The organism is Streptomyces sp. NPDC056987, assembly GCF_042673865.1.
Taxonomy (GTDB): Bacteria; Actinomycetota; Actinomycetes; order Streptomycetales; family Streptomycetaceae; genus Streptomyces.
This window is the reverse complement of record NZ_JBHURV010000002.1, coordinates 82,802-138,890: the sequence shown is the minus strand read 5'-3', so window position 1 is coordinate 138,890 and position 56,089 is coordinate 82,802. Positions and strand designations below refer to the sequence as shown.

General features: G+C 71.6%; 54 protein-coding genes, 1 tRNA gene and 2 pseudogenes (1 of these 57 only partly in view). 37 read left to right on the top strand and 20 right to left on the bottom strand.

Features of this window, described 5'->3' with window-relative positions:
- Both pfkB and ACFTZC_RS02980 read left to right on the top strand, forming a co-directional pair.
- Positions 1-247: the 3' end of a 1-phosphofructokinase gene (gene pfkB / locus ACFTZC_RS02985; protein WP_382886260.1), read on the top strand. The gene continues 713 nt to the left of window position 1, outside the view; 247 of the gene's 960 nt are visible here — the last part of the coding sequence; the start codon falls outside the window, past its left edge; the stop codon is at positions 245-247.
- Between the two features lie 85 nt (positions 248-332).
- Positions 333-2,447, top strand: a complete 2,115-nt coding sequence (locus ACFTZC_RS02980) for a fructose-specific PTS transporter subunit EIIC (RefSeq protein ID WP_382886258.1) — start codon at positions 333-335, stop codon at positions 2,445-2,447.
- Between the two features lie 113 nt (positions 2,448-2,560).
- Here the strand turns inward: ACFTZC_RS02980 and ACFTZC_RS02975 are convergent, their stop codons facing one another.
- Both ACFTZC_RS02975 and ACFTZC_RS02970 read right to left on the bottom strand, forming a co-directional pair.
- Positions 2,561-3,418, bottom strand: coding sequence for a DUF6227 family protein (locus tag ACFTZC_RS02975; protein ID WP_382886716.1), 858 nt, complete (start codon positions 3,416-3,418; stop codon positions 2,561-2,563).
- A 191-nt stretch (positions 3,419-3,609) separates the two neighbouring features.
- The gene (locus tag ACFTZC_RS02970; RefSeq protein WP_382886256.1) at positions 3,610-4,641 is read right to left on the bottom strand and encodes a P1 family peptidase; all 1,032 of its coding nucleotides are present in this window, start codon (positions 4,639-4,641) and stop codon (positions 3,610-3,612) included.
- A gap of 191 nt (positions 4,642-4,832) precedes the next feature.
- Here ACFTZC_RS02970 and ACFTZC_RS02965 point away from each other — a divergent pair, with 191 nt between their 5' ends.
- Positions 4,833-5,060, top strand: coding sequence for a hypothetical protein (locus ACFTZC_RS02965; protein WP_382886254.1), 228 nt, complete (start codon positions 4,833-4,835; stop codon positions 5,058-5,060).
- 76 nt (positions 5,061-5,136) lie between these two features.
- Here the strand turns inward: ACFTZC_RS02965 and mscL are convergent, their stop codons facing one another.
- The 6 genes from mscL to ACFTZC_RS02935 form a co-directional block, all read right to left on the bottom strand.
- On the bottom strand, positions 5,137-5,625 hold the full coding sequence (gene mscL / locus ACFTZC_RS02960) for a large conductance mechanosensitive channel protein MscL (RefSeq protein WP_382886252.1): 489 nt from the start codon (positions 5,623-5,625) through the stop codon (positions 5,137-5,139).
- A gap of 225 nt (positions 5,626-5,850) precedes the next feature.
- Complete coding sequence (locus ACFTZC_RS02955; RefSeq protein ID WP_382886251.1) at positions 5,851-6,384, bottom strand: hypothetical protein; 534 nt, start codon at positions 6,382-6,384, stop codon at positions 5,851-5,853.
- 370 nt (positions 6,385-6,754) lie between these two features.
- Positions 6,755-7,588, bottom strand: a complete 834-nt coding sequence (locus tag ACFTZC_RS02950) for an S-methyl-5'-thioadenosine phosphorylase (protein WP_382886249.1) — start codon at positions 7,586-7,588, stop codon at positions 6,755-6,757.
- Positions 7,589-7,714: 126 nt separating this feature from the next.
- A complete protein-coding gene (locus ACFTZC_RS02945) occupies positions 7,715-8,098 on the bottom strand; it encodes an FmdB family zinc ribbon protein (RefSeq protein ID WP_382886247.1) in 384 nt (127 codons plus the stop codon).
- 66 nt (positions 8,099-8,164) lie between these two features.
- Positions 8,165-9,517: an MFS transporter gene (locus ACFTZC_RS02940; protein ID WP_382886714.1), complete on the bottom strand. Its 1,353-nt coding sequence runs from the start codon at positions 9,515-9,517 to the stop codon at positions 8,165-8,167.
- A gap of 421 nt (positions 9,518-9,938) precedes the next feature.
- A complete protein-coding gene (locus ACFTZC_RS02935) occupies positions 9,939-11,492 on the bottom strand; it encodes a potassium/proton antiporter (RefSeq protein WP_382886246.1) in 1,554 nt (517 codons plus the stop codon).
- Positions 11,493-11,805: 313 nt separating this feature from the next.
- Here ACFTZC_RS02935 and ACFTZC_RS02930 point away from each other — a divergent pair, with 313 nt between their 5' ends.
- The gene (locus ACFTZC_RS02930) at positions 11,806-14,658 is read left to right on the top strand and encodes a penicillin acylase family protein (RefSeq protein WP_382886244.1); all 2,853 of its coding nucleotides are present in this window, start codon (positions 11,806-11,808) and stop codon (positions 14,656-14,658) included.
- 88 nt (positions 14,659-14,746) lie between these two features.
- On the opposite strand, the gene ACFTZC_RS02925 is transcribed toward ACFTZC_RS02930, so the two are convergent.
- Positions 14,747-15,370 carry a 5-formyltetrahydrofolate cyclo-ligase gene (locus ACFTZC_RS02925; RefSeq protein ID WP_382886242.1) on the bottom strand — a complete coding sequence of 208 codons (624 nt, stop codon included), beginning with the start codon at positions 15,368-15,370 and terminating at the stop codon, positions 14,747-14,749.
- A gap of 102 nt (positions 15,371-15,472) precedes the next feature.
- Between ACFTZC_RS02925 and galU the strand changes: the two genes are divergently transcribed.
- From galU to ACFTZC_RS02890, 7 genes are all read left to right on the top strand, one after another.
- Complete coding sequence (galU, locus tag ACFTZC_RS02920) at positions 15,473-16,375, top strand: UTP--glucose-1-phosphate uridylyltransferase GalU (RefSeq protein WP_365813942.1); 903 nt, start codon at positions 15,473-15,475, stop codon at positions 16,373-16,375.
- Between the two features lie 3 nt (positions 16,376-16,378).
- Entirely contained in the window at positions 16,379-17,743 is a 1,365-nt protein-coding gene (gene glp / locus ACFTZC_RS02915; RefSeq protein ID WP_382886240.1) for a gephyrin-like molybdotransferase Glp, read from the top strand.
- 71 nt (positions 17,744-17,814) lie between these two features.
- Positions 17,815-18,414, top strand: a complete 600-nt coding sequence (gene moaC, locus ACFTZC_RS02910; RefSeq protein WP_382886238.1) for a cyclic pyranopterin monophosphate synthase MoaC — start codon at positions 17,815-17,817, stop codon at positions 18,412-18,414.
- Positions 18,411-18,950 carry a molybdenum cofactor biosynthesis protein B gene (locus ACFTZC_RS02905; protein ID WP_382886237.1) on the top strand — a complete coding sequence of 180 codons (540 nt, stop codon included), beginning with the start codon at positions 18,411-18,413 and terminating at the stop codon, positions 18,948-18,950. The genes moaC and ACFTZC_RS02905 overlap by 4 nt, the downstream gene beginning before the upstream one ends.
- Positions 18,947-19,570 carry a GNAT family N-acetyltransferase gene (locus tag ACFTZC_RS02900; RefSeq protein WP_382886235.1) on the top strand — a complete coding sequence of 208 codons (624 nt, stop codon included), beginning with the start codon at positions 18,947-18,949 and terminating at the stop codon, positions 19,568-19,570. The genes ACFTZC_RS02905 and ACFTZC_RS02900 overlap by 4 nt, the downstream gene beginning before the upstream one ends.
- Before the next feature lie 142 nt (positions 19,571-19,712).
- On the top strand, positions 19,713-20,864 hold the full coding sequence (gene glpR / locus ACFTZC_RS02895; RefSeq protein WP_382886233.1) for a gephyrin-like molybdotransferase receptor GlpR: 1,152 nt from the start codon (positions 19,713-19,715) through the stop codon (positions 20,862-20,864).
- A 106-nt stretch (positions 20,865-20,970) separates the two neighbouring features.
- Positions 20,971-21,044 (top strand) — tRNA-Ala (locus ACFTZC_RS02890).
- Between the two features lie 433 nt (positions 21,045-21,477).
- Here ACFTZC_RS02890 and ACFTZC_RS02885 read toward each other — a convergent pair.
- A pseudogene (locus ACFTZC_RS02885) lies at positions 21,478-21,830 on the bottom strand (conjugal transfer protein TraS); the annotation flags it as partial.
- A gap of 146 nt (positions 21,831-21,976) precedes the next feature.
- On the opposite strand from ACFTZC_RS02885, the gene ACFTZC_RS02880 reads away from it, so the two are divergent.
- The 3 genes and pseudogenes from ACFTZC_RS02880 (at position 21,977) to ACFTZC_RS02870 (ending at position 22,800) form a co-directional block, all read left to right on the top strand.
- Positions 21,977-22,339, top strand: a complete 363-nt coding sequence (locus ACFTZC_RS02880) for a hypothetical protein (protein ID WP_382886231.1) — start codon at positions 21,977-21,979, stop codon at positions 22,337-22,339.
- Positions 22,340-22,470: 131 nt separating this feature from the next.
- Positions 22,471-22,614: pseudogene (locus ACFTZC_RS02875) on the top strand (barstar family protein); the annotation flags it as partial.
- Between the two features lie 24 nt (positions 22,615-22,638).
- The gene (locus ACFTZC_RS02870; RefSeq protein WP_382886230.1) at positions 22,639-22,800 is read left to right on the top strand and encodes a hypothetical protein; all 162 of its coding nucleotides are present in this window, start codon (positions 22,639-22,641) and stop codon (positions 22,798-22,800) included.
- Positions 22,801-22,851: 51 nt separating this feature from the next.
- Here ACFTZC_RS02870 and ACFTZC_RS02865 read toward each other — a convergent pair whose 3' ends face one another.
- The gene (locus ACFTZC_RS02865; RefSeq protein ID WP_382886712.1) at positions 22,852-23,079 is read right to left on the bottom strand and encodes a DUF4265 domain-containing protein; all 228 of its coding nucleotides are present in this window, start codon (positions 23,077-23,079) and stop codon (positions 22,852-22,854) included.
- Positions 23,080-23,479: 400 nt separating this feature from the next.
- Here ACFTZC_RS02865 and ACFTZC_RS02860 point away from each other — a divergent pair, with 400 nt between their 5' ends.
- From ACFTZC_RS02860 to ACFTZC_RS02850, 3 genes are read left to right on the top strand one after another with little or no spacing between them, the layout of a single operon-like run.
- On the top strand, positions 23,480-23,905 hold the full coding sequence (locus ACFTZC_RS02860; protein WP_382886228.1) for a DUF4259 domain-containing protein: 426 nt from the start codon (positions 23,480-23,482) through the stop codon (positions 23,903-23,905).
- A 41-nt stretch (positions 23,906-23,946) separates the two neighbouring features.
- The gene (locus ACFTZC_RS02855) at positions 23,947-24,351 is read left to right on the top strand and encodes a hypothetical protein (RefSeq protein ID WP_382886226.1); all 405 of its coding nucleotides are present in this window, start codon (positions 23,947-23,949) and stop codon (positions 24,349-24,351) included.
- Positions 24,352-24,365: 14 nt separating this feature from the next.
- Positions 24,366-25,127 (top strand): DUF4253 domain-containing protein, encoded by a 762-nt coding sequence (locus ACFTZC_RS02850; protein WP_382886224.1) that lies wholly within the window; start codon positions 24,366-24,368, stop codon positions 25,125-25,127.
- Positions 25,128-25,303: 176 nt separating this feature from the next.
- Here the strand turns inward: ACFTZC_RS02850 and sigJ are convergent, their stop codons facing one another.
- Positions 25,304-26,239, bottom strand: a complete 936-nt coding sequence (gene sigJ / locus ACFTZC_RS02845) for an RNA polymerase sigma factor SigJ (protein ID WP_382886222.1) — start codon at positions 26,237-26,239, stop codon at positions 25,304-25,306.
- Between the two features lie 185 nt (positions 26,240-26,424).
- On the opposite strand from sigJ, the gene ACFTZC_RS02840 reads away from it, so the two are divergent.
- From ACFTZC_RS02840 to ACFTZC_RS02825, 4 genes are all read left to right on the top strand, one after another.
- The gene (locus tag ACFTZC_RS02840; RefSeq protein ID WP_382886220.1) at positions 26,425-26,835 is read left to right on the top strand and encodes a hypothetical protein; all 411 of its coding nucleotides are present in this window, start codon (positions 26,425-26,427) and stop codon (positions 26,833-26,835) included.
- Between the two features lie 313 nt (positions 26,836-27,148).
- Positions 27,149-28,726 (top strand): amino acid adenylation domain-containing protein, encoded by a 1,578-nt coding sequence (locus ACFTZC_RS02835; protein WP_382886218.1) that lies wholly within the window; start codon positions 27,149-27,151, stop codon positions 28,724-28,726.
- 77 nt (positions 28,727-28,803) lie between these two features.
- Positions 28,804-30,129, top strand: a complete 1,326-nt coding sequence (locus ACFTZC_RS02830) for a hypothetical protein (protein ID WP_382886216.1) — start codon at positions 28,804-28,806, stop codon at positions 30,127-30,129.
- 33 nt (positions 30,130-30,162) lie between these two features.
- The gene (locus tag ACFTZC_RS02825; protein ID WP_382886214.1) at positions 30,163-30,942 is read left to right on the top strand and encodes an enoyl-CoA hydratase-related protein; all 780 of its coding nucleotides are present in this window, start codon (positions 30,163-30,165) and stop codon (positions 30,940-30,942) included.
- 65 nt (positions 30,943-31,007) lie between these two features.
- Here ACFTZC_RS02825 and ACFTZC_RS02820 read toward each other — a convergent pair whose 3' ends face one another.
- Entirely contained in the window at positions 31,008-32,309 is a 1,302-nt protein-coding gene (locus ACFTZC_RS02820) for a damage-control phosphatase ARMT1 family protein (RefSeq protein ID WP_382886212.1), read from the bottom strand.
- Between the two features lie 106 nt (positions 32,310-32,415).
- Positions 32,416-33,375, bottom strand: coding sequence for a nitroreductase/quinone reductase family protein (locus tag ACFTZC_RS02815; protein WP_382886210.1), 960 nt, complete (start codon positions 33,373-33,375; stop codon positions 32,416-32,418).
- Between the two features lie 573 nt (positions 33,376-33,948).
- On the opposite strand from ACFTZC_RS02815, the gene ACFTZC_RS02810 reads away from it, so the two are divergent.
- Entirely contained in the window at positions 33,949-34,455 is a 507-nt protein-coding gene (locus ACFTZC_RS02810) for a DUF5949 family protein (RefSeq protein WP_382886208.1), read from the top strand.
- Positions 34,456-34,471: 16 nt separating this feature from the next.
- A complete protein-coding gene (locus tag ACFTZC_RS02805) occupies positions 34,472-35,119 on the top strand; it encodes a vitamin K epoxide reductase family protein (protein WP_382886206.1) in 648 nt (215 codons plus the stop codon).
- 87 nt (positions 35,120-35,206) lie between these two features.
- Here the strand turns inward: ACFTZC_RS02805 and ACFTZC_RS02800 are convergent, their stop codons facing one another.
- The gene (locus ACFTZC_RS02800; protein ID WP_365813955.1) at positions 35,207-35,491 is read right to left on the bottom strand and encodes a hypothetical protein; all 285 of its coding nucleotides are present in this window, start codon (positions 35,489-35,491) and stop codon (positions 35,207-35,209) included.
- 277 nt (positions 35,492-35,768) lie between these two features.
- Positions 35,769-36,008, bottom strand: coding sequence for a chaplin (locus tag ACFTZC_RS02795; RefSeq protein WP_382886204.1), 240 nt, complete (start codon positions 36,006-36,008; stop codon positions 35,769-35,771).
- Between the two features lie 314 nt (positions 36,009-36,322).
- Between ACFTZC_RS02795 and ACFTZC_RS02790 the strand changes: the two genes are divergently transcribed.
- The 9 genes from ACFTZC_RS02790 (at position 36,323) to ACFTZC_RS02750 (ending at position 48,124) form a co-directional block, all read left to right on the top strand.
- On the top strand, positions 36,323-37,465 hold the full coding sequence (locus tag ACFTZC_RS02790) for a DUF3344 domain-containing protein (RefSeq protein ID WP_382886202.1): 1,143 nt from the start codon (positions 36,323-36,325) through the stop codon (positions 37,463-37,465).
- Positions 37,466-37,653: 188 nt separating this feature from the next.
- The gene (locus tag ACFTZC_RS02785) at positions 37,654-38,883 is read left to right on the top strand and encodes a glycosyltransferase (protein ID WP_382886200.1); all 1,230 of its coding nucleotides are present in this window, start codon (positions 37,654-37,656) and stop codon (positions 38,881-38,883) included.
- Positions 38,880-40,499, top strand: coding sequence for a sugar transferase (locus ACFTZC_RS02780; RefSeq protein WP_382886198.1), 1,620 nt, complete (start codon positions 38,880-38,882; stop codon positions 40,497-40,499). The genes ACFTZC_RS02785 and ACFTZC_RS02780 overlap by 4 nt, the downstream gene beginning before the upstream one ends.
- A gap of 80 nt (positions 40,500-40,579) precedes the next feature.
- A complete protein-coding gene (locus ACFTZC_RS02775; RefSeq protein WP_382886711.1) occupies positions 40,580-42,019 on the top strand; it encodes an O-antigen ligase family protein in 1,440 nt (479 codons plus the stop codon).
- Positions 42,016-44,070 carry a murein biosynthesis integral membrane protein MurJ gene (murJ, locus tag ACFTZC_RS02770; RefSeq protein WP_382886196.1) on the top strand — a complete coding sequence of 685 codons (2,055 nt, stop codon included), beginning with the start codon at positions 42,016-42,018 and terminating at the stop codon, positions 44,068-44,070. Before ACFTZC_RS02775 ends, murJ begins: the two co-directional genes overlap by 4 nt.
- Complete coding sequence (locus ACFTZC_RS02765) at positions 44,054-44,929, top strand: polysaccharide deacetylase family protein (RefSeq protein ID WP_382886195.1); 876 nt, start codon at positions 44,054-44,056, stop codon at positions 44,927-44,929. The genes murJ and ACFTZC_RS02765 overlap by 17 nt, the downstream gene beginning before the upstream one ends.
- 5 nt (positions 44,930-44,934) lie before the next feature.
- The gene (locus ACFTZC_RS02760) at positions 44,935-46,077 is read left to right on the top strand and encodes a glycosyltransferase (RefSeq protein ID WP_382886710.1); all 1,143 of its coding nucleotides are present in this window, start codon (positions 44,935-44,937) and stop codon (positions 46,075-46,077) included.
- Positions 46,074-46,865, top strand: coding sequence for a lipopolysaccharide biosynthesis protein (locus tag ACFTZC_RS02755; protein WP_382886193.1), 792 nt, complete (start codon positions 46,074-46,076; stop codon positions 46,863-46,865). The genes ACFTZC_RS02760 and ACFTZC_RS02755 overlap by 4 nt, the downstream gene beginning before the upstream one ends.
- Positions 46,865-48,124 (top strand): GNAT family N-acetyltransferase, encoded by a 1,260-nt coding sequence (locus ACFTZC_RS02750; RefSeq protein ID WP_382886191.1) that lies wholly within the window; start codon positions 46,865-46,867, stop codon positions 48,122-48,124. Before ACFTZC_RS02755 ends, ACFTZC_RS02750 begins: the two co-directional genes overlap by 1 nt.
- A 37-nt stretch (positions 48,125-48,161) precedes the next feature.
- On the opposite strand, the gene ACFTZC_RS02745 is transcribed toward ACFTZC_RS02750, so the two are convergent.
- Entirely contained in the window at positions 48,162-49,451 is a 1,290-nt protein-coding gene (locus ACFTZC_RS02745) for a glycoside hydrolase family 26 protein (protein WP_382886189.1), read from the bottom strand.
- A 162-nt stretch (positions 49,452-49,613) separates the two neighbouring features.
- Between ACFTZC_RS02745 and ACFTZC_RS02740 the strand changes: the two genes are divergently transcribed.
- Entirely contained in the window at positions 49,614-51,038 is a 1,425-nt protein-coding gene (locus ACFTZC_RS02740; protein ID WP_382886188.1) for an ATP-grasp domain-containing protein, read from the top strand.
- Between the two features lie 80 nt (positions 51,039-51,118).
- The gene (locus ACFTZC_RS02735) at positions 51,119-52,387 is read left to right on the top strand and encodes an FAD-dependent oxidoreductase (protein ID WP_382886186.1); all 1,269 of its coding nucleotides are present in this window, start codon (positions 51,119-51,121) and stop codon (positions 52,385-52,387) included.
- Between the two features lie 98 nt (positions 52,388-52,485).
- Here the strand turns inward: ACFTZC_RS02735 and ACFTZC_RS02730 are convergent, their stop codons facing one another.
- The 3 genes from ACFTZC_RS02730 to ACFTZC_RS02720 all read right to left on the bottom strand — a co-directional run bounded on the left by ACFTZC_RS02730 (position 52,486) and on the right by ACFTZC_RS02720 (position 54,475).
- Positions 52,486-53,361 carry a chaplin gene (locus ACFTZC_RS02730; RefSeq protein WP_382886184.1) on the bottom strand — a complete coding sequence of 292 codons (876 nt, stop codon included), beginning with the start codon at positions 53,359-53,361 and terminating at the stop codon, positions 52,486-52,488.
- Between the two features lie 179 nt (positions 53,362-53,540).
- The gene (locus tag ACFTZC_RS02725) at positions 53,541-53,774 is read right to left on the bottom strand and encodes a chaplin (protein WP_382886182.1); all 234 of its coding nucleotides are present in this window, start codon (positions 53,772-53,774) and stop codon (positions 53,541-53,543) included.
- A 290-nt stretch (positions 53,775-54,064) separates the two neighbouring features.
- Positions 54,065-54,475: a rodlin gene (locus ACFTZC_RS02720; protein WP_382886709.1), complete on the bottom strand. Its 411-nt coding sequence runs from the start codon at positions 54,473-54,475 to the stop codon at positions 54,065-54,067.
- A gap of 232 nt (positions 54,476-54,707) precedes the next feature.
- On the opposite strand from ACFTZC_RS02720, the gene ACFTZC_RS02715 reads away from it, so the two are divergent.
- From ACFTZC_RS02715 to ACFTZC_RS02705, 3 genes are all read left to right on the top strand, one after another.
- Positions 54,708-55,118 (top strand): rodlin, encoded by a 411-nt coding sequence (locus ACFTZC_RS02715; protein WP_382886180.1) that lies wholly within the window; start codon positions 54,708-54,710, stop codon positions 55,116-55,118.
- Positions 55,119-55,285: 167 nt separating this feature from the next.
- Complete coding sequence (locus ACFTZC_RS02710; protein WP_382886178.1) at positions 55,286-55,693, top strand: rodlin; 408 nt, start codon at positions 55,286-55,288, stop codon at positions 55,691-55,693.
- Positions 55,694-55,722: 29 nt separating this feature from the next.
- Positions 55,723-56,089, top strand: a 367-nt coding sequence (locus ACFTZC_RS02705) for a rodlin (protein WP_382886176.1), incomplete at its 3' end; no start/stop codon positions are given.

Genomic DNA, 56,089 nt, shown 5'->3' with positions numbered 1-56,089 from the left:
ATACTTCGGCTCCGCCACTGTCACCACCGTCCGCAGTAACGTCGGTGCGGGCGACGCCTCGCTCGCCGGGTTCCTGGCGGCGGGCGGCGAGGGCCCGGAGGCGCTCGCGTCGGCCGTCGCGCACGGCGCGGCGGCGGTACAGCTCCCGGGCAGCGTCATGCCGGCGCCCGGGGATCTGGACCCGGCGGCGGTCACGGTGACCGCCGACATCCCGCTCGACCGCCTCCTCAGGGAGCCCGCCTCATGACCCCCTTGCTGTCCCCACCTCCCGTTCCCCTCTCCGTCCCCCTTCTGGACCTGACCCGCGCGATAAGCGAGCAAAGGAGCCCGCGATGAGCGACATGATCACCGCGGACCTGGTCGACCTCGACCTGGCCGCCGAGACAAAGGAAGCAGCGGCCCGCTCGCTGGCCGAGCGGATGGTGACCCTGGGCCGGGTCACCGACCTGGACGGCTTCCTGGCCGACGTGGCCGCGCGCGAGGCGCAGATGCCGACCGGCCTCGACGGCGGCATCGGCATCCCGCACTGCCGCAGCGCCCATGTCGCCGAACCGACGCTGGCCTTCGGCCGGTCGGCGCGGGGCATCGACTTCGGCGCCCCCGACGGCCCCGCGGACCTGATCTTCCTGATCGCGGCCCCGGCCGGCGCCGACGACGCGCACCTCACGATCCTCTCCGCCCTGGCCCGCCGCCTGATGAACGAGGAGTTCACCACGGCGCTCCGCTCGGCGACGGACGCGACGGCGACCGCCGCACTGATCCGCGGCGAGGAGCCCACGCCCGCCGAACCCGAGGCCGCCGCTGCCCCCACGGCGCCCGAGCCCGCCCCCGAGCCCGCCCCCGAGCCCGCCCCCGAGCCGGCGAAGGCCCCGGAGACAGCCTCGGAGCAGGCACCGGAAGAGGCATCGGGAGCACAGGCGCAGCAGGCCGCCCCGGCCGCTCCCCAGGTCTTCCGGATCGTCGCGGTCACCTCCTGCCCCACCGGTATCGCGCACACCTACATGGCCGCCGAGGCCCTGGAACAGGCCGGACAGCAGGCCGGCGTCGAACTCGTCGTCGAACCGCAGGGATCCTCCGGCTTCAACCGGCTCGACCCGGCCGTCATCGCCGCCGCCGACGGCGTGATCTTCGCGCACGACGTGCCCGTACGGGAGAAGGAACGCTTCGCCGGGAAGCCGACGGTCGACGTCGGCGTCAAGGCGGGCATCAACCGCCCCGCCGAACTCATCGCCGAGGTACGTGGCAAGGCCGAGCGCGGCGAGATCAGCGACGCCGCGGGCGCCCACAGCTCACCCGTGGACGACGCGGGAGAGCCCGGCGAGGGGTACGGCACCAAGCTGCGCAAGTGGCTGATGTCGGGTGTCAGCTACATGGTCCCGTTCGTCGCGGCGGGCGGTCTCCTCATCGCCCTCGGCTTCGCCATCGGCGGCTACACCGTCAACAAGGCCCCTTCCGTCGCCGAGCACTTCGTCTGGACGGAGAGCATGAGCTGGGCCGCTCTGCTCTTCCAGATCGGCGGCCTGGCCTTCGGCTTCCTGGTGCCCGTCCTCGCGGGCTACATCGCGTACGGGATGGCGGACCGTCCAGGTCTCGTGCCCGGCTTCGTGGGCGGCTCCATCGCCCTCACCATCAACGCGGGCTTCCTCGGCGGTCTCGCCGCCGGTCTGATCGCCGGTGGCGTGGTGATGGCCATCCAGCGGCTCAAGGTGCCCGCCCCGCTGCGCGGCATCATGCCTGTCGTCGTGATCCCCCTGATCTCCTCCGCGGTCGTCGGATTCCTGATGTTCCTGGTGGTCGGCAAGCCGATCGCCTCGCTCCAGGAGGCCCTCTCCAGCTGGCTCTCCGGTCTCTCCGGGGCCAACGCGATCATCCTGGGCGTCATCCTCGGCCTGATGATGTGCTTCGATCTGGGCGGCCCGCTCAACAAGGTCGCCTACGCCTTCGCCGTCGGCGGTCTCGCCAACCCCAACGAGGGCAGCCTGAAGGTCATGGCCGCCGTGATGGCCGCCGGCATGGTCCCGCCGCTGGCCATGGCGCTCGCCACGACCGTTCGCGGCAAGCTGTTCACCCGTACCGAACGCGAGAACGGCAAGGCCGCCTGGGTGCTCGGTGCCTCCTTCATCACCGAGGGAGCGATTCCGTTCGCCGCGGCCGACCCGCTGCGGGTGATCCCGTCCGCGATGGCGGGCGGCGCGGTGACCGGCGCGCTCTCGATGCTCTTCGAGTGCACGCTGCGGGCCCCGCACGGTGGCGTCTTCGTGATCCCGCTGATCGGCAATCCGTTCCTCTACCTGATCGCGATCGCGGCGGGTACGGCCGTCACCGCCGGATTGGTCATCCTGCTCAAGGGAGCACGGAAGACCGGCCGTCCGGACCAGGCCGCCGGGGCCGGAGCCGACGGAGCGAGCGGCGCCGGAGCGGAGGCCAAGGTGCCCGTGGGCGTCTGAGCCCACCGGCCGACCCCGCCCCGGAGCCCTTCCCCGGAGGTCGTACGGTCCGTCCACCCCTGGCGGCCGTACGACCTTCCTCCCGGCCCGGTCCGCTCAGCCCCAGCCGGTCCTCACAGAACCCGCGCGCGGAGCTCCATGGCTTCGCGCGCCGTCTCTTCGGCCCCGTACACCTCACACATGTGCCGGCCGTCCGGTGTCGCCGTGTGCTCCACCTCCCACAGGCTCATCTCGGTGCCGTCGATCAGCAGGAACGCGTGCTCGTAGAGCATGAACCCCGCGTCCTTCCCCTCGACTTGGCACTGCCGGCCGAAGACCTGCGTGATGTGGTGCGCGAACGCCGTCTTCAGCAGCAGCTTGGTCTCCTCACCCGGGCAGTCCGCGTTCTCCGCGCGGCGCAGCACTCTGCGGGCGTGGTCCGGGGAGTTGTCGGGTGAGTACAACCGGTGCCGCGGCGCGGACGCCGGGGCGGGCAGCGCGCGCAGTCCGCGGATCAACGCGAGATGAGCGTCGATCTCGGCCGTGCGTTCCGACTCCAGCTCCGCGAGCAGATCGGTCGCGAGATCGTCCATGGCCGTCTCACGGCTTCGGGGTTCCTCCTCCCGGAGTTCGTCGTCCAGGCATCCTCGTTCTCCCCAGTACGCCTCGTCGCCCTCCTGATGCGGGCAGGCCGACGAGAGCCGCGGTGCCTCCGGACTGCCCGGACGGCACAGCCGCGCCGCGGCGAGCTGGGCCTCGGACTCGTCCCCGTACAGCTCATGCAGCCGCGCGCCGTCCCGGCCGGTGTTGTGCACCAGCTCCCAAAGGCTGAGCGCGCTGCCGTCGTTGAGCAGATAGGTGTGCCGGTACGTCTCGCGGTGCAGCCCCGCACTGTGGTGCGCGGAACACAGCGAGCTGGCGTGCGCCAGCGCACGGTCGAGTCGATCGACCAGTGCGTCAGGCAGGTCGAAGGAGTTGAGTGCCCGACCCAGGAGTCGCTCGAGGTGCGTCTCGGTTGTCTCGTAGGGATCGTTCAAGATGGGTCTCCAGGCCGTCGCCACATGTCACTTGGTGATTGCATAACGTAGTGCCTAGGGCTGACATCGCGTCCTAAGTTTGAGAAAACGAAGGGGGCGTACGCGAAGTTCCCGCGCGCCCCTTGCCAACTCGCCGGACACGCCCCTCAGTCGAGCTCGTACAACTCGCGGTACGAAGGGAACGTCCCGCCAGGCCCCTCGACCCCTTCCGCCGCATGCACGGCCGAGACGATCGCCCTGGTCACCACGTCCGCGCCTGCTGCCAGTATCGCGTTGAGAGCGAGCAAATCCCCCTCGGGCAGAGGCCGGACGCCCGTCGACAGCGTGAAAACAGTATCCCCGTCGTTGAGCAGATGCACAGGACGGACGGCGCGCGCGATGCCGTCGTGCGCCGTCCCCGCGAGCTTCTGCGCCTGGGCGCGGGAGAGTTCGGCGTCGGTGGCGACCACGGCCAGGGTGGTGTTGAGCGGAGCGGGGCCGTTCCGCTCGCTCAATTCGGCCAGTCGCCGTTGCGCCGCCTGATGTACTTCAGGTGTCGGGTACTCCGTACGGCCGCTGAAGTAACGTCCGTACAGCACGCCGGTCAGCGGATCGATTACGGAGCCCGCCGCGTTGGCCACGATCAGCGCGGCGACGGTGATTCCGGACTCCAGGACCGTACTCGCCGTCCCCACACCGCCCTTGATCGGCCCGACGAGGGCGCCGACCCCCGCGCCCACACACCCCTCCGCGACCGGTGCCCCGCCCGTCGACGCTGCCGCCGCTTCCACCGCCGCACGCCCCGTCGCCGCGTCGGGCCGGACCCGCCAGTCACCGCCGCGCCCCAGGTCGAAGATGCCCGCCGCCGGGACGACGGGCACCACCTGACCCGGGTCGGCGCCGACCCGTATGCCCCGCCCCTGCTCCTCCAGCCACGCCATCACACCGGACGCCGAGTCGAGCCCGTACGCGCTGCCGCCCGTCAGCACGACGGCCTCCGTGCGCTGGACGATGTTGCGCGGATCGAGCGCGTCGGTCTCCTTCGTGGCCGGACCGCCGCCGCGTATGTCCACGGCGGTGACCACTCCGCCCTCCGGGGCGAGCACGACGGTGGTGCCGGTGAGCGCGCGATCTCCGGCCACCTGGGCGTGCCCTACCCGGAGGCCCGCCACGTCGGTCAGTGCGTTATTCGATGCCATGAGCCCCATGCGTACCACGCGCTTCGGGCAGTGAAGCGCTGTACGCCGGAGAAACGGCGGAGGAGGGCGGAGCGGGCGTCGGCGGAATCGGAGGTGGGCCGCGCGCGCGTCGGCCGATCCCGGCCCCGGGCGCCGTCCGCCGCCCGTCCGCGTACGCACCGACAGCGTAGGCGCCCCCGTACTCTGGAGGTATGAGCACCACCCCGACCCCCGAGCCGGCCCCCGCGGAACAGCCCTCAGAGCCCCGTCGGCCGACCGGGCAGCCGCGTCCGCACGCCGCGCTGATCTTCGACGATCCGCTGGACCAGCAGTCCTCGGACGACACCGACGACGGCTGGGGGGACCGTCCCGCGGGCAGCGGCGGCAGCTCCGCCGATCTCGCCCGCTTCCTCGACGAGAAGCCGCCCCACCACATTTGAGGCAACCGCCCCGGGGTGGGCGCTCCACAGTGCGTCGCCAGGGCGCACGAGCCCGGCAAGATCCAGACGCGAGGCCCTAAGGCGCGCTTCGGCCCGGGCTGCTGCCGCCGGGGCCGCGCTGCGCGACCAGAGCGTCCCTGATCTCCTTGAGCACTTCCAGCTCGCTGACCTCGATGACCTCCTGCACCTCTTCCTTGGCGGCCTGCTGCCTGGCGCGCCGGGCGAGGTACTTGGCCATCGGCAGGACCATCAGGAAGTACACGACGGCGGCTGTGATCAGGAAGGTGAGAACCGCGCTCAGCACCGTCCCCCACATGATCGGAATGCCTCGGACGACCTCGCCCGCGTCGTTCAGCTTGCACGGTGCCTTCAGGCACGAGCTGTACTTGTTCAGATCCTGTGTGCCGAACGCGCCGACCACCGGGTTGATGACGCCCTTGACGACCGAGGTCACCACGTTGGTGAACGCCGCCCCGATGACCACCGCCACCGCGAGGTCGATCACGTTGCCGCGCATCAGGAAGGCTTTGAAGCCCTCCAGGACGCTTTCCTTCTCCTTGCTCACGAGTGAGCCTTTCTTCACATGTGCTGTCGGGGTGACAATCTGTTCCGCAACCTACGGCAGCGCGTGCCCGCGCTGTCCACCCCGCACACGCGATCAGGCGACGCCACAGCTCGCCGGTGCGAGTCCGTACCGCACGGCCCAGCTGCACCCCCGTCCGGAGCAGGCGTCCTAGAACCGGCCGCACCCGCGTCGCGCCGTTCCGCACCCGACTCCACACCGCGCGGATCAGCACAGCGTCACCGCCAGCCGCGAGGTGGCGCTCGCTCCGGCCAGCGCCGTGGCGGTGGCGCGCGGCACGGACAGAACGATGAGGGCCCCGCCCTCCGGCGAGATCTCCAGGGCCTTCGGGACATCCGCGACCCGGGCGCCCACCGCCACCACACGCGCCTCGGGCCCGCTCTCCCCGATCCCCGCGGATCCCGGCGGCGGCACCGCGGACGCGATGACATCGACACGGTCTCCCCGGCGCAGCAGCCGGACCGTCGCCGCGTCGGCGATACGCACGGGCGCGGACACCATTTTCACCGGCCGCGGAGTCCGATGTCCTCGGGAGGGCGGCGACGCGCTGAGGGCGCCCGGGGCGGCCCCCGCCCGGGCCTCGGCCCCCGCGGTGCCGCCGGCCGCGCCGCCGGCTCCGGCGGCGGCCAGCGCGGCCGCCGTCATGGCCAGACCGGCCGCCGCCGCCCGCCGTCGTTTCCTCAGGACCCTGCGCAGCCGCTGCCGCGATCCGCCCACGCACAGTGGAGGGAACGGCGGCACGTCGCGCGGCTCCGGCGTGGCACCGGACGGAAGAAACCGGGGACGCGGGGCGACGAGGGGAGGGTGTGCGTAGGAGGGAAGCGCGGGAGCGCGGGAGGGATCATGCGTGAAGGAACCGGACACGGCGAACACCGCCTGACGTGAGAAGTTTCTGCGGTCGCTCCTCACGATGCACCGGCCGCGGAGATCCCGCTGAGGCCTGTGGATCAGTTCCCGATTGTGGATAACTCCCTCACTCGCAAGGGTGGTTCAGGGTGCTACCCATCGAATTGCCCCGCTTCTGTGCGTAGCCTGAGCGGGAGCGCGGCAATTCAAGATCGCGCGACGATTCAAGATCAACGGGCCAGTCCAGGATCAAGACGCACCGGGGTCAGGGCAGTTGAATCCCGGTGTCGATTCCGTCCAGCGCGTGCGCGCACAGACAGTCGCGTGCGTCGTTCGACGGCAGTCCGGCCACGGCATCGAAAAGCACGGTGCGCAGCCGGTCGACGTTGGCGGCGAAGACCTTGAGGACCTCCTCGTGGGAGACCCCCTCGCCGGCCTCGGCCCCGGCGTCCAGATCCGTCACGAGCGTCATGGAGGTGTAGCAGAGCCCCAGTTCACGGGCGAGTACGGCCTCGGGGTGACCGGTCATCCCGACGACCGACCAGCCCATCGCCGCATGCCAGCGTGACTCCGCCCGCGTGGAGAAGCGGGGGCCCTCGATCACGACGAGCGTTCCGCCGTCCACCGGCTCCCATTCGCGCCCACGCGCTGCCGCCAGGGTTGTCCTGCGCCCTTGGGGACAGTACGGATCGGCGAGTGAGATATGGACGACTTTGGAGGCGCTGCCGTCCGGCAGCGGCAGCCCGTCGTAGTACGTCTGGGTGCGGGCTTTCGTGCGGTCCACCAGCTGATCGGGTACGAGCAGTGTGCCCGGGCCGAACTCCGGCCGCAGTCCGCCCACCGCGCACGGTCCCAGAACCTGCCTCACGCCCACGGAGCGCAGGGCCCACAGATTGGCGCGGTAGTTGATGCGGTGCGGGGGAAGGCCGTGCGAGCGCCCGTGACGGGGCAGGAACGCGACCTTCCGGCCGGCGATCTCGCCGAGGAAGAGAGAGTCACTGGGCGGTCCGTAGGGGGTCTCCACCTGGACCTCCGTCACATCCTCCAGGAAGGAGTAGAAGCCGGAGCCACCGATCACGCCGATCTCTGCATTCACCATCCGGTCACAGTAGCGGGACCCCCGCACCCGCATCCGGTACGGGCCTGCCGGGCCCGCGTGCGCGGGGCCACGCAAAGGACCCCGGCCGTGGGGAACGGCGGGGTCCTGGCGGTGAAAGGAGGCGAATCAGGCGGCCGAGGAGCCGCTGGAGCTGCTCGACGAGCCGGACGACCCGCTCGTCGAAGAGGAGCCGGAACCCGAAGAGGAGGACGAAGCGGACGCCGAGGCCTTGGAGTCCGAGGACGGCTTCGCACCCGAGGAGCCGGAGCCGGAAGCCCCGGAGCCGGAGGACCCTGAGGAACTCGCCGCCGCGGGCGCGCTGCTCGACGACGAGCCGCGGCTGTCATTGCGGTAGAACCCGGAGCCCTTGAAGACGATGCCGACCGCGGAGAACACCTTCTTCAGGCGTCCTTCGCAATTCGGGCACACCGTGAGGGCGTCATCGGTGAACTTCTGCACCGCCTCGAGGCCCTCGCCACACTGGGTGCACTGGTACTGGTAGGTCGGCACTTGCTCCTCCTGGCACTCTCACTCAATGAGTGCTAACGACGCTCCATAGTGACCTATTCCGAGCGATCAGTCCACTGTCACCGGGACGCGGTGACTCACGCCACGCGCGGCGACCCGTCCCGAAGCCTTCGGGGCGAGCCGTGAACGCAGTGCCACCAGGGTGGCCAGCGCCAGCGCCGTGCCCGCGAGCGGGACCACGAATCCGGCGCTCGAACCATAAGCGTCGGCGAGCTGTCCGGCGGCCGTGACCGCCGCCGCCTGCCCGAGCGCGACCGCGCCGGTCAGCCACGTGAACGCCTCGGTGCGCGCCGAGGCGGGCACCAGCGACTCGACCAGCGTGTAGCTCGTGATCAGGGTGGGAGCGATGCAGAGGCCGACCAGCAGTCCGAGGCCGGCGAGGAGCGGTACCGAGTGCACGGTCCAGAGAGCGGAGGCGGCCACGGTCAGCACCGCGTACCCCACCAGCAGCCTGCGGCGCGGCCCGGTCTTCCAGGCCACGGCGCCGCAGACGATCCCGGCGAGCATGTTGCCCGCCGCGAAGATCCCGTACAGGAGGCCGTTCATCCCGGGGTCGCCGATCTCCTCCGCGAACGCGGTGAGGGAGACCTGCATTCCGCCGAAGACCGAACCGATCCCGAGGAGGGCAACAGCCAGTACCCGCACGCCGGACACGGAAAGAGCCGATACCCGAGGGGAGCCTGAGCCGGCCGCCCTGTCGTGCCGGTCCGTCCGGGGCTCCGTGGCGCGCTGGGCTGCGAAGAGCAGGCCGCCGACCAGCGTGAGTGTGGCCTCGGCGATCAGTCCGGCCGCCGGATGGATGCCGGCACAGAGAGCGGTCGCGAGCACGGGGCCGATGACAAAGGTGAACTCGTCCGTCACGGACTCGAAGGCGGCGGCGGTCGGCAGCAGGGACGACGAGCTGCGCCCGCCCGAGTTCGAACCCGAGCCCGAATCTGGCTCCGCACCCGCACCGGCACCCGCACCCGCACCCGCTTCCGAAGCCGAGCCGGAGTCCGCCCCGGGGGACGTTTCGGCCGGGCCGAGCAGCGCAGCCCAGCGTGAGCGCACCATCGGGCCGATCTGCGGGACGGAGGCGCCCGTCGGCAGGGCCGCGGCGAACAGCGCCCAGAGCGGAGCGCCGGTCAGCGTGAGCGCCACCAGCGCCGCCACGGACGCCGCGTGGATCACCACGCCCGGCACCAGCACGGCGCGCTGCCCGTACCGGTCCGCGAGCTTGCCGCCCTGCGGGGCGAAGAGCGCCATGGAGACACCGGTCACCGCGGCGACGGCGCCGGCCACGCCGTAGGAGCCGGTGGTGTGCTGGACGAGAAGGACGATGCCGATCGTCAGCATCGCGAAGGGCTGCCGAGCGGCGAAGCCCGGGAGCAGGAACGTCCAGGCGCCCGGGGTGCGCAGCAGCCGCCCATACCCGGGGCGGGGCGTCGCGCCCTCCGCCCCGACAGCGTCCGTGCCGGTACCGGCGCCGGTGTCGACCGTGTTGCGGGACACGGCCCTTGCCTTTCTGCCGCCTGGTAGCGCGCCCCTGTACGGCCTCCGTCGGTCACGGGGCCGGGCGCAGCCGAGAGCTGTCCTCTTGCGCGGAACTGCGGTAGATACCAGGGCCCACTGAGGGGACAGCCACGGCCGCCATACGGTCGCGCCAGCACTGCGTCAGGCAGAGTTGGTCGATCAGTAGATGCAGATGATGTCGAAGGATTCCGAGAGACGCAGACGACGGACGGGGCCGATCATCTGCGCCTTTATCGTACAGGCAGGTGTCTCCTGAGCACCTGGGCAAGCCCGTTCACAGAGGGCGGACGAGGGGCGGGGCAGAGGGCGGTTACGGGGCCTTGCCGCCCGCGCCGGCCCCCGTACCGACCCCGTTGCCCGTGCCCAGCCAGCCGGCCAGCTTTCCGCCCTGCCCGACGGCCCGCAGGCGCCGTTCCGCCGCGTCGCGCACCGGGTCCGTGGCCACCACGAGCAGTTCGTCGCCGCGGCGCAGCACGGTCGCGGGAAGCGGTACGAAGCTCTTCCCGTCCCGTACGACCAGCGTGACCGCGGACCCCGGCGGCAGCCGCAGCTCCGCGACCTCCACTCCGTGCATCTTCGACCCCTCGGGGATCGCCACGGAGAGGAGGTGGCCGCGCAGCCGTTCCAGCGGCGCCGACTCGATCCCCAGGTCGGACGCCTCGGAGGAGTCCCCGAGCCGCAGCGCCTTCGCCAGCCAGGGCAGCGTCGGCCCCTGCACCAGCGTGTACACGACGACCAGGATGAAGACGATGTTGAAGATCCGCAGGCTGCCCTCCACCTGCGTGACCATCGGAATGGTCGCCAGGATGATGGGCACCGCGCCGCGCAGCCCCGCCCAGGACATCAGGGCCTGCTCCTGCCACGGGATCCGGAAGGGCAGCAGGCTGACCAGGACGGACAGCGGCCGGGCCACCACGGTCAGGACCAGGCCGACGACCACCGCGGGCAGGAAGTCGTCGCCCAGCTCGTGCGGGGTCACCAGCAAGCCGAGCAGGACGAACATGCCGATCTGCGCGATCCAGCCCAGTCCCTCGGCGAAGCCGCGGTTCGCCGGGGCGTGCGGCAGTTTCGAGTTCCCGAGGATCATGGAGGCGATGTACACGGCGAGGAAGCCGCTGCCGTGCGCCGTGGCGCCGACCGCGTACGCCGACACCGCGATGGCCATCACGGCGATGGGGTAGAGCCCGGAGGCCGGCAGGGCGACGTGCTTCAGCCCGTACGCGCCCGCCCAGCCGACCGTCAGCCCGACGACGGCGCCGATGGCCAGTTCCAGAACGATCTCGCCGACGAGGATGTACCAGTGCTCGACCGGTCCCGCCGCCGAGAGCGCGACCACCATGATCACCACGGGGGCGTCGTTGAAGCCGGACTCGGCTTCCAACGCTCCGGTCACCCGGGACGGCAGCGGGACCTTGCGCAGCACGGAGAAGACCGCCGCGGCGTCCGTCGAGGAGACGACGGCCCCGACGATCAGCGCCTGCCGCCAGTCCAGGCCGATCAGATAGTGCGCGGCGGACGCCGTGACGCCGACGCTCACCGCGACCCCCACCGTCGACAGGGCGGCGGCTATGGGCAGCGCCGGTTTCACTTCCTTCCACTTGGTGCCCAGGCCACCCTCCGCCAGGATCACCACCAGTGCGGCATAGCCGATGACCTGGGTCAGTTCGACGTTGTCGAACTTCACGTGGAAGAGGCCGTCCTGCCCTATGACGACACCGATCCCCAGGTACAGCAGCAGGCTGGGGAGGCCGCTCCGCGACGAGATCCGGACGGCGGCGACCGCGATCAGCAGCACGAGCGAGCTGATGAGCAGCAGTTCATTGAGATGGTGGACAGACAGCGGCCGATCCTTCCCCTCGCGCACGCCGGATCGTTCCTCCGGGCGCCGGTACTTCGTTACCTTACCTAATCTTTAACGTTTTCTTGACGCTTTCGATCGCCAGTACGAGCGTTGATGTGATTTCCATCGCGGTCGACGGGGGCGTCAGGCGTACGAGGCGGTACGACAAGGGCGAAGGGTGGTGAATTAGCGGGGGAATCCATGTGTCAGTCTCTGTGTGATCATTCTGTGATCGTCGGATCAGTCGCACTACATGACACCGAGTCGGGGGCGTGGAACCCCTGCGCCTATGGTTGCTCCAGCATTCCAGGACCACCCTGCCCCTCGAAGGACAGCGATGCCCGCCAACACAGCCCCCCCTTCCGTCAAAAAGAAGGGGCGACGCGCCCGTCTGATCGTGATCGTCCTGGTGCTGGCGCTTGTCGCGGGTGTCGGCTATGGCGCGTTCTGGGGCGTCAGTACGGTCCGTGCCTCCTTCCCCCAGACCACGGGGAAGGTCACGCTCAAGGGCCTGTCAGGACCCGTGGACGTCCGGCGCGACAGCTATGGCGTCCCGCAGATCTACGCGAACAGCGACGCCGACCTGTTCCGCGCGCAGGGGTACGTCCAGGCGCAGGACCGCTTCTGGGAGATGGACGTACGGCGGCACATGACCGCCGGCCGGCTCTCCGAGATGTTCGGGAAGGATCAGGTCAAGACCGACACCTTCCTGCGCACCCTGGACTGGCGCGGAGTCGCCCAACGCGAGTACGACACCGTGCTGTCGGAGGAGACCAAGAAGAACCTCCAGGCGTACGCGGACGGCGTCAACGAGTACCTCAAGGGCCGTGACGGCAAGGACATCTCGGTCGAGTACGCGGCCCTGAGCTTCACCAACGACTACACGCCCGAGAAGTGGACCCCGGTTGACTCGGTGGCGTGGCTCAAGGCGATGGCCTGGGACCTGCGCGGCAACATGAAGGACGAGATAGACCGTTCGCTGCTGACCAGCCGGCTGAGCGAGCAGGAGATCAAGGACCTGTACCCGGCGTACCCGTACGACCGGAACAAGCCCGTCGTCAGCGAGGGCGGGATCGACCCGGTCACGGGCGCGTACGACCCCAAGGCCCAGCCCGCCGGTGACAGCGCGGGCACCGACGGCGGAACGGGGACGGGCACAGGAACCGGCACAGGAACCGGCACAGGCACCGGCGGCAGCATAGGCACGGACGGCAGTACGGGCACGGGTACCGGCACCGGCACCGGAGTCAGCACCGACGGAGGCGTCGACCAGGCCGGCGCCGCCACCCAGGGCTTCGAGGCGCAGCTCGGCGCCCTGTCCGGCACCCTGGACGAGATCCCCTCCCTGCTCGGCCCGAACGGCAGCGGCATCGGCTCCAACTCCTGGGTCGTCTCCGGCAAGTACACGACGACGGGCAAGCCCCTCCTCGCCAACGACCCGCACCTCGCGCCGCAGCTCCCCTCGCTCTGGTACCAGATGGGGCTGCACTGCCGCAGCGTCTCGGAGACCTGTAAGTACGACGTCGCCGGTTACACCTTTGCCGGACTGCCCGGAGTGATAATCGGTCACAACCAGGAGATCGCCTGGGGCTTCACCAACCTGGGTGCCGACGTGACCGATCTCTACCTGGAGAAGGTCAGCGGCGACACGTACCAGTACGGCTCGGAGAAGAAGAAGTTTAAGATCCGCCACGAGACCATCAAGGTCGCCGGCGGCGCCAGCAGGAAGATCACGGTCCGCTCGACCGACCACGGTCCCGTGGTCTCCGACCGCAACAGCGAGCTGGAGAAGGTCGGGGAGAAGGCGCCGGTGGGCGACGTCGCCCCGGACCGGGGCACCGGCTACGCGGTCTCCCTGGAGTGGACCGCGCTCCAGCCCGGCAAGTCCATGGACGCCGTCTTCGAACTCAACAGGGCCAAGGACTTCGCCGGCTTCCGCAAGGCCGCCGAGCACTTCGAGGTCCCCTCGCAGAACCTCATCTACGCCGACGAGAAGGGCAACATCGGTTACCAGGCGCCCGGCCGGATCCCGGTCCGGGCCGAGGGCGACGGCAGGATGCCGGCGCCGGGCTGGGACCCGAAGTACAAGTGGAAGGGGTACATCCCCTTCGACGAGCTGCCGTACGAGTACAACCCCGAGCGCGGCTACATCGTCACCGCCAACCAGGCCGTCGTGAACGCGGAGAAGTACCCGTACCTGCTGACCGAGGACTGGGGCTACGGCGCCCGCAGCCAGCGGATCAACGACCTCATAGAGTCGAAGACCAAGGACGGCGGGAAGATCTCGACCGACGACATGCAGACCATGCAGATGGACAACACCAGCGAGATCGCCAAGGTGCTGATGCCGTATCTGCTGAAGATCGATGTCCCGGACCCGGCCATCCGCGAGGCGCAGAAGCTCCTCGAAGGCTGGGACTACACCCAGGAGCCCGACTCGGGTGCCGCCGCCTACTTCAACGCGGTCTGGCGCAACGTCCTCAAGCTGGCCTTCGGGAACAAGCTTCCCAAGGAGGTACGCGTCAAGGGTGAGTGCCTCAATGTGCGTTCCGCCGACTCGACCGGTCCGGTGGACGGCCAGGACCAGCTCGTACGGGAGTGCGGCCAGCGCGACCCCGAAGAGGCGCAGCCGGACGGTGGCGACCGCTGGTACGAGGTGGTGCGCGGCATCATCAAGGACGAGGACAACTCCTGGTGGAGCTCTCCGAAGAGCCGCAAGGACGTCGCCACGACGACCCGTGACGGGCTCCTGAAGCGCGCCATGACGGACGCGCGCTGGGAGTTGACGGCCAAGCTCGGCAAGGATGTCTCCAGCTGGAGCTGGGGCCGTCTGCACCAGCTCCAGCTGGAGAACCAGACCCTCGGCACCGAAGGTCCCGGTTTCCTCAAGGAGATGCTCAACCGAGGCCCGTGGAACCTCGGTGGCGGCGAGGCGGCGGTCAACGCGACCGGCTGGAACGCGGCGGGCGGTTACGAGGTCGTCTGGGTGCCCTCCATGCGGATGGTCGTCAACGTGGGGGAGTGGGACAAGTCCCGCTGGATCAACCTGACGGGCTCCTCGGGGCACGCGTACGGCGCGCACTACACCGACCAGACGGACAAGTGGGCCAAGGGCGAGCTGCTCGACTGGGCCTACACTCCCAACGCGGTGCAGAGCGCCACGAAGGACACGCTGACGCTCGAACCGTAGGGCGCGGGCTCGACGGGCTCCACGGGCTCGCGGGCTCTTCCGGCGCTCGGCCCGCCGGGTTCACCCGGTCACCCGGGCTGTCCCCCGGTCACCCGGTCATCGGGCCGTCGGACGATCGGAAGCGTCTGACGCCCTCCGGTGTCACCACGGCTTGTACGGGGTGGTCGTGCGGTTCCTCCGGGACCCGCGCGACCACCTCGTTCGCGTACAGCAGCACCACGAGGGACGGCGCGGCCCCCGCACGTGCCAGCCGGCTCAGCACCCGGTCGTACGAGCCGCCGCCCCGGCCCAGCCGCATCCCGCGCCCGTCCACCGCGAGGCCGGGCAGCAGGACCGCCTCCGCCTCCAGGACGGCCTCCGGGCCCAGTCGGGGCCCGTCGGGTTCCAGCAGCCCCCGTCCGGCCCTCACGAGCCGTTCAGCGCCCTCGTAGCGGGCCCAGTCGAGATCGTTGTCGGTCAGCAGCACCGGCAGCAGGACCCGGACGCCCCGTGCGCGCAGCGCGTCGAGCAGTGCGCGCGTGCCCGGCTCGCGTCCGACCGACACGTAGGCCGCGACGGTACGGGCGCGGGCGAGGTCCGGCAGGTCCAGTGCCCTCCGGGAGAGAACCTCCGCGGCCTTCCGTACGTCTTCACCGGACAGCATCCCGCGCGCGGCGAGGAGTTCACCTCGCAGAACGCTCTTTCCCGGCGCGCCGGGAACGTCGTCGCTCATAGGGCGTCACAAACCTCTCGTATCTCTCCTATGGGCTTGCATGAGGCGAAAGTTAACCGAAACATCATCTTCCGCCCATAATCACCGGATAGGCTCCGCGCCATGACTCATTCGCCCTCCAGGATCACCAAGGCTGTCATCCCCGCCGCCGGCCTCGGCACCCGGTTCCTTCCCGCCACCAAGGCCACGCCCAAGGAGATGCTGCCGGTCGTCGACAAGCCGGCGATCCAGTACGTGGTCGAGGAAGCGGTGGCCGCGGGGCTTTCCGACGTCCTCATGGTCACCGGCCGCAACAAGCGCCCTCTTGAGGACCACTTCGACCGGAACTACGAACTGGAGCAGGCGCTGACCCGCAAGGGCGACGCCGGGCGCCTCGCGAAGGTCCAGGAGTCCAGTGACCTCGCCACCATGCACTACGTACGCCAGGGCGACCCCAGGGGCCTCGGGCACGCCGTCCTGTGCGCCGCCCCGCACGTAGGGGACCAGCCCTTCGCGGTCCTGCTGGGCGACGACCTGATCGACCCGCGCGACCCGCTGCTCGCGCGCATGGTCGAGGTCCAGGAGCGTGAGGGGGGCAGTGTCGTGGCCCTCATGGAGGTCGATCCGGCGCAGATCCATCTGTACGGCTGCGCCGCCGTGGAGCCCACGGGCGACGCCGACGTGGTCAAGGTGCACGATCTGGTCGAGAAGCCCGACGCCGCCGACGCCCCCAGCAACTACGCCATCATCGGCCGCTATGTGCTGGACCCCGCCGTCTTCGGCATACTGCGCACGACCGAGCCGGGCCGCGGGGGCGAGATCCAGCTCACCGACGCCCTCCAGCAGCTCTCCGCGGACGAGAAGGTCGGCGGACCGGTCCACGGCGTCGTCTTCCAGGGGCGGCGCTACGACACCGGTGACCGGGGCGACTATCTTCGTGCCATTGTCAGACTCGCGTGCGAACGTGAAGACCTGGGCCCGGACTTCCGGACCTGGCTCCGCAGTTACGTCAGCGAGGAGATGTAGCACTTGAGCAGCTCGGCAGAACCGGCACCCGCGCCTGCCCCGGACCCGGCCGCCGCCCCGGCCTCCGGGCAGGACCGCCTCTGGTCGGTGGAGGACCATCTCGCGGACATCCTCGCCGCGGTCCGTCCGCTCGACCCCATCGAGCTGCAACTGCTCGATGCCCAGGGCTGCGTCCTCGTGGAGGACGTCACGGTTCCGGTCGCGCTGCCGCCGTTCGACAACAGTTCCATGGACGGGTACGCGGTCCGTACGGCCGACGTGGCGGGGGCGACCGAGGAGTTCCCCGCCGTGCTGACCGTCGTCGGGGACGTGGCCGCGGGCAGCGGCGCGCTCCCCGAGGTCGGCCCCGGGCAGGCCGCCAGGATCATGACCGGAGCCCCGCTGCCGCCCGGCGCCGAGGCCGTCGTCCCGGTCGAGTGGACCGACGGCGGTACGGGCGTCGGCGCGGCCACCTCCATGCGGCCCGCCGGGGAGGGAGGGGCCGGCGCGAGCGGTGAGGTACGGGTCCACCGCTCGGCCGAGGCCCGCGCCCATGTCCGCGCCCGCGGCAGCGATGTGGGCGCCGGCGACCTCGCCCTGAAGGCCGGTACGGTCCTCGGCCCGCCGCAGATCGGCCTGCTGGCCGCCATCGGCCGGGGCAGGGTCCGGGTCCGCCCGCGCCCGCGCGTGGTCGTCCTCTCCACCGGGAGCGAGCTGATCCAGCCGGGCGAGTCGCTCGGAGAGGGCCAGATCCACGACTCCAACAGCTTCGCCCTCACGGCCGCCGCCAGGGACGCGGGCGCCCTCGCCTACCGGGTCGGCGCCGTCACCGACGACGCGGAGACCCTGCGTGCCACGATCGAGGACCAGCTCATCCGCGCCGACATGGTCGTCACCACGGGCGGCGTCAGCGTCGGGGCGTACGACGTCGTCAAGGAGGCGCTCTCCTCCGTGGGGGACGAGGACGAGGCGGGCAGCGGTATCGACTTCCGCAGAGTCGCGATGCAGCCCGGCAAGCCGCAGGGTTTCGGCTCGATCGGCCCGGAACACACCCCACTGCTCGCGTTCCCCGGCAACCCGGTGTCGTGCTACGTCTCCTTCGAGCTGTTCGCCCGCCCCGCGATCCGCGCCCTCATGGGGCTGGAGGACCTGCACCGCCCGACGGTCGGGGCGACGCTCAAGGCGGAGGGGACGCTCTCGTCCCCGGCGGGCCGCCGCCAGTTCCTGCGGGGTACGTACGACGCCGAGGCGGGCGCCGTCGCCCCGGTCGGCGGCGCCGGCTCCCATCTCGTGGCGGCCCTGGCCCACGCGGACGCGCTGATCGTCATCCCCGAGGAGACGGTCACCGTCGAGCCGGGCACGGAGGTCGAGGTGGTTCTGATCGGCTGACGCCCCGGTGTGGCGGTACCGTATCTGCCCACACAGGCCCTGTCGGGCCCGGACCGGGAGCGCCACAGCGAATGACCGTGTTTTCCCGGGGGGCGACCCCCGGACACCCTCAGCAGGCCGACCAGAGCGGCACGAGCGGTCAGGACGGCCTGACCGATGCGGGACAGGACCGCCTGACCCACATCGACGAGTCGGGCGCCGCCCGGATGGTCGACGTCTCCGCCAAGGAGATCACGGCGCGCACCGCACGCGCCAGCGGCCGGGTACTGGTCTCGCCGCGCGTCGTCGAGCTGCTCAGGGGCGGGGGAGTACCGAAGGGGGACGCCCTGGCCACGGCCCGTATCGCGGGCATCATGGGCGCCAAGCGGACCCCGGACCTGATCCCGCTCTGCCACCCGCTGGCCGTCTCGGGCGTCACGCTCGACCTCTCCGTCGCGGACGACGCGGTCGAGATCCTGGCCACGGTGAAGACCACGGACCGCACGGGCGTCGAGATGGAGGCGCTGACCGCCGTCTCGGTGGCCGCGCTGACAGTGGTCGACATGGTGAAGGCCGTCGACAAGGGCGCGGTCATCACGGACGTACGGGTCGAGGAGAAGACCGGCGGCAGGTCCGGCACCTGGAGCCGTCCGGAAGCGGCCGGTGACGCGGCGCCCGGAGGCACGGCATGAGCACCACGCCATCCGGGCCGCCCGCACCGCGCGGCGGCGCCTCCCCGGCGCCGTACCGGGCCCTGGTCGTCACGGCGTCCAACCGGGCGGCCGCGGGCGTCTACGCCGACAAGGGCGGCCCGCTCCTCGCCGACGGCCTCGGCGCGCTCGGCTTCGCCGTCGACGGCCCCCGGGTCGTCCCCGACGGCGACCCGGTCGAACAGGCCCTGCGCGACGGCGTGGCCGCCGCGTACGACGTGATCCTCACCACCGGCGGCACGGGCATCTCGCCCACCGACCGCACCCCCGACGCCACGCGCCGCGTGCTCGACTACGAGATCCCCGGCATCCCCGAGGCGATCCGCGCCGAGGGCGCCACGAAGGTCCCCACCGCGGCGCTCTCCCGCGGCCTGGCGGGCGTCGCGGGGCGGACCCTGATCGTGAACCTGCCCGGCTCGACCGGCGGCGTGCGCGACGGACTCGCCGTGCTCGACCGGCTGCTGGTCCACGCCGTGGACCAGCTCCGCGGCGGCGATCACCCCCGCGTCTCCGGATGAACCCGGCCTGGCCCGCGATGCTGGTGGACGGCGAGGTGACCCTCCGCCCCATAAGACTGCGCGACCAGCGCGCCTGGCGTGAGGTGAACCGGCGCAACCGTGACTGGCTGCGCCCGTGGGAGGCGACGATTCCGCCGCCTCCGCCCGGCGGCCCGGTCGCCCAGCGCCCGACGTACCGCCAGATGGTCCGCCATCTCCGCGCCGAGGCCGGCGCGGGCCGGATGCTGCCGTTCGTCATCGAGTACCAGGGGCGGCTGGTCGGTCAGCTCACGGTCGCCGGGATCACCTGGGGCTCGATGTGTTCCGGTCATGTCGGCTACTGGGTGGACCGCGAGGTGGCGGGCCGCGGCGTGATGCCGACGGCCGTCGCGCTCGCGGTGGACCACTGCTTCCGGATGGTCGGGCTGCACCGCGTCGAGATCTGCATCCGCCCGGAGAACGGGCCCAGCCGCCGCGTCGTCGAGAAGCTCGGCTTCCGCGAGGAGGGGCTGAGGCCCCGCTATCTCCACATCGACGGGGCCTGGCGGGACCATCTCGTCTATGTGCTCACGTCGGAGGAGGTCCCCGAGGGGCTGGTCCACCGGTGGCACCGGGCCCGCCCCGGAACGACAAGAAAATAAAACACTTATTCGATATCGCGTTCCATACGAACATAAACCGATACGAACAATCATAAAAAAAGTCCGTGGTATCAGCCGGATCGTGCGACACACCGGCTCAATTGGCCGATGCCCTCGTGCGAACCCCTCTACGGTGTGAACCGTGAGCAGCAGCGGCCTCATCTACGCAGTCATCGTCGGGGCCTGGGCCGCCTATTTGGTGCCGATGTGGCTCCGCAGGCAGGACGAGCTCAATGAGGCGCGTCCGACGGAACGCTTCAGCACCGCCATCCGGCTGCTGTCCGGACGGGCGGCCATGGAGCGCCGTTACGCCAAGGAGCTTCAGGGGCGGGCCGCCGAAGGGGCGGGGACCGACGCGGAACCGGAGAGCCGTACGGAGTCGATGAGCTCCGTCGACGTCCGGTCCTTCGCCGCGCCCCCGGACCACACCGAACTCCGGATGAGCGTCCGCGCGGAGATCCCCGCGCCGGCCAGGCCGGTACAGCCCAGGTCCGCGGCGCCCGTTCCCGCGCCCCACCCCGCGCCCCACCCCGAGCTCCGTCCGGCCCCCGAGCGCCCCGCGGCCAAGCGGCGCACGCGTCCCGCGGGCACTCCGGCCGAACGGGCCCGGCGCGCGCAGCGCCTCCAGGTCCTCGCCCGCCGCCGGCGCACCACCATGATCCTCTTCCTCTCCTTCACCCTCGGTGCGATCGTCGCGGCCGTCGGCGGGCTGGGCTTCCTCTGGGCGCCCGCGGTCCCGGCCGTACTCCTCAGCACGTACATCGTTCACCTGCGCGGCCAGGAGCGGCGCCGCTTCGCGTTCACCATGGACCGGCGCCGCGCCGAGGCCGCCGCCCAGCGGCTCCGCGAGAACCGCGCCCCCCGCCGGCAGCCGGCCGCGCCCGCGGCCGGCGAGCCCGAACAGGAGCCGGAACCCTGCCCCGAGCCCGAACCGGCCGTCACCGTCTCCCCCCAGGAGGCCGGCCGCCGCGCCTTGGTCGAGCAGACCGACCACGCGGAGTGGGTGGACCAACAGCGCGAACGCGGCCCCGCCCGCGGCGAGAGCTGGGAGCCGGTCCCGGTCCCGCTGCCCACGTACGTCACGGCCCCGGTCGCCCCGCGCGCCACCGGCGGCGTGGAGGTCGGCGACCCGGAGACCTGGAGCGCGGCCCGCTCCTCCACCGCCGAACCGGCCACGGACACGGCCCCCTCCCCCCGCACCCCACCCCCACGCCGCACCCGCGACCACGGCAGGACCCCGCTCTTCGACCAGTACGACGAATCCGACGACCGCCCCCGCGCGGCCAACGAGTAACCACCCGCCGCCACCCCACGGCCGACCGACGGCCCGCCCACCGTGACCAGCGGCTGACGGATTTCCGGGCACGGGCGACAGGGTGCTAGAGTTTCACTCGTTGCAAGGGCCTGTGGCGCAGACTGGTAGCGCACCTCGTTCGCATCGAGGGGGTCAGGGGTTCAAATCCCCTCAGGTCCACAGCAGCTCAAAGCCCCTACCGGGGAAACCCGGTAGGGGCTTTCTGGTGCCGTACAGCAGCGAAGTACAGCAACTACATCTGATCTTGAGCGTCGAGGTGCTTGCCGAGCTTCCGCGCGCCTTGCGGGTCGCCTCGGACGGGATGTGGGTGTACCTTTCCATCGTCACGGCGATCTTGCTGTGTCGGCACCGACCAGGGCTCGCGCTTGTGCTTCCTGCCGGACCGGACCTTGACGAGCCCGGCGACGTTCTTGGTGATCAGCTCTTCCGCCGTGGCGTTGGTGAGGGCGGACCGGAGAACCGTTCACGCGTACTGCACCGTACGGCGAGAAGGCACTTGCCCGCAGCAGTCCCCGGCCGTGCAGCCACGTTTGAACGGTAGCGGTTGCTCGTTCTCCGGGAGCCCTCAGATGTCCGAGGTGATGTCCTCGTCCGGGGTGCTGGGGGCGACGTACACGGTGTGGACGCCCCAGGCGTGGCGCAGCCGTTCGGCGGACGCGGCCACGTCTGCCGGTTCCTGACCGGGTGCGAGGCGGAGCCGGAACCGTAGCCCGGTCTCGGTGGGCCGGATGATTCCCCGCCGGGGCGGTACGGGCTGTATCTTCCGCCGGGTGGCGTCCCGTACGGCCAGCGCCCGGAGGCGGGACGGCGGGACCGTGAGACCGCAGGCGTCCATCACGTATCCGTACGAGGTCAGCAGGCGTACGACGGACAGCGGAAGGCCGAGGACGCCCAATACACGGCCGGATGCCGCTGCCGGGCCCGGACGGCCCCGGCGCCGACCATTGACGCCCCCGAACGACCACACCCGTCCGCGTTGAGCCCGCACCTCTTCGCTCGACGACAACTCCCGCCCGCGCCGTAGGCTCACCTCCATGCCGGCATAGGACAGCCCCCAGAGCACCGTCAAGCACTGGAAAGAATGCACCGACGTGTACGACTTCCTGGACCAGATCCGCCTGCGGCCCGGAATGTGGTTGCCGGTCGGCTCACTCCAGCACCTGCAGTCCGTCCTCACCGGCTACCGTGTCGCACTCGCCGTGCACTCCATCCGGGAGCCCTTCGCCTTCTGGCCCGAAGAGGACTTCACCACTTGGCTCCACGAGCACTACGGAATATCCAGCTCCCTCACCTGGGCCGCAGAGATCGAGCGCCGCACACCGGCCGACTCCACGCCGGTCAAGGAGTTCTTCCGGCTCCTGGACCACTTCAGGCGCGACACACATCAAGAGCCTGTCCCACAGGACATGACGGACCGCCTCCCTGGCATCGAGTACATGAGCAACACCTTGTGACCCTCTTCTGGCGACGCCACCTTTTCACCAAAGCCGTCCAGCAACTTGAAGACCGCGGCTTCCACGCCGTCCGCCTCGCAGCGAACGGATGGTCAACGGAAAGGGACATGCACTGAGCCGTCGCCGCAGCTCTGCAGTTCCCCGACCACTACGGCCACAACCTCGACGCGCTCAACGACTGCCTCGGCGACGTGGTCTGCTTCGGCCCCTATGACGATTCAGCTGAGGGCGCCGGACTCGTACTGTCCTTCACCGATTACGATCATTTCGCCGACGCATACCCGAGAGCAGCCCAGATCGTGCTGGACGTCATCGCTGACCAGGCCCGCCGGGCGGCGGTAGTCCAGCGCCGCTTCTTCGCCCTGGTCCACAGCAACGACCCCGACATCCGCTTCGAACCCGTCGGGGCCACCACCGTCATGTGGAACAGCGACGAATGGCTCGACTCCAGCCGCCGTTAAGAGTACGGCCTGGGCTGCACCGAGTACGGCACCCCATGGCGGCGGCACTCGTTATCTGGCCGTGGCCTCCCAAACAGCGGTGACACACCCTTCCACCCAGTGCCACCGCCCCTTCACCTCACCGTGCTCCCAGAGCGTCCGGATCCGCTGAAGCTCCGCATCAGGCGGGACGTCCAGAGCAACCATCCGGAAGTGATCGATCCTCTCCCCGGTTGTTCCGAGGCGGCGAAAGGTCTCCAGCACGCCGTGCCGAGCAGCGGTCGAGCCGACATCCTTCACCACCAACCGGATCGTGCAGTTCTCCGAGGCTTGACTGTCTCTGCAGCCCGATGCACGTCCTCGTCGTCGGTCTCCACCCGGACGATGTCCCGACGCGCGACCTCGCGCACGAGCTACGGAGTGTTGTCCGACCGCACCGTTCCATCGCCGAGGTCCACCGCCCACAGACTCTCGACACTCGCCAACGGCGGGCCGTCCTCGCCCACTTCCAGCCGGATATGGACCTTCACTGGTTCTCGCTGATGCTCGTCACCCCCCCGTCATCCACATCTCGTCCAAGCTCTGCGACGTCTGGCCGCAGTTCCGAACCCCGGCGTACTTCACACTGGTCCGGACCGCGCGGCTGCTGTCAGTGGCCTCTGTCAGGATTCCTCGGTCAACACAGTGATCGGGAGAGACTATGGGCACTTGGGACGTCGGCCCCTTCGACAACGACACCGCAGCGGACTTCTGTGGCGCCCTTGACGGGGCAGCCGCAGATGAACGCAAGAGCATCGTTCGCGGTGCTCTCACACGTGTGATCGACACCGCGGACCACCTCGAAGTATCCGAATCGGAGGTAGCCGTGGCCGCGGCCGCCCTTGTCGCGGCGCAGTGTCCCGGGGGTGAGCCTGCTGATCCCGTTTTTGGGCCGGAAGAGCTCCTTCCTGATTTCACCGGCATGCGCGATCTGGCACTTCAGGCCCTCGACCGTGTCATGACCGAGCCGTCCGAGCTGATGGAGCTGTGGGACGAGTCGGATGGCGCCCCCTGGCGCGCGAACGTCCGCCAGTTGCAGAACGTGCTCCTGCCACAGCCTCCTGGAGAGCAGCTCGGCCTGATCTGACCGATCGCGACCCCTACCCGAGTCCTACCTGAGAGGCCACCATGAGCTGGGACGTGCTCCTCCTCCGCGTGCCCGACGACGTCACCACGATGCATGAGCTTCCCGACGACTACTCGCCGGAACCGCTCGGCCGGCAATGCGACGTGCTCGCGGCTGTCACCCAGGCCATTCCCGAAGTTGATCTCTCGGACCCCACGTGGGGCGACCTGTCCGGTCCCACGTGGTCCATCGAACTCAACATCGGCTCAGAAGACCCGGTGGACTCGGTCATGCTGCACATTCGGGGCTCCGGCGACGACGTGCCGGCCCCCGTCTTCCGCCTTGCGGAGGCTCTGCGGTGCAAGGCGCTCGACCTCGCCGAAGGGGACCTGATCAACCCGGAGCAGACGTCGGGCCGGCATACCTTCCAGCAGTTCCGTGACCGTGTGATCGGATCCGCTCGGTGATACCGCCCGGTCGGATGATCACATCCAGTGAAGGCGATGGGGATTCCCAACCCTTATGGCTCAGCGACGAGCCGGCCGCAGCCGGGCTGTGGGCTCGGATGCACGCCGAACACGGCGGCTCCGGCCGGTGGCCCCTTCTGCTTGACTCCCTCGACCCCGAGGACGCCGAATTCCGCCCCTGGGGATCGGGTGAGGTTTTTCCGGAGCAGATGTCCACCGCGGCGAGCCATGACCCTGCCGCCCTTCTCGCGAAGTGGTGGGCGACGTATACCGCCGTCGATGAAGAAGACGACATGCTGTCGGCCGATCGGCGCCTCGCCGTCACCGCCCCCTTCGGGCAAAGCCGGCCCGGACACGTACCCAGCCGAGAAGCAGTGATGAGCGCTGACCAACTGGCCGCCGACTACGCCGAAGTGTTCCTTTCCGACCACCCCCAGTCGCGTCTCGGGCTGGTCACCGCCGCATCCGGCGCAGAAGCCCTCACGACGGCGGGATGGTCCGGTCCCGCCAACTACGACAGCGACACGGCGAAATTCTCGACGATCGTCAGCGACTGGGAAAACCGGTTCGGCGCCCGTGTCGTCGCGGTCGGCTTCTCCACCCTGCACCTCAGCGTCGCAGCCCCACCCACAACTGAAGAGGACGCCCTCCTGGTCGCCGCCGAGCACTTCGCCTTCTGTCCCGACAACATCTGGCAAGGCAGACGGCCGTACACACTCGCTGCGTACGCTGAGCGGCTCACCGGTGTCCACAACTGGGACTTCTGGTGGGACTGAGGCCACTGACACCCTGCCCGGGAAACGGTCAACCCGTGCTGCGGGAAGCGATCTTCAGGGGCTTCACGCATGCCTGATCAGAGGCATTCGTGAATACCCCACAACATGACCGTTCTTGAGTTCGCTCGGGAAGGGTCTGCGGAATCCCGCACGGTCGGTTGATCGGGCGGGATTTTTCATGTGCGGGGGGTCGTCCATGGGTGGAGCTTTTCGGGGTTGCGTACTGCCCAGATGTGCGTGATCAGGGTGTCCGTGACCGCGAACGCGGCCACCGTCACCGTGGTGCCCGCGTGTTGGGCTACCAGGCCGGGGCGGCCGTTGACCGAGCGGTTGAGGAGTGTCATGCCGGGTGCTCTGGCGTCGATGCCGAGGATGTAGTGGGCGATCCGCTCGGCGCCCGTGATCGGGTGGAGTGCCGCGCCGGTGCGGCCGCCGCCGTCGACGGTCATCGTGGCGGTGGGGTTGAGCAGGCCGACGAGGGCCGCGATGTCCTTGGCCTCCCACGCCTGCTTGAAGTCCCGCATGACGCGGGCCTGCTGGGCCGTCGGAGCCGCGGGGGTCCGTGCCGCGCGGACGCGGCGGCGGGCCGAGGAGGCCAGTTGCCGGCAGGCCGCCGGGGTGCGGTCGACGATCGCGGCCACTTCGGTGAAGGGGTACCGGAAGACGTCGTGCAGGATGAACGCGACCCGCTCGGCCGGGGTCATCGATTCGAGCACGACGAGAAAGGCCATGTCGACCGACTCGTCCAGGGTGACCCGGTCGGCCGGGTCGCCGCCGCCCGCCCGTCCGTCCAGCCACTCCGTACCGTCGGGCAGCGGCTCCGGGATCCATTCGCCCACGTACCTCTCGCGCCGTGCCCGCGCCGAGCCGAGCACGTCCAGGCAGATGCGGCCGGTCACCCTGGTCAGCCAGGCGCCGGGGGAGTCGATGGCCTCCTGGTCCCGCCGGGACATGGCGTACCAGCGGGCGTAGGTCTCCTGTACGGCGTCCTCGGCCTCGGCCAGGGAGCCGAGGAACCGGTAGGCGAGATTGATCAGCTGCGGGCGCTCGCTCATGATCGCGCCCGGGCTCGGACCGGGGCGGCCGGGGGCGGGCCCGGATCTGATGGTCATGGTCGTGATGACTCCCTTGTTCGAGCCTTCCCCCACCATGATCGGCGTGACCCGGGCGAGCGGTGCGGCCGGTGCGCCGCCTCACATTCCCGGGGGCTGCTTCGTCGGAGTGCTGAGAGGCGGGGCACCGGCCCCGGCTCCTGCCGAGAAGCAGTGTTGAGAAGCTGAGAAGGGGAGGGTTCGCCATGCCCACACGGACGACGGCACAGCGGCACGGTCCGGGGTTCTCGAAGTTCCTGCGTGCCGCGATCGCCCTGCAGACCGTGGCCATATTCTTCCAGGCGGTCACCGCCGGTCTGCTGCTGTCCACGGCGTACGGGGAGACGCTGCACAGCGTCGGCGCCCGCGTGATGTACGCCGCGTCGATGCTGTACGTGCTCGCCGCCGTCCTGGCGTGGCGGCCGGGTGGCGGCTCGCCCAGACCCGTGCTCCATGCGACCGGGTTCCTGGTGCTCGCGTCGGTGCAGGTGGTCCTCGGTATCGCGCATGTGGCGAGTCTGCACGTTCCCCTGGGCACGCTGATGTTCGGTCTGAGCACCCTTCAGCTGGGCCGGACGCTCGTCGGTCTCCGCGTCCGCGCGGATGCCGCCGTGTGACGGCCGGGGGCTTCCGCGGCCGTGCTTCCCGCGGTTGCGTGCGGGACCTCGGCCGGGCGGCCCACAGCTTCCCTCACCTGTGGTGTCGCCGCACCGTGTGGTGAAGGTTGCCGGTGTGGCGGAGTGCGGCACATGTGGCTGATTAGGCGTCAGATGTTGTCTGAACGGGGGTAGTTGAGAGTTCAAACGTGGCCGTTACAGTCGGACGGAAGACCGCGAGGGGCGTCGACCCCCGCCGGCACGTGGACCGCAAGGCGTTCGAAATACCGGACCCCCATCCGTCGCTCGAAACAGCCAGGAGGTCTCCCCTCCCATGCATCTGGACCACCTCACCCCGCGGGACCGTGAGCTCTTCCGGCGGTTCGGGCACGGGCCCGTCGTGCCCGTGCCCCACGCCCTCGTCCACCACGCGTTCGAGCAGCAGGCGCTGGCCACGCCCGGCGCCGTGGCCGCCGAACACCGCGGCGCCACCCTCACCTACGCGGAACTCGACCGGCGCGCCGACCGGCTCGCGGCCTGGCTCCGCCGGGCCGGGGTACGGCCGGGTGACCGCGTCGGGCTCTTCGTGCGGCGCTCGATCCCGATGGTCGTCGGGCTGCTCGGCACCCTCAAGGCCGGTGCGGCGTACGTACCGCAGGACATCGGCCTCGCCCCCGCCGCCCAGCTCCGCCACGTCATCCGTACGGCCGCCACCCGGGTCGTCCTCACACAGCGGGAGTACGCGCACCGCGTGCCCTTACCGGCCGGGGTGCGCCATCTCGTCGCCCTGGAGGATCTGGACCGCCTCGACCGGCACCCCGACGAGCGGGAGGGCCACGCCGACGGGACCCCTCCGCGTGGCGCGCGGCCCGACGACGGCTGCTATGTCCTGTTCACCTCCGGCACCACCGGCCGCCCCAACGGGGTCACCGTCACCCACCGGAACGTGGCCAACATCCTGCTCACCGAGCCCGGCAGCCTCGGTATCGGGCCCGGTCGGCGCGTGGCGCAGATCCTCAACATCGCCTTCGACATGGCGGCCTGGGAGATCCTCGGCTGTCTCAGCCACGGGGGCACCCTCGTCATCCGCGGCAAGGACATCGCGGAGACGGCCCGCACCGCCGACGTCCTGATCGCGACCCCCACCGTCCTCGCCGCCGTCGACCCGGCCGCCTGCCCCCGCGTGCGGACGGTCGCGGTCGCCGGGGAACCCTGCCCGCGCCCCCTCGCCGACCGGTGGGCCCGGCGCTGCGCCTTCCACAACGCGTGCGGCCCTACGGAGACCACGATCGTCAATACGATGCAGCGCCATCACCCGGACGCGGAGCTGCTGACGATCGGCCGCCCGACCCCCAACAACACGGTGTACGTCCTCGACGAGCGCCGCCGCCCCGTCCCCATCGGCGAGGTGGGCGAGATGTGGGCGGGCGGCGACTGCGTCTCGGCCGGCTATCTCGGCGACGACGCGCTGACCGCCGAACGGTACGCGCCCGACCCGTATCTCGGCGGGGGCCGCCGTATGTTCCGTACGAGAGACCTCGGCCGGTGGACCCCGGACGGCGAGCTGGAACACCTCGGCAGGACGGACGACCAGGTCAAGATCCGCGGTTTCCGGGTGGAGCCGGACTCCGTCTCCGCCGTCCTGGAGTCCGTCCCGGGGTGCACCCGCGCGGTCACGCTCCGGCGGGACGCGCGGCATCTCGTCTCATTCGTCTGCCCCCAGGACGTCGACCCGGAGGCGGCGCGCGGGGCGGTCGCGGCGGCACTCCCGTACTACTGCGTGCCGTCCGCCGTGCTGCCGCTCGCCGCCCTGCCCGAGACCGACCGCGGAAAGATCGACAAGGACGCGCTGCTGCGGCTCGCCACGGGGGACCCCGGCCGAGGCGCGCGCGTCGGGGCGGTGGGGGCGTGACCTCGTCCCAGGAGGCCTCTCCGGTCGCTCCGATTGCTTCGGTCGCTTCGGTCGCTCCAATCTCTTCGGCCTCTCCGGTGTCGCCGCCCGTCGACGTCGACACCATCACCCTTCCCCCGCTCACCTCCTGGCCCAGGCGCCTCTTCAAGCACCCCCGCCTGATGCACTACAACCGTCTCGCCGCCCTCGTTCTCCTCGCCAACCTCGGCTTCCTCGCGGCCGGTCCGTACAGCCCCCGTACCCTCGGCCACGCCGCCCTCGCCAACCTCGCGCTCGCCGTCGTCGTACGCCAGCAGTACGTCATCAACCTGCTGTTCCGGCTGGCCACCCGGCCGTCCACGCGGCGGCCGCTCAAGCTCCGCTGGACGCTCGCGAAGGTGTACCACTTCGGAGGAGTACACGTGGGCGGGGCGGTGGCGGGGGCGCTCTGGTTCCTCGGCCAGACCGTCGCACTGACCGGGACCGGGACCGGGACCGGGGCCGGTGCGCCGGTCACGGCAAGCGGTGCGGGTATCGCGCTGCTCGTCGTGGCGTACGCGCTGATCGCCCTGCTCGCCGGTGTCATCGCCACCGCCCTGCCACCCTTCCGCGCCCGCTTCCACGACCGATTCGAGAAGATCCACCGCTACGGGGGCTGGGCGGCGCTCGCGCTCTTCTGGGTGCATACGGTGCTCTCCGCGCTGCCTCCGCTCTCCGCCGGCGGACCGGTCGTCGCGGAACCGGGCCTCTGGGTGCTCGCCCTCGTCACCTTCTCCGTCGCGCTGCCCTGGCTGCGCCTGCGCAAGGTCGACGTACGGATCGAACGGCCCTCGCCCCATGTCGCGCTGGCCCACTTCGACCACGGCGTGACACCTTTCGCCGGCTCGTCCACCGCGATCAGCCGCAGTCCGCTCACGGAGTGGCACTCCTTCGCCAATGTGCCCGCCCCCGGCCGCTCCGGCTTCCGGCTCACCATCTCCCGCGCGGGCGACTGGACCGGCTCCTTCATCGACGACGCCCCGGCGCGGGTGTGGGTCAAGGGCATCACCACGGCGGGCGTCGCCAACATCGAGACCCTGTTCAGCAAGGTGGTGTACGTGGCCACCGGCAGCGGCATCGGCCCCTGCCTGCCCCATCTCCTCGCCGCCGAGGTGCCCGCACGGCTGGTGTGGGCGACCCGCGACCCCCGCGCGACCTACGGGGACGGGCTCGTCGACGAGATCCTCGCCGTCCAGCCGGACGCGCTCGTCTGGGACACGTCGCGCCACGGCAAACCCGACATGGTGCGGCTCGCGTACGCCGCGTACCGCGACTTCGGGGCCGAGGCCGTCATCTGCATCTCCAACAAGAAGCTCACCTGGCAGGTCGTGCACGGTCTCGAACGCCGGGGCATCCCCGCGTACGGCGCGATCTGGGACTCGTGACATCCCGCCGGACCCCCGACCGGAGGCATTTCCGTGGATCGGAACATCAAGACCGAACGGCACGGCCCGGACGGCCGGATCGTGACCGTACGGCTCCACCGGCCCCATGTGCTCAACGCCCTCAGCGGCGCGCTCATGAGGGAACTCATCGGCACGCTGGCGGCGTTGGACCGCGATCCGGAGGTCGGCTGCTTCGTCGTCACCGGATCGGAGAAGGTCTTCGCGGCCGGCGCCGACATCAGGGAGATGTCCGGGAAGACAGCCGTCGAGATGGCGGACGAGGACTACTTTGCGGAGTGGGAGGAGTTCGCGGCCTTCCGTACGCCGAAGATCGCCGCCGTCAACGGCTACGCGCTCGGCGGTGGCTGTGAGCTGGCGATGATGTGCGACATCGTGATCGCGGGCGAGTCCGCCGTCTTCGGGCAGCCGGAGATCAAGCTCGGCGTGATCCCCGGCATCGGCGGCACCCAGCGCCTCACCCGGTTGGTGGGCCGGGCCAAGGCCATGGATCTGGTCCTCACCGGACGCACGATGGACGCGGCGGAGGCCGAGCGGTCCGGTCTGGTGTCCCGGGTGGTGCCGGACGACCGCGTGCTGGAGGAGGCGACGCGGGCCGCCACCGCCGTCGCCTCGGGCGCCAGACAGGCGGTGACGGCGGCCCGGGAGGCGGTCGACCGGGCGCTGGAGACCGGGCTGCGTGACGGGATCCTCTTCGAACGGCGGCTGTTCCACGCGCTGTTCGCGACCGAGGACCAGAGCGAGGGCATGCGCGCGTTCCTGGAGAAGCGCGCGCCCCGCTTCACCGGTCGCTGAGCGGCGGAGGGGCGGCGGCCCGGTCCCTCGACCGCCCCGTTACGGCCGGGTCCTCGACCGCCCCTCTACGGCCGGGTCTGGATCAGCGCGTGGGTGCCGCTGGTCCGCCAGGAACGGCCGGGCTCCGCGGCCGAGTCCAGCGACGCCAGTGTCCCGTCGCTCAGCCCGACCACCACATCGGACTTCAGCGTGCGCAGCGCGGTGACCGGCCCCGGGAAGTACGCGGTGCGCCCGGCGAACGGCAGGGTGGCGGGCCAGGCCCGGTCGCCCACCAGGCGCCGGTAGTTGAGGTCGCCCTTCACCAGCGTCACCGCGGCCTCGGCGAGTTCGCTCCGCAGGTCGCCGGGCATCGCCTCGAACGGCAGCGGGGCGCGGAAGAAGTCGTGCGCCCGTACGTCGAGCCGCCCCGACGCCATCGCCGACCACAGCCGCTTGCCGATCTCGGCCGCGTACCCGGGAGCCTCGCCCAGTCGGCGCAGCGCGTCGACGACATCCGCGAGGGTCGCGTCGGACACGTAGTACGGGCAGGGCTTGACGTGCAGTACGGCGCGGCCGGCCCGGCCGGTACGGAGCAGATGGTCGAGGAGGACGAGGTCGGGGATGAGTTCGCGGCCGGAGTTGTCCGCGATCAGATGGACGGGACGGGCGGCGGAGTCCGGCGTGCCGCCGGCCGCCAGCAGGGACCACAGCCGGGCGCTGTCGTCCGCGACGAGCGGCGAGTCCGTGGCGGCCGGACCCCCGGCCAGGCCCCCGGCCAGGCCCCCGGGCGCGGCGGCGGGGGCCGGGGCGGGGGACATCCGGAACCCCAGGTCGGCCCGGTTGCCCCAGAGCGACGCCAGCAGGAGCGCGTACGCCTGGTCGTCGCCGTGCCGCCCGGGTCCCTCCGGCACCGTGGCGAGGCCGTCCAGGGCGAGGAGCTCGTCGTCCACCGCGGCGGTGCGCAGCTCGGCGCGCTTGAACGGGGCGAAGGGATCGACGCCCCGCCAGGGACCGGCGGCGAAGTAGCCGACGGCCCCCAGCAGCCTGCGGTAGAAGTAGCTCTCGCTCCACAGGAACGGGGCGTCGAACCACGACCGGCCCACGTGATCGTCGTACCCCCAGCTCCGCCATGTGCCGAGGTCGTGGGCGTCCTGAGTGCCGAGCGGCTCCATGACCCCGTCCGTGATCTCCTGGAGGAGCGCGTCGAGGGCCCGGTGCTGCGCGGGGCCGTAGGGGAACGCGTCGCGGACCCGCTGGATGAGGGCCGGATGGCGGGTGGCCAGGACGCTCCGGGCGAACGAGCCGGGCTCGTTGCCCAGGATCACGGGCGCGTCGTCGTCTGCTGCGGGCGCTGCGGGCGCTGTGGGTTCTTCGGGCATCGCCTTCATGTACTCCTTCACTCCATTGAGGGCGCTGAGAGCGTTGAGGACCCATGGTGCCCGCCGTGCCCGCCTCAGGACGACGCGACGCCGGGGCGTCCTGGCGGTTCGTGCGTCACGGCTTCGGCGGCACCGGAGGGAACGGTATGCCGGCCAGAACGGGCAGCAGCTTCTCCTCCTCGTAGTCGAGGTGCGCCGTCAACTCCGCTGTCATCCGGTCCAGTTCGGTACGGAACCGGCCGGGATCCGCCGTGCCGACGTCCGCCAGCAGCGCGCTCAGCTCGCCCTGGACGCGGGCGACCGTACGGTGTTCCTCGGCGAGGCGGGCGAAGACGTCGGACAGGTGCGGGTACCGGCCCGCGAGCGCCGGGAACAGATGGGCGTCCTCGCTGGTGTGGTGGAACGTCAGTGACTCGCAGAACGCCAGGCAGTGCTGGCGCAGTTGGAGTCCGAACCCGGGCGCGGGCGGCGCGCCCGGTCCCTGGTGTGCCGCCCGCGCGGCGAAGTGGGCGTCGGCCTCGCGGCGTACGTGTCCCAGCTGGGAGCGGAGCCAGGTGTGGATCTCCACCAGCTTCTCCGCGAGATCGGCCGGGCCCGCCGTCGCACCCGTCGCTCCCGCCTTCGCACCCGTCGCACCCGCCTCCGCTCCCCTCGCTCCCGCGTCGGGCTCGGAGCGCTCCAGCACCACGACCGGCAGGATCCTGTCGGTGCCGGCCTGGTAGTCGGCGTAGCCGGGCGCCGCGCGCACCACGCGCTCGAAGAGCAGGTCGCGCCGCTCGCCCTCGGCGGGGACGGCGATCGCCCCGTACGTCTGCGTACCGATCTCCACCCGCACCATCGGGTGGGCGAGCAGATTGTGGTACCACGCGGGGTGGCGGTGGCTGCCGCCGGCCGAGCCGATGACGAGCAGCAGGTCACCGTCGCGCACATAGCCGAGCGGAGTGGTGTGCTCCGCCCCCGACCGCGCGCCGGTGGTGGTCAGCAGGAGCAGGTCACCGCCCTCGAAAGGGCCGCCGACCTTTCCCTGGTTGGCTCGGAATTCGTCGATGACGGACTGGTTGAAGGACAGGGGCATGCGGCTGTGACTCTCCAGGAAAAGAGAAAAAGGGAAGGGTGAGGCCACGCACGGCTCATGTCCTGTGAATCCGAGCGCCGCCGCGACAGCCGGTGACGGCACGGAATGACGGCGGGAGGCAGCCCGGAGGACAAGGGAGGACAAGGGCGATGCGTGAACGCAGATGTGCCGACCACGGCAGTCGTGCCGGGTGCGGCAGGCGTGTGAGGCAATCCCGGCGCTTCAGGCAATCCCGGCGCGTCAGGTAAACCTGCTACGTCAGGTAGGACCGGTGCGTCGAAAGCGTCAGACGCGGGGTGCGGAGTATGAACTCATGGCATCGTCCCTCGGTAAAGGTGTCCGCTCGAACGCCGACCTGCCCACAGCTCTCCGGTCGGTGTCACGCTACACGCCGACCATTAGAGTCACCTCGCCGTTCTCTGTCAATCCCGTCCCATCCGGAAGCCCTCACCCCTCTCGTACGGAGAGACGATTTCCGGCCGGTGTCCTGCGTCCTCAACTGGCGCCTGCAATAGCCCACTTGGGTGACACGGGCTCACGGTATTTCTCCGCGGGCCACTACTGTCCCCAGACATGACCTCTACCAATACCGCCGCGAGCAATGCGCAGTACGCCTCCCTCCTGGGCACCCTCTCGGTGATTGCCTGGACGAGCGACCCCGCCGCCGGAGAGCGCAACGCGCCCTTTCTGCTGGCCTATTCGCTCGGTGACGGACGCGACGGCCCCGAGGCCGGCGGGGAGGCGATGCGCAGGGTCCTCGTGGACATCGGGCTGCAGCCCGGCGGCGATCTGGTCGATGTCGCGCAGTCGCCCAGCGTTCCGGTCAAGCTGATCGTCGAGGCGGGCCGGGCCGTGCTGACGATGCCGTATCTGAACGCGCAGTGCACCGTCCCGCCGGAGTGGGAGCAGGACGCGCGCGACATCGGGCAGGTCTACTTCCTGGTCGCCACGCGGCCGTGGGCCGAGGGCGTCCCCGGGAGGCCGGTCGGCGAGGACCAGCTGCGCGCCTTCGCGGGTGACACGGAGATGCTCACGAGCGCCGCGCACGCCCTGTTGCCCGTACGCGGCCTGCGCGGCTGAGCGGCCGGGCAGCGACATGGCAGCGGCACCGACCGAGTGCAGGACCACCCGGGACGCGGCGGACGGCGGCGACCGGGGCGCGCCCGGCGGATGGGGGGCGAGCCGGGCGTTGGCCCTGCTGCTGGTCGTCACGGGCGCGGCGGGGCTGCTGGCCGCGTGGGTGATCACGATCGACAAGTTCAAGCTGCTGGAGGACCCCGATTTCACCCCGGGGTGCAGCCTGAACCCGGTGGTGTCCTGCGGCAACATCATGAAGAGCGACCAGGCGTCGGTCTTCGGCTTCCCCAATCCGATGCTGGGTCTCGCGGCCTACGCGGGCGTCGTCTGCATCGGTACGGGGCTGCTGGCGGGGGCCCGGTACCGGGGCTGGTTCTGGCTGGGGCTGAACGCGGGGACGCTCTTCGGCGTCGGATTCTGCACCTGGCTCCAGTACCAGTCGCTGTACAACATCAACTCGCTCTGCCTGTGGTGCTCACTGGCCTGGGTCGCGACGATCCTGATGTTCTGGTACGTCACGGCCCACACCGTCCGGCACCGGATCCTGCCCGCGCCGGCCGCGCTGCGCGGCTTCCTGGCCGAGTTCCCCTGGGTGCCGCCCGTGCTGCACATCGGGATCATCGGGATGCTGATCCTGGCCCGCTGGTGGGACTTCTGGACGAGCTGACCCGTAGCCGATGTGGCCGATGTAGCGGATCGGCCCGCCCGCCCCTCAAAGCAGTAGCCATGAGGGGCGGTGGCGGGACGGCGACTCCTACTTGCCGAGCGGGAGGCCGCCGAGCAGGTTGCTCTTCTGCTGGGGCTTGTTGAGGCTGTCGGTGGCGCCCTTGACCGCGTTGAGCACAGAGCCCTCGTTCTCGGTGTCCAGCGCGTTGGTGTGCAGCGGCTTGGCGTCGCGCAGACCCTCGCTGGCCACGGTGTCCAGCGCTCCGTTGAGGCTGAACGAGGGGGACTGCGTCCCGGCGGCGAACGCCGGGGCGGCGGCACCCAGCGCCACCATCGAACCGGCGACGACGGCGGCGACCTTCATGGGCTTCATGTGCATCCTTTTCCGCTGGGTGTCGTGACGATCGGATGTCCCGACACGTGATTCCGGTGCGCCCGTCGGCGAGTCGACTCGGGAGCGACTCAACTCGCCGCGCGCACAGGCCCTTTGGGGATTTTCTCCCAGGGCCTCGTCTTCTCTAACGATTCCCCGCCGCCCCGGAAACCCCGTGCGGAAGTAAATCTGGGCAGGGCACCCGAATCACCCGGATGAAGGACGCGGAAAAGCCGCCCCGCCCCGAGGGGAGGAGCGGCTCCGCCGGAGAACGGCGTCAGTGGTTGACGCAGAGGTTGCCGAAGGCCGGGTTGAGCAGACCGATGATGTCGACGGTGTTGCCGCAGATGTTGATCGGCACGTGGAGCGGGACCTGGACGATGTTGCCGGACAGGACGCCCGGGGAGCCGATGGCCGCGGCCGACGCGCCACTGTCGGCAAAGGCGGCGCCGGAGGCACCGGCGACAGCGGCGGCGGCCGCGGTGGAGAGAACAACAGCCTTGGCGATACGCGACATGGGGAAGGGCTCCTCGGTCGTATGGGGATGACATTGAGTACCGGGCGCGATGGCCCGGACTTCTGGATCAACGTCGAGGCCATCCTGAGGTTGCGGGCCCGAATGAGTGAAGTTGGGCCGGCCGGGGGACATCGGTGGACGTCACTTGAAGGCCCTTTCCCCAGTCGGTTGTACGTTCAGCGCGTTTCAGCGCGTCTGGCGTGATTTTCAGCCCGCGCTCTGTAATGGTCCCGTCTTGTTTCAACCTCATGTTTCAACCCCATGTTTCATCCTCTTGTTTCGATGTGTTTCGACCTTCGAGGTGGAGAGCCAGTATGCGGAATTCTGCGGTTCATGCTGTGGGGCGCGGCCTCTTGTGCGGCCTGGCCACTCTCGCCCTGTCCGCGATGGCGTTCCCGGTGGCTCCGGTGACGGGCGCGAGGACCGGTGCGAAGGCCGGCGCGAAGCCCGGTGCACGGGCCGGGGTGCGCGAGGAGCCTCGTATCCCTTTCGCGCGGCGCTATCAGGCGGTGCAGCACGGCGGGATCGTACGGGCCGCCAATTCGGCCGTCAGCTGCCGGGCCGAGGGCGGTGCGGCGGATTCCTGCGAGGCGGCGCGGGCCGGCGGGAACGCTGTCAACCAGGAATTCGACATGTTCTACTCCGACATCGACGGCGACCCCAACACCTACAACTCCACCCGGGCCGAACTGCCCCTGCCGGACGGCGCGCGGGTCAGCTACGCGCGGCTGTACTGGGGCGGGAACCTGCGGGCCGGTGAGCAGAAGCCGGCCGCCGACAACGGACGGGTGCTCTTCGCCGAACCCGGCGGCGTGTACCGGGAGGTCCTCGCGGACACGGTGATCGGCCACCGTACGGACGAGGTCGCCGACGCGTACCAGGCGTCGGCCGATGTCACCCCGTTCGTCCGGGACAGCGGCCCCGGGCTGTACACCGTGGCGCAGGTCAATGTGGCGATGGGGCGCTCCGCGGTCGGAACCTGGGGCGGCTGGACCCTGGTCGTCGCGTACGAGAAGGACGACGCACCGCTGCGCCATCTCGCGCTCTGGGACGGGTTCGAGATGCTCGGCACGGACCACAGGAGCGCGGAGGTCGACATCGGGCCGCTGCGCACGCCGGTACGGGCCTCCGGGCGGCTGGGCGTCGTCGCGTACGACGGCGACCGGGGGCTGACGGGGGACGCGCTCATGGTGGAGACCGGGCCGGGAGAGAGCGTGGCGCTCCACAACGAGGCAAATCCTTCTGATGATGTGATGAACTCCGGTATTACGGATTCTGGATCCGGAGGAGGGGAACGGCAGCCCTCTTATGAGAACACCCTTGGCTATGACTCGGATGTCTTCGACCTGAGTGACGCACTGGTCTCCGGGAGCGAAGGGCTTGGCGTTCGATTCGGCACCGAGCGTGACTCCCTCTGGCTCGGGGCGCTCTTCGTAGAGGCCGACGTGCGGAACTGAAACCGGATGATCCGTGCGCCCCGCCGGCCGAGGTGCCCTCAGCACCGGCCCTGCTCGAAAGACCGGTCCAGTTCGAAAGACCGAACTCCCCGCCATTCCCAGCCTTTCTCGTATCACAGCCTTCCTGCATTCCCCGTGTTCCCCGTGTTTCCCGAGTTCCCCGTATTCCCGAGTGGAAAGAGTCGCGCGTGCAGCCACAACGGTGCCGGCCCGGGACCGGCTTCACCGCACTCCACCTTGTCCAGCCCGTCGACGGCGGCGTGGCCCAGGTGGTTCTCGACCTCGTCGCGGCGCAGGTGGCCGCCGGGTTCCGGGTCGTCGTCGGCTGTCCCCGGACGGGACCGCTCGCCGGGGCGGCGGCTCGGCGGGGGGCCGAGATCCACGCCTGGCAGGCCGGCCGCGAGCCGGGGCCCGGACTGCTCCGTGAGGTACGGCAGGCCGCCCGGCTGGTCGGCCGGGTGCGCCCCGATCTGGTCCACGCGCACAGCGCCAAGGCCGGACTCGTCGGCCGGCTGGCCGTCAGGGGCCGTGTGCCGACCGTCTTCCAGCCGCACGCCTGGTCGTTCGAAGCGGTCGGCGGAGTGACCGGGCGGCTGGCCAGGCGCTGGGAACGGTGGGCGGTCCGGTGGACCGACCGGGTCGTCTGCGTCAGCGACGCGGAGCGGCGCACCGGCGAGCGCGCGGGCATCGACGCCCCCTGGACCGTCGTACGCAACGGCGTGGACGTCGGACGGTTCACCCCCGGGGACCCCGCCACCGCGGGGGCCACCGGCACCGCCGTCGGTGGCGCGGGAACCGTCACCGGAACCGGCGCCGCGCGGGCCGCGCTGCCGCTGCTCGCCGGAGTGCCGGCCGGCGCCCCCGTCGTCGTGTGCGTCGGCCGGCTCTGCCGCCAGAAGGGCCAGGACATCCTGCTCCGGGCCTGGGAAACGGTCGTACGCAGGCTTCCGCAGGCCAGGCTGGTGCTGGTCGGCGACGGCCCGGACGCCGCCGCGCTGCGTGCCGCCGCCCCGCCGTCCGTGCTCTTCGCGGGCGCCGTGCCGGACACCGTGCCCTGGTACCGGGCGGCGGACCTGGTGGTGCTGCCGTCGCGCTGGGAGGGGATGGCCGTGGCGCCGCTGGAGGCCATGGCGAGCGGCCGGACCGTCGTCCTCAGCGATGTGGACGGCGCGCGCGAGAGCCTGCCGCCCGGGCAAGAGCGGTTCTGTCTCACCCCGCCCGAGAACCCGCCCGCGCTGGCGGCGGCCGTCAGCACCCTGCTCCACGACCGGCCCCTGCGCGAAGCCATCGGCCGCCAGGGCCACCAGCACGTACTCAGCACCTACGACGTGCGGCAGACCGCGCAGGCCATCGCGGACGTGTACCGCGAAGTGGCCGCCGTGCCGCGCCCCGAGCGCAGGGAGCCGATTCCCCAGTGACCACGGAAAGCACCAGTGTTCCGCCGCCGTCCGGCCGGACGTCCCTCACCAAGCCGCCACTCGGCCGGCAGTCCCTCGGCGGGCGCGTCCCCCTCGCCCCGCCCCGCGACACCGCCGACCGCGTCGCGCCGCCGCCCCGCCGCACCCGGGCCCACGGCCCGCTCCGCTTCGGTCTGCCGCTCCTCGCGGTGGACGCGTTCGCGACGCTGCTCTCCACCGCCGTACTCAGCGACGAGCAGCGCGACACCCTCCTCGTCGTCCAGCTCCTCGTCTGCGTGACCGTGCTGAACGCGGTCGCCGGGCTCTACCGGCCCGGAACGGTCCTGTCCGGCCTCGACCAGCTGCCCGCGCTGGCGGCCAGGACCGCGGTCGCCTGGTGCGCCGCCGCGGCCGTACTCGCCGCCCTTTTCCCCGCGCACGCCCTGAGTCTGACCGCGCTGGCCTGCGGCGGCGCCGTACAGCTCGCCGTGTGCTGCGTCGGCCGCTCGCTGCTGCACACGCGCCGCCGCTCGCGCGCCCGCGGCCGGCTGCGCTCCGCCCTCGTCGTCGGTACGGGGACGGCCGCGCGCCGGCTGGTCGCGCTGCTCACCCAGCACCCGGAGTACGGACTGCGCCCCGTCGGGATCGCGGACCCCGCGCCCCTCCCGCCGCGCGGGGACGGCGACCACGACACCGGCGGTACGGAGATCCCCGCCCTCCCCGTCCTGCCTGTGCTGATCACCGTCGAGGAGATCCACCGTGCCGTCATCCAGAACGGCGTCCAGGAAGCCCTGTTCATCGACTCCGGAGCCGGCCCCGGAGGTCATGGCGGACCCGTAGGCCCCGGCAGCCCCAGTGGCCCTGGTAGCCCCGGCAGCCACGGTGGCCCCGGCGAGTGGGCCGGCCGCGCCGGGCTCGTCACGCTCTTCCACGAGTACGGGTGCGCCACCTCCTTCGTCGGCCCCGGCCCCTGGGACGCCGCCGCCCCGCCCGCCGTCATGGAGCGCCACCTCTGGGGCTTCAACCGCCACCGGACCGAGCCGCCCGCCCCGCGCCGCGCCGGCGCCGTGGCCAAACGGCTGCTGGACGTGGTGATCGCGGGCCCGGCCCTGCTGGCGCTCTCCCCGGTGCTGGCGGTCTGCGCGCTCGCCGTACGGTGCTGCGACGGCCGCGGCGTGCTCTTCCGGCAGGAGCGCGTCGGCCAGCACGGCCGCCCCTTCACCCTGCTGAAGTTCCGTACCCTGCGCCCCTCCGACGACCACGAGTCGGCCACCCGCTGGAACATCGCGGGCGATCTGCGCATGAGCCCCGTCGGCAACCTCCTGCGCCGCACGTCGATGGACGAGCTGCCGCAGCTCTGGAACGTGCTGCGCGGCGACATGAGCCTGGTCGGCCCGCGGCCCGAACGCCCCTTCTTCGTCGCCAACTTCAGCAAGACCCTCCCCGGCTACGCGGCCCGTCACCGGATGCCCGTCGGCATCACCGGGCTCGCGCAGGTCCACGGGCTGCGCGGGGACACCTCCATCGAGGAGCGGTCCCGCTTCGACAACCACTACATCGACCACTGGTCGCTCTGGCAGGACATCTGCATCCTGGTGCGGACCGCGCTCTCCCTCGTCCGCCCGGCGGGCAGCTGATGACCACCGGCGCCGTCGGCACCGTCGACGCCGCGGGCACTGCGGGCACTGCGGACACCGCCGGGTCCGCGTGGTCCGCCATGCCCGCCGGGTCCGCCATGCCCGCCGGGTCCGCCGGGCCTGCCGGGCCCGCCGACGGGATCCGCGCGGCCCGGGTACGGTCCCGCGCCGACGCGTGGACCGCCGCGCTGCGCCGGGCGGCGCCCCTGCTGCCCGCCGTGGCCGTCGTCGCGCTGCTCGCCGTGCCCACGCCGCCGGCCGGCGACGGCTCCGCCGGGTCCGGGAGCGCGGCCGACACCGCCTCCGCCGTACTCGTCCTGCACTGCCTCGTCCGCGTGCTGCGCGCGCGGGCCCGCCCGTTGACCCGTACCGCCGCACTCGTCCTCGGGCTCCCGGTGCTCGGCGTGACCGTCGCCTCGCTCACCGCCGACGACCCCACCGCCACCCTGCCGGGACTGGCGCGCTACCTCCAGATCTTCGTACTCGTACCAGGGGCGCTGCTGCTCCTTCTCCGTGACCGCCGCGACTTCCGGCTGGTCGCCGGGTCGGTGGTCGTGCTCGCGCTGGCGCAGGGGGCGGTCGGCGTCGTGCAGTACCTGACCGGCACCGGCGCCTCGTACCAGGGCGAGGACATCCGCGCCGTCGGCACCTTCGGACCCACCGACATCATGGGGATGGCCACGGTCGTCGCGTACGGGCTGGTCATCTGCGTCGGTTACGCCCTGGGCGGCTCCGCGCGGGCGCCGCGCGGACAGCGGGCCCTCGCGCTCGGCTGCGCCGCGCTGCTCTCCGTACCGCTCCTGCTCTCCTTCAGCCGTGGCGCCTGGATCGCCACCGCCGTGGCGCTCGCGCTGCAACTCGCGCTCTCGGGCCTCCGCAGGGCCGTCGTCGTGGGCCTGGCCGCCGGGGCGCTCGGGGTGGTCCTGGTCGGCGGGCTCGGCATCGGCTCGCAGCTGATCAGCGAACGGGCCGGCTCGATCGCCCGGGTCGCCGACACGCCCGACCAGTCGGTCACCGACCGGTACACGATGTGGGCGGCGGCCACCGGCATGTGGCGCGAGCGGCCCCTCACCGGCGTGGGGCTGAAGGGCTTCCCCGCCTACCGCGACAACCACGCCTCCCTCGCGCTCTCCGCGGGCAGCGACACCTCGGGCGCGGGGATGGGGTTCCAGCGCCAGCCGCTGCTGTCGCCGCACAACATGTATCTGCTCGTCCTGAGCGAACAGGGGATGCTCGGCGTCGTCGCCTTCGCGGGCAGCTGGGCGGGGCTCCTGGTGTGCGCGGTACGCGCGGTGCCGGTGGCGCGCCGCTCCGGTACGGGCGCGGAGTGCGGGCTCGTCGTCACGGGGCTGCTGGTCTGGCAGTTGGCGGACTTCTGTTACGCGGACATCGGCGGCCCGTCGACGGTCCTGACGGCGGTGATGCTCGGCCTGGCGGTGTGGTGGGCACTGGGCTCCGCGCCCGGCCTTCCCGCGGCGCGGGCCGGGCGGCACCCGAACGGTGAGGCCGGTCCGGCGTGAGCGATACGAGGCACTCCCTCCCCGCGGTCCCGCCGCCCTCCACGCCACCGCCCCCGGACACGACCGCGTCGGCCGCCGCCGCGGCGGCCCTCACCGGTGCTGGTGCCGCCGCGCCGGGCGCCGCCGCCGCTTCGGGAACGGTCGCTCCGGCCGGTACCGCCTCGGCCGTGACCGCTCCGGCGGGCGCGGCTCCCGGCACGGCCGTACTCGAACCGGCCGGCCCGACACCGGAGTCCGGGGAGCCCGGCGGGTCCGGCGGGCGCGGGAAGCCCGAGGAGCACAGGGAGTCCGGGGAGCCCGGGGGGCGCGCGGCGCTCTCCTCCGGGCGGTTCCTGGCGCGGGCCGCGTTCCTGACCGCCGCGCTCACCGCCGCCGGATCGCTTCTCGGCCTGCTCCGCGACCAGACCATCGCCCACCTCTACGGCGCGGGCCCCGACACCGACGCCTTCCTCGTCGCCTGGACCGTGCCCGAGGTGGCCGCCACGCTCCTCATCGAGGACGCCATGGCGCTGATCCTCGTACCGGCGTTCAGCCTGGCGCTCGCCCGCCGGGCCGCCCGGTCGCCGCAGGACCGGGCGCGCGACCTGGCGCAGGACCTGGACCTCGACCCCGTACGGCAGCTCACCCGTGCCACGCTGCCCCGGCTCTTCCTCGCGCTCAGCGCGTGCGCGGCGCTGCTGATCGCCCTCGCGCCCTGGGCGGTCGCCGTCCTCGCGCCCGGTCTCCCCGAACCCCGGCTGGCCGTCGACTGCACCCGGCTGACCGCCACGTCCATCTTCACCTACGGCGTCGCGGGCTACTGCAGCGCGGCGCTGCGCGCGCACGGCTCCTTCGTGGCGCCCGCCGCGATCTACGTCGCCTCCAACGTCGGCATCATCTCCACGATGCTGCTGGCCGGCGCGGAGGCGGGGGTGCTCGCGGCCGGGGCCGGGGTCGCCGTCGGCGGCGTGATGATGGTCCTGATCCAGCTCCCCACCCTGTGGAACAGGCTGACGGAGCGCAGGCCCGTGAGCGGTCTGGAGCCCGCGCCTGCTTCCGCCACGCCCGCGCCCGCATCCGTACCCGTACCTGCGACGGCGACAGCGACGGCAACGGCATCCGCCTCGGCATCCGCCTCGGCATCCGCCTCGGTCGCCGAGACCACCCCCACCCCCGCCGCGACCTCGCTCGCCTCGCCCGTCGCCCTCGGACTGCTCGTCCCCGTCGTCGCGTTCGCGCTCAGCCGCCAGTCGCAGGTCCTCGTCGAGCGGTTCCTCGCCGCGCCCCTGCCCGCCGGGGCCATCTCGCACCTCAACTACGCGCAGAAGGTCGCGCAGATCCCGATGACCCTCTCCCTGATGCTCTGCACCGTCACCTTCCCGGTGGTCGCCCGCGCCATGGCGGCCGGGGAGACCGACCGGGCCAGGCGGCGCGTCGAACGGGATCTCGCCCTCGCCGGGATCATCGTGCTCATCGGGGCCGCCACCGTCATCTCCTGCGCCCCGCAGATCATCGAAGTGCTCTTCCAGCGCGGTGAGTTCCACCCCGCGGACACCGCCGCGACCGCCGCCGTGATGCGGGTGTACGCGCTGGGCCTGCTCGGCCACACCCTGGTCGGGGCGCTCGTACGCTGCTACTTCTCCGCCGCGCGCCCCCTCTGGTTCCCCGCGCTCGCCATGACCGCCGGGCTCGCGCTGACGGGCGGCGCGGGCGCCCTGCTGGTCGGCGTCTGGGGGGTGCGCGGCATCGCCGCCGCCAACGCCCTCGGCATCGCCCTCACCGCCGTTCTCATGCTGGGCGCGCTCCACCGCCACAGCGTGCCGGTCAGGACCCGCCACATGACCGGCGGACTGGTCAAGCTCAGCGCCGCCGCCGCGGCGGCCACCGGCTCCGGATGGCTCTGCGCCGCGCTCCTGCCCTCCCCGGTCCTCGCCACGCTCTCCGCCGGCCTGGTGGTGACCGCGGTCTTCCTCGTCATCGCGTACGCCCTGAAGGCCCCCGAGACCGACTCCATCCTCCGCTCCCTCGCCCGCCCCTTCTCACGAAAGCTCGCCGATGCCCGCTCCCGCTGACACGACGTCCGGTGGTCCCCTGTGGGCCGTCATGTACCACTCGGTCGCCGACCCCACCGACGACCCCTACCAGGTGACGGTCTCCCCCGACCGGCTCGAACGCCAGCTCCGCTGGCTGCGCCGGCGCGGTCTGACCGGCGTCTCCATGGCCGAACTGCTGCGCGCCCGCGCCGAGGGGCGGGGCGCCGGGCTCGTCGGGCTCACCTTCGACGACGGGTACGCCGACTTCGTGACGACGGCCGTCCCGCTGCTCCGGCGGTACGGCTGCACCGCGACCGTCTTCGTCCTGCCGGGACGCCCCGGCGGCAGCAACGAGTGGGACCCCCTCGGCCCCCGTAAACCCCTGCTCACCGAGGACGGCGTCCGCGAGGCCGCCGCGGCCGGGATGGAGATCGGCTCCCACGGCCTGCTCCACGTCGACCTCGTCACGGCCGACGACGCCACGCTCGCCGCCGAGACCGGCCGCAGCCGGGAACTGCTGCGCGCCCTCACCGGCACCGAGGTGGGCGGCTTCTGCTACCCGTACGGTACGGTCGACGCCCGGGTCGTCGCGGCGGTGCGCGCCGCCGGGTACGCGTACGGCTGCGCCATCGACCCGGGGCCGCTGACCGGGCTGTTCGCGCTGCCCCGCATCCACGTGGGGGAGGGGGACACCGGCCTCAAGCTGACTCTGAAGCGGCGGCTGCACGGCCGGCGGCGCGCACCCGTCCCGGCCGCCGCCTTCGCGGAGTACGCCCGCTCCGCCGCGTACCGCGCGTCGGTCGCCGGAACGACGGCACCCGCGGCACCCGCGGCACCCGGGGCCCCGACAGCACAGACGACACCGACAGCACCGACGGCCCCGGTGGTCACCCGGTGAAGGGCCTGAAGGTCCTGCATGTCATCACCGGCCTCGGCATCGGCGGCGCCGAGCAGCAACTGCGCCTGATGCTGCGCCAGTTGCCCACCCACAACGAGGTCGTCACCCTCACGGAACCGGGCGCGGTCGCCGACGGCATCGTCGCCGACGGGGTACGCGTCGCCCACCTCGGCATGACCGGGAACCGCGACCTCGCCGCCCTGCCCCGGCTGGCGCGCCTGGTCGGACGGGGCCGGTACGACATCGTCCACACCCATCTCTACCGGGCCTGCCTCTACGGCCGGATCGCGGCCCGCATGGCCGGGGTACGGACGATCGTCGCCACCGAACACTCCCTCGGCGCCGTCCAGATCGAGGGCCGGCCGCTGACCACCGGCGCCCGCGCGCTCTACCTCACCGGGGAGCGGCTCGGCACCGAGACCGTCGCCGTCTCCACCACCGTCGCGCGCCGGCTGGAGCGCTGGGGGGTGCGCCGTGACCGTATCCACGTCGTCCCCAACGGCATCGAGTCGGCGCGCTTCGCCTTCGACGAGAAGGCGCGCCGCGCCGCCCGCGAGCGGCTCGGGCTGGCCGAGGACGCGTTCGTCGTGGGCGGCGTCGGACGGCTCGCCCCCGGCAAGCGGTACGACCGGCTCGTCCGAGCCGTCGCCGAACTGCCGGACGCCCGGCTGCTGTTGGTCGGGGAGGGCCCGGAGCGTACGAACCTGCTGCGGCTCGCCGAGGAGCGCGGCCTGGCCGACCGGATCCTGCTGCCCGGCGCGTGCGAGGACCCGCCGCCCGTCCCGCACCCGGCCGACCTGCCCTCGCTGCTCGCCGCCATGGACGTCTTCGTCTCCACCTCCCACGACGAGGCGTTCGGGCTCGCCGTGATCGAGGCGCTCGCCGCCGGGCTGCCGGTGCTCCACGTGACCTGCCCGGCGCTCCAGGACCTGCCGCCCGAGGCCGCGCCCGGCGCGCGCCGGATCAGCGGCTCCGTCCCCGGGCTCGCCGAGGAGCTGCGGCGGCTGCGGGACCCGTGCCCGCCCCGGCAGCCCGTGCCGTCCGCCGTACGCCACTACGACATCTCCCGCAGCGCCGGGCAGTTGATGGGCGTGTACGAGACCGCCCTCCACCGCCACATCCCCACCCGAGAGGCGAGTCGCCCATGACCCGACAGGCACCCCAGGCACCCGAACAGGCACCCCAGTCCCCCCAGCAGACACCCCAGCAGCCGAGCCGCCGACCGCCCGGGCGCGGCGCTCCCCCCGGCCCGCGCGCGGAGTCCGCGCGGCGCCCGACGGCCCCGGCGCCCCTGCGGCCGTTGAAACAGCTGCGGCGGCTGCGGCGGCTGTTCCGGCCGGTGGCGCTGCCCGCCCGCTGGGTCGTGCCCGCCGCCGTACTGGCCGGGGCGGCGGCCGGTGGCACGTACGGACTGCTCCTCACCCCCGAGTACGCGGCGACCAGCTATGTCGTCGTCGTACCGACGGAGAAGTCGGAGCCGACCGCCGCGCTCGGCTTCGCCACGGCGTACGGACGGGTCGCCTCGCAGGTCGCGGTGGTCGGCGACGCGGCGGTCTGGGCCGGGGTGTCCGCGCGGACCCTCAAGGAGAACGTCCAGACGGCGACCTCGCCCGACGCGCCGATGATCTCGGTGACGGCGACCTCGTCCGACGCGGCGACCGCCGTGAACATGGCGGACAGCGTGGCGCGCTCACTCGTCCTCAACGGCGGCCATCTGCAGGCCAGTACGCACGTCCGCGTCCTCCAGTTCTCCCGGGCCGTCCCGCCGACGTCCCCGGTCACCCCGTCCGCGCCACTGGCCGGGCTGGTCGGCGGCTGCGCGGGCGGGCTGCTCGGCGGACTCGGCCTGCTGGTCCGGCCGAAGCGCTGCCCCGGGACCCCCGCCCACGCCGCGGGGCCGGCCGCGTCCCCCCAGCCGCGGTCGGAAGGGGTCTGATGGCCCTCGGATCCCGGACGCGGAGCGCCGCGCCGCCCTGTGACCCCGTATCCGCGCTGCTCACCGCCGCCCGGTCCGGCGCGGTGTTCACCACGGAGGTGTGCCGCGACACCGGCCGGTTCGCCGAACTCGCCCCGGAGTGGGGCACCCTGTACCGCCGCTGCCGTACGGCCACCCCCTTCCAGAGCCACGCGTGGCTGTACTCCTGGTGGCTGTCGTACGGCCAGGGCTGCGGGGCCGGGGGCGCGCGCGGTGGCCGCGCCGGCCGGGCCGCCCGGCGTGTTCGCGGTGGCCGCGGCCGGCTGCGCGTCGTCCTCGTACGCCGGTCGGGGGAGCCCGTCGCGGCGGCCGCGCTCATGCTCACGCACCGCCCCCTGCCCGTCCTCGTCCATCTCGGCGGTTCGATCTCCGACTTCTCCGACGTCCTCCTCGACGACGAGCACGCCGGCACCGCCGCGCCCGCGCTCGCCGACGCCCTCACGGAGCTGGCCCGTACGGCGGTGATCGACCTGCGCGAGGTACGGCCCGGGGCCGCCGCGGAGCGCGTCTACGACTGCTGGCACGGGCCGCGCCGGCGGCTGACCGACTCCGCCTGCCTGGAACTGCCCGCCGTCCCCATGGACGGACTGCTCGCCCGACTGCCCGCCGCGCGCGCCCAGCGCGTCCGCGCCAAGCTGCGCAAGCTGGACGCGCTCGGCATCGAGGAGCGGATGGTCGAGGGCGCGGAGATCCCGGCCGCCGTCGAACGGCTGCTGGCGCTGCACCGCCTCCAGTGGCAGGGCCGCGGCGTCACCCCCGAACATCTCAGCGGGCGCTTCGCGGAACACCTCACCCGGGCCGTGCGCGCCATGGTGGACTCCGGCGACGCGCGGGTCACCGAGTTCACGCTGGCGGGCGCCGTGGTGGCCGCAGACGTCACCCTGATGTCGGGTCAGCTCGCGGGCGGCTATCTGTACGGGGCCGACCCCGAACTGCGCGCCAGGAAGGCGGATGTCGCCACGATGCTGCTGCGCGGCGGCGCGGCATGGATCGGCGGGAGCGGCCGGGCCACCCTGAGCATGCTGCGCGGCAACGAACCGTACAAGCACCACTGGCGCCCGGAGACCGTCACCAACCAGCGGCTGCTGCTCGCCCGCTCCGCCCTCGCGCCCTCCCTGCACCTCCTGGTCGCCCGGGCGGCGGGACGCGGCCGGGCGGCCGAACTGGTGAAGCGGGCGCGGCCCCGGCTGCGGGTACGGAGAGGCGGCGACAAGGGATGACCTCGCCGCCGCCGCTGTCCGTGCCGGGGACGCGACCTCAGACGCGCCGCCACCAGTCGAGACGGATACAGATCCTGCCGCCCAGCAAGTTCTCCAGCCAGGCACCGAGGTTCAGCGGCCGGCAGCCCTGCGGTCGCTCCGGCGTCGGCGGAAGCGTGGGCGGGGCCGGGGGCGTGGGGGCCGGGGTCGGAAGGGTCGGCGGCGTCGGGGGAACGGGAGGCGTCGGGGTCGGCGCGGGCTGCGGCTCGCCTTCGGACAGCGTCGACCGGAACACCTTCGACGACTCGGGATTCCGGTCGCACTGCCAGACACCGTGGGGGCAGTAATCCGTGACGGTGCTGTACAGCGGCTTGTACGTGTCGATCCATTGCAGCATGCGCCGCACGTACTCGGGGTTGTCCCCATTGCGGAAGAGACCCCATTCCGGATAGGAGACGACCTTTCCATGCGCGGCGGCGAAGTCCACATGCTGCTGGAGACCGAAGTCCTCGGTGACCTGCTCGTCGAAGGTGCGTCCCGGCGGCTGGTCGTACGAGTCCATGCCCATGATGTCCACGACGCCGTCGCCCGGATAACACCGGGTCCAGGGAATGTCGTCCCGTCCCCTGTTCGGGGCGAAATCGAATCGGAATTTCTGTCCGGGCACCTCACGCATGGCGGTGACGATACGGTTCCAGTACGCCTTCCATGCCTCCGGATCAGGACCGCACCGATGCGTGTACGTGTTTCCGTTCATCTCCCAGCCGAGCACGATCACCGTGTCGGGGACACCGAGCGCGACGAGCCGTCGCGCCAGCGTCCTGAAGTGCCCGTCGTACCGCCCGGCCGCCCCTCTGCGCAGCTCGCGGCGGACCAGACGGTCGGGCACCCGCTCCTCGTTCCGCTCCAGCATGGGCACGTTGAGGACGAACAGCCGGTCCTCGCGGGCCTTACGCCATTCGGCCCAGCTCTCCAGGAAGTCCGGAGCGCCCTCGATGTTGGGCCACGTGTCCCCGGGGAGATAGGTGTGCCCCACGCGCAATTCCCGGCCGCCGAGCCATTTCTCCATGGCGGCGATGCGCCGTACGCCGTCCGAGCCGTAGTCGAGATACGCGCCCAGGGCGGGTGAAGGGGCCGCGGGCGGCTTCTGTCTTTCCGTACTGTTTTCCGTGCCACTTTCCGTACGGCCTTCCGCGCTGCTTTCGGCACTGATTTCGGCATGGTCCTCCGTGCCACCGGAATCCGCGGCGGCTCGCTGAACGGGCAGCGCGGCACCGGAGACAAGAAGGCCGGCCGAGATCACACCCAGACAGGTGGTCGTCAGCCTGCGACGTCGTCGAGGGGTCATGTCCGCTCCTTGCGATCGAACGTGCTTCCGTGGCCGCGGGCCGTGGTCACGATGATCACAAAAGTATTTCTAATAGGCCGGTCGGGAGCCGGGCCTGGTGTTCCAGTAGTCCATTCGTGAATTTCATCCCTCGCATGGGGTATCGAAATGAAGGGCACCACCGTGCCGAGCTTTGACACCCGCGTTCCGGCCGTCCTCGTACGGCTCGACCGGAACCCGTTCCACCACGGCACGCTGGGCGCCGTACGCTCCCTCGGCCGCGCCGGGATCGAGGTGCACGCGGTGATCGAGGGCGCGCGCAGCCCCGTCGGACGATCCCGCTATCTGCGCCAGGCCCACCTACGGCCCGAACAGGCACCGGAACTGACGGCCTCTCCGGAACCGGCCACGGGACCCGGAGCCGATCTGGCGGAGGTTCAGCGGCTGCTCCTCTCCATCTCCGACGGGCTCACGGCCCCGGCCGTCCTCATCGCGATGGACGACCTCAGCGCGATCGCCGTGGGCCGGCTCCAGCCGGAGCTGGCGGGCCGTTACCTGCTGCCTGAACAGCCGTCAGGGCTGCCCGAGCGCGTCGCGGACAAGGCCGAGCTGGCCGGGATCTGCCAGGAACTGGGCATGCCGCACCCGCGCACGGTGATCCCGGACGGCGGGGCGGAGGCCGCGGCCGCCGCCTGGTCGCTGGGGCTGCCCGTGGTCGCCAAGTGGAGCAGGCCGTGGCTGCTCCCCGAGGGGTCGGGGCTGCGCAGCACACGCGTCGTCCGCTCCCCCCAGGAGGCGCGCGAGCTGTACGGGCGCAGCGGCGAGGCGGGCAGCAGGCTGCTGCTCCAGGAGTTCCTGCCGCACGGACCCGACCGCGACTGGTTCTTCCACGGGTACAGCGGGCGCGGCCCTGTCGGCGGCTGCCCCCGACTGCTCGGCGCGGCCGGCCGCAAGGACCGGGCCTGGCCGGTGGGCGCGGGACTGACCGCGGTCGGCCGGTGGCTGCCCAACCCGTCCGTGGAGCGGCTGGCCGGCGAACTGGTCGCCGCGCTCGGCTACCGGGGGATCCTCGACCTCGACTTCCGCCGGGAGGCCGCGACGGGCGCGTACCACCTGCTCGACTTCAACCCCCGGCCGGGCGCCCAGTTCCGGCTCTTCACCGACCGCTCCGGCACGGACGTGGTGCGCGCGCTCCACCTCGATCTGACCGGGCGCGGACTTCCCGTGCAGGAGGCGGTGCACGGACGCGCGTTCGTCGTGGAGAACTACGCGCTGCTGTCGCTCCTGTCCCCGGCCGGAAAGGGCGCCCGACGGAAGTCCGGGACGCCGCGCCGGTCCACCGAGACGGCGTGGTGGGCGCCGGACGATCCGCTGCCCGCCTGCGCGATGGCCGTCGCGTGGGGGGCGCATCTCGGGCGCCGCGGCTGGCGGCTGCTGCGCCGCGTCCTGCCGTACCGGTGCACGGGGGAGTCGGGCCGGTCGCCGCGCACCCCGTCCGTACGGCAGCGGCGCGGCAGCCCGGACCACGCAGACCACGCAGACCACGCAGACCACACAGACCACGCAGGTCCCCTGGGCGACGCCCCCGCACCGCGCCGTACCCGATGAACCTGCCCGACCCCTGCCCGACCCTTGCCAACCCCTGCCACCCCTGGCCCAACAGACACGCACAGAGAGCGGGACACACCATGCACGACCTGGTAGTTGTGGGCGCCGGCCCCTACGGACTCTCGATCGCCGCGCACGCCGCCGCGGCCGGGCTCGACCTGCGGGTGTTCGGTACGCCGATGGCCTCGTGGCGGGAGCACATGCCGCCGGGGATGTTCCTGAAGTCCGAACCGTGGGCGTCGAACCTCTCCGACCCGAAGGGTGCCTTCGGTCTCGCCGCCTATGCCGCCACCCTCGGCATGGAGGCCCGGCACGGCGTTCCGCTGCCGGTCGGCCTCTTCGCCTCGTACGGCCTGTGGTTCGCCGAGCGCGCGGCACCGCCGGTCGACGAACGGAACATCACCTCCGTACGGGCCTGCCCCGGCGGGTTCCGGCTGACCGCCGAGGACGGTGAGCAGGTCCTCGCCCGTACGGTGGCGCTCGCCGTCGGCGTGATGCCGTTCATCGACATCCCCGCGCCGCTGCTCGGGCTCGGCCGCGAGCACGTCACGCACAGCAGCCACCACTGCGATCTGGGGCGCTTCGCGGGCGGTGACGTGACGGTCATCGGGGCGGGCCAGGCGGCCCTGGAGACCGCCGCGCTCCTCGCCGAACAGGGCACGTCCGTACGGCTGGTGGCCCGTTCGGCGCGGCTGAACTGGAACACCCTGCCGCCGCCCCTCGACCGCCCCGCGGGCGCGGCGGTCCGCGCCCCGCACACCGGGCTCGGCTGCGGCTGGAAGAACTGGCTCTACGCGGAGACCCCCGGCGTCTTCCGCCGGTTCCCCGAGGAGACCCGCGCCCGGATCTTCACCTCCGCGCTCGGCCCGGCCGGCGCGTGGTGGCTGCGCGAGCGCTTCGAGTCGGCGGCGCGGATCGAGGTACGGCTCGGCGAGAGCGTGGTGACGGCGGCCCCGGCGGGCGGGCGCGTACGGCTGGAGCTGTTCGCCACCACGGGACGGACGGAGACGGTGGAGACCGACCACGTCATCGCCGCCACCGGTTTCACCCCGGGGCTCGACCGGCTCGGGCTGCTGGAGGGCGGACTCGCCGACGGCCTGCGGACCGTGGGCCCGAGCAGGGCGCCCGAGGCGAGCGCCGCCTTCGAGTCCTCGTACCCGGGCCTCTTCCTGGCCGGCCTGCTGAGCGCCCCGTCCTTCGGCCCGTCGATGCGCTTCGTGTACGGGTCGGCCTACACCGCGGAGCGGCTGGTGGCCGGGGTACGGCGGCGGGTCGGCGCCCGGGGCGGGCCGCTCGCGAAGGTGCGCCAGCGCCAGGGAACGCGCCAGGGGCAGCTCTCCGCGAAGTGACGGACGGAGGCCGAGTCCCGCCGGGGAGCGGGGACTCGGCCTCCGTCGAGCCGCCCGGCCCGATCACGGGCGGGCGGCGATTCGGCGCGGAACGAGGGTCAGACGCGGGCCGGGACGCGGGTGCGCCGGTACAGCAGCGCGCCACCGAGGATCAGCCCGGCGCTCGCCGCAGCGGCGCCGAGGAGACGCGGGTCGCCGCCGGTGGCCGCGAGCTGCGGATCGCCGGCGGCGGGCGGTGCGGCCGACCTCGCCGCGGGCAGCACGGCGGACGTGACCGGGTGCGCGCCCTCACCGTGCGGCTCGTGGTGCGGGGGTCCGGCGGGGAAGGACGGGCGTGCGGAGCGGCCCTCCGGCGGCGCGCTGTCCTCGGGCACCTCGTCGGGCGTCTCCGGACCCTCGGGAGCGGCGGGCCGCTCCGGGGGCGCCGGCGGCGTGCCGTTGACGCAGGTGTTGCCGAACACCGGGTTGAGGACGCCCACCAGGTCGGCGGAGTTGCCGCAGGCGTTCACGGGGACATCGACCGGTGTCTCGACGCTGTTGCCCGCGAGCACGCCGGGCGAGCCCTTGGCGATGCTGCTGGCCTCGCTGCCGGATCCGGTGACCATCTGGTGGGGAACGCCGGGGGCGCCGTACTGCGGGGGAGCCTCGTGCCCCTGAGGAGCGTCCTGCCCGTGCGGACCATGCTGCCGCGGAGGCATGTGGTGCTGCGGAGGCGCGTGGTGCTCCGGCGGCTTCGACACGTTGGCGCAGGTGTTGCCGAAGGCGGGGTTGAGGACACCCACCGGGTCCACGGTGTTGCCACAGACGTTCACCGGGATGTCCAGCGGCACCTGGACGTTGTTGCCGGACAGCAGCCCCGGCGACCCGACGGCGGTGCCGTTCGCGTCGGCGGCCTGGGCGTAACCGCCGCCCATGGACAGCACACTGGACGCCGCGGCGGCCGTGAGCAGTCCTTTGCTGATGAGGTCTCGCACTCTGTTTTCTCCTCCTGCCGGCGGGCCGGCCGGCCGTTGTCACGGGTGGGAGCCGGGGCCTGATCCGAACGCCAGACCCCTGCCCACCGAGGCCGGTCCCGGAGCGCGATCGGCACGCGCTCCGGGACCGGAAGGGGGTGTCCCGCGGGACACCCCCGGGACGTCACGGGGTCACAACGTCACTTGTTGACACACTTGTTGCCGCTGGTGGGGTTCAGCAGCGCGATGACGTCGATGGTGTTGCCACAGACGTTGATCGGCACGTGGACGGGAATCTGGACGACGTTGCCCGAGAGGATCCCCGGGGAACCGACGGCAACGCCCTCGGCGCCCGCGTCGGCCATGGCGGGGGCCGCCGCCCCCATGGCCAGGACCAGCCCCGCGACGATCGTTGCAGCCTTCTTGCACTTCATGATGGATCGAGCCCTTTCCGCAGTGGCGAACACATCCGCACGACGGTCGTACGGACACGAGTGGGGGAGCGATCGGCTTCCCGTTCGTACGCTCACTGCTGGAACTCCAACGAGACGGCCGTTCCGAGGAAACTGGCCGGTATTACGATTTTTCCCGTTTCACCCGTTCGCCCCCTTGCGGGATGTCGTTTCCGCGTCGACAGGCCAGGCGGGGAAAGGCGAACGGGCCGTACAGGGCGCCATTGCCCCGTACGGCCCGTTTGGTGTGCGCGAGCGGTGTACCGGCTGGATCAGCCGTTGGCGACACCGTTGCCGGAGAGCACCGGGATGTCGTCCAGGACGTGCGACAGCGGCTCGTCGCCCTTGGCCTGGGTGGAGTTCTCCGCGCACTGCTGGTTCTGCGGGGAGGAGAGTACGTTGACGTCCTGGACGGCGACGGCGGCGAGCAGGCCGAAGACCGCACCCACGTTGGCCTTGACCGGCGCGCCGACGCACAGCTTGTTCAGCGAGCCCTGGATCAGCTCCAGCTGAGGACTCTGGTCGCCCTTGGTCACTGCATTGCCGAAGGACTCCCGGGCGCCGTTGCCGCTGAACGACGTGGTGCCGCCGTCATCGGCGATGGCGAGGGCCGGGGCCGCGGCGGCGGCGGTGAGGCCGACGACGGAGACGGCCACGGCCGCACCCGCCATAATCTTCTTGATCACGGTCTGTTCCTTTTCTCGGGAAATGCATGTGGAGCGACCTGACCAACCAGACGGCGGTGATTTTGGTTCTCCTCGGTTCTCCTGCTTCACCCGATCGGCTTGCTCCGCCCCGCGAGGTAGATCGCCGGTAATAGGCCGTTGGAGTGAAGCGGCACAACCAAACCGGTGGCGGGGAGTTGCACAGGGGGCCCCGGCGATTTTTGGGGCATCCTTCAGAAGGGGACTCATCGTGATCAAGAAGGTTATGGCCGGCGCGGCCGTCGCCGCCTCCGTAGTCGGCGTCTCCGCCGCCACGGCGGCCCCGGCACTCGCCATCGCCAACGACGGCGGTACCACGTCGGCCAGCGGCAACGGCGCTGAGCAGTGGTACGGCAACTCGGCGACCTACGGAAACATGAGCCCGCAGTTCGCGCTCATCCAGGGCTCGTTCAACAAGCCCTGCATCGCCCTCCCCGCCAAGGCGAACATCGGCGGACTCCTGGGTGTGCTGCCGATCTCGGTCCAGGACCTCAACATCCTCTCGTCCCCGCAGAATCAGCAGTGTGTCGAGAACTCGACGCAGGCGAAGGGCGACGAGGCGCTGTCGCACATCCTGGACAACATTCCGATCCTGTCCGGGAACGGCACCGCGAACCGCTGAGAAATCGGTCGTCGGGGCCGGGCAGCCGCTGTTCTCCGCGGCGGCCCGGCCTTTTTGTCTGCGGAGCGGTACTCCATTAGGGGGAACCGCAGAAACTAATCCACCCGTAGGCAGTTGAACGCAATGGATTCCACCGGTGGAGTCCGACTTTCCGGAAAGGTATTTACATGAAGAAGCTGTGGGCGACCGCCGCTGTGGCCGCGACCCTTGTCGGTGCTACGGCCGCCATGGCGTCGCCGGCGCTGGCCATCGCCGATGACGGTGGTACGACGTCCTTCAGCGGCAACGGCGCCGAGCAGAAGTTCGGCAACTCGGTGACCAAGGGCGACCAGAGCCCCCAGCTCGGCCTGGTGCAGGGGTCGCTGAACAAGCCCTGCATCGGTCTGCCGGTCAAGGCGAACGTCGGGGGTCTGATCGGTGTCCTCGCGGTCGCCGTCCAGGACGTCAATGTCCTGTCGTCCCCGCAGAACCAGCAGTGTGTCGAGAACTCGACGCAGGCGAAGGGCGACGAGCCGCTGTCGCACATCCTCGACGACATCCCGGTCCTGTCCGGGAACGGCGTCGGCAACCACTGAGAACCCAACTTTCCGGAAAGGTATTCACCATGAACAAGCTGTGGGCAACCGCCGCTGTGGCCGCGACCCTCGTCGGCGCCACCGCCGCCACGGCGGCGCCGGCGCTCGCCATCGCCGATGACGGTGGTACGACATCCTTCAGCGGCAACGGCGCGGACAGCTCGTTCGGCAACGCCGTCACCAAGGGCGACCAGAGCCCCCAGCTCGGCCTGGTGCAGGGGTCGCTGAACAAGCCCTGCATCGGTCTGCCGGTCAAGGCGAACGTCGGAGGCCTGATCGGTGGCCTCGCGCTCGCGGTCCAGGACGTCAATGTCCTGTCGTCCCCGCAGAACCAGCAGTGTGTCGAGAACTCGACGCAGGCGAAGGGCGACGAGCCGCTGTCGCACATCCTCGACG

Excerpts from the sequence above, each read along its gene's own strand:
- ACFTZC_RS02980 (WP_382886258.1), top strand. The coding sequence starts at position 333 with ATGAGCGACATGATCACCGCGGACCTGGTCGACCTCGACCTGGCCGCC.
- ACFTZC_RS02970 (WP_382886256.1), bottom strand. The coding sequence starts at position 4,641 with ATGGCATCGAATAACGCACTGACCGACGTGGCGGGCCTCCGGGTAGGG.
- ACFTZC_RS02965 (WP_382886254.1), top strand. The coding sequence starts at position 4,833 with ATGAGCACCACCCCGACCCCCGAGCCGGCCCCCGCGGAACAGCCCTCA.
- ACFTZC_RS02950 (WP_382886249.1), bottom strand. The coding sequence starts at position 7,588 with ATGGTGAATGCAGAGATCGGCGTGATCGGTGGCTCCGGCTTCTACTCC.
- ACFTZC_RS02930 (WP_382886244.1), top strand. The coding sequence starts at position 11,806 with ATGCCCGCCAACACAGCCCCCCCTTCCGTCAAAAAGAAGGGGCGACGC.
- ACFTZC_RS02925 (WP_382886242.1), bottom strand. The coding sequence starts at position 15,370 with ATGAGCGACGACGTTCCCGGCGCGCCGGGAAAGAGCGTTCTGCGAGGT.
- galU (WP_365813942.1), top strand. The coding sequence starts at position 15,473 with ATGACTCATTCGCCCTCCAGGATCACCAAGGCTGTCATCCCCGCCGCC.
- moaC (WP_382886238.1), top strand. The coding sequence starts at position 17,815 with ATGACCGTGTTTTCCCGGGGGGCGACCCCCGGACACCCTCAGCAGGCC.
- ACFTZC_RS02905 (WP_382886237.1), top strand. The coding sequence starts at position 18,411 with ATGAGCACCACGCCATCCGGGCCGCCCGCACCGCGCGGCGGCGCCTCC.
- ACFTZC_RS02900 (WP_382886235.1), top strand. The coding sequence starts at position 18,947 with ATGAACCCGGCCTGGCCCGCGATGCTGGTGGACGGCGAGGTGACCCTC.
- ACFTZC_RS02860 (WP_382886228.1), top strand. The coding sequence starts at position 23,480 with ATGGGCACTTGGGACGTCGGCCCCTTCGACAACGACACCGCAGCGGAC.
- ACFTZC_RS02855 (WP_382886226.1), top strand. The coding sequence starts at position 23,947 with ATGAGCTGGGACGTGCTCCTCCTCCGCGTGCCCGACGACGTCACCACG.
- ACFTZC_RS02850 (WP_382886224.1), top strand. The coding sequence starts at position 24,366 with ATGATCACATCCAGTGAAGGCGATGGGGATTCCCAACCCTTATGGCTC.
- sigJ (WP_382886222.1), bottom strand. The coding sequence starts at position 26,239 with ATGACCATCAGATCCGGGCCCGCCCCCGGCCGCCCCGGTCCGAGCCCG.
- ACFTZC_RS02840 (WP_382886220.1), top strand. The coding sequence starts at position 26,425 with ATGCCCACACGGACGACGGCACAGCGGCACGGTCCGGGGTTCTCGAAG.
- ACFTZC_RS02835 (WP_382886218.1), top strand. The coding sequence starts at position 27,149 with ATGCATCTGGACCACCTCACCCCGCGGGACCGTGAGCTCTTCCGGCGG.
- ACFTZC_RS02820 (WP_382886212.1), bottom strand. The coding sequence starts at position 32,309 with ATGAAGGCGATGCCCGAAGAACCCACAGCGCCCGCAGCGCCCGCAGCA.
- ACFTZC_RS02815 (WP_382886210.1), bottom strand. The coding sequence starts at position 33,375 with ATGCCCCTGTCCTTCAACCAGTCCGTCATCGACGAATTCCGAGCCAAC.
- ACFTZC_RS02810 (WP_382886208.1), top strand. The coding sequence starts at position 33,949 with ATGACCTCTACCAATACCGCCGCGAGCAATGCGCAGTACGCCTCCCTC.
- ACFTZC_RS02805 (WP_382886206.1), top strand. The coding sequence starts at position 34,472 with ATGGCAGCGGCACCGACCGAGTGCAGGACCACCCGGGACGCGGCGGAC.
- ACFTZC_RS02800 (WP_365813955.1), bottom strand. The coding sequence starts at position 35,491 with ATGAAGCCCATGAAGGTCGCCGCCGTCGTCGCCGGTTCGATGGTGGCG.
- ACFTZC_RS02795 (WP_382886204.1), bottom strand. The coding sequence starts at position 36,008 with ATGTCGCGTATCGCCAAGGCTGTTGTTCTCTCCACCGCGGCCGCCGCC.
- ACFTZC_RS02790 (WP_382886202.1), top strand. The coding sequence starts at position 36,323 with ATGCGGAATTCTGCGGTTCATGCTGTGGGGCGCGGCCTCTTGTGCGGC.
- ACFTZC_RS02775 (WP_382886711.1), top strand. The coding sequence starts at position 40,580 with ATGCCCGCCGGGTCCGCCATGCCCGCCGGGTCCGCCGGGCCTGCCGGG.
- ACFTZC_RS02765 (WP_382886195.1), top strand. The coding sequence starts at position 44,054 with ATGCCCGCTCCCGCTGACACGACGTCCGGTGGTCCCCTGTGGGCCGTC.
- ACFTZC_RS02755 (WP_382886193.1), top strand. The coding sequence starts at position 46,074 with ATGACCCGACAGGCACCCCAGGCACCCGAACAGGCACCCCAGTCCCCC.
- ACFTZC_RS02750 (WP_382886191.1), top strand. The coding sequence starts at position 46,865 with ATGGCCCTCGGATCCCGGACGCGGAGCGCCGCGCCGCCCTGTGACCCC.
- ACFTZC_RS02745 (WP_382886189.1), bottom strand. The coding sequence starts at position 49,451 with ATGACCCCTCGACGACGTCGCAGGCTGACGACCACCTGTCTGGGTGTG.
- ACFTZC_RS02735 (WP_382886186.1), top strand. The coding sequence starts at position 51,119 with ATGCACGACCTGGTAGTTGTGGGCGCCGGCCCCTACGGACTCTCGATC.
- ACFTZC_RS02725 (WP_382886182.1), bottom strand. The coding sequence starts at position 53,774 with ATGAAGTGCAAGAAGGCTGCAACGATCGTCGCGGGGCTGGTCCTGGCC.
- ACFTZC_RS02710 (WP_382886178.1), top strand. The coding sequence starts at position 55,286 with ATGAAGAAGCTGTGGGCGACCGCCGCTGTGGCCGCGACCCTTGTCGGT.